Here is a 56373-nt window from a genome sequence, read left to right on the forward strand (position 1 = left end):
GGGGTTTGTGTTTGTATCTTCTTTTTTTTTCCCTTCATCCCCCCCCCAACAACGTACCTAAGAAATTTTATTGTGGGCAATCGTCTGGACATGATATAAGTTGAGTCTAGCTGCAAGCACGATCGAAAAATGTAGGTGGTAAGGTGGAGGATGCGATCGCATAGCTTGTCGTATCCCGCTCATCTGCCTTTCGTACACTGCGATTGATAGGATGGAGACGTGGAAATCTTCCCGTTTTATCTATGTCCGACTCCGAACAGCTCAGCCTTTTTGACCTTATACCAGGTAGCGAAGCATCTACCCCATCAGTTTCGCAGACAAATTTGATTCCCACTTCTGCAAAAATACCCATTCCCCCCGGTACTTATGAAAAGTTAGAGCAACTGGCGCATCATTGCAAGCAGTGTCATCGCTGCGGATTGGGAAATACGCGCACTCATGCTGTCGTTGGACGAGGCAATCCACAAGCCCCGATTACGATCGTAGGGGAAGCACCCGGACAAAATGAAGATGAGACTGGTTTGCCATTTGTCGGGAAAGCGGGTCAATTATTAGAAAAAATTCTTGCAGCGGTTGGGTTGAGTAGCGAAAAAGATGTATATATTTGTAACATTATAAAATGCCGACCCCCAGGAAACGGAGTTCCTACCCCAGATGAAATCGCGGCTTGCAAACCTTATTTGTTAGAACAGATTCGCTTAGTTAATCCAAAAATAATTCTTTTGACTGGCGCGACTGCTGTTAAAGGTGTAACTGGAGATAAGCGGGGAATTACCAAAATTCGCGGTACTTGGATAGAGTGGGAAGGGCGACTTTGTATGCCGATTTTGCATCCCGCTTATTTGTTGAAAAATCCTTCCAAGGAAGCGGGTAGTCCGAAGTGGTTGATGTGGCAGGATATTCAGGAAGTGAAAGCAAAGTTGGATGAGTTGAGTTAGATTTGAGCTTGCGTAGTAGGTTGGGTTTCGTTTCCTGAACCCAACCATTTTTAACTATAAAGATTATGGTTGGGGTCTAGGCAAACAATATAGAAAATATTGAAATATCGCTCGCCACAATAAAAGCACGATGTAAAAGAAGTGTAAATATCGCTATTTAATTAGATAATAATTTTTTAGATAACATATTTAAGATATGCTGTAATAGTTCAAATAAAATGTGAATAAATGGCTATACCTTCGGAAATAAGAACCCTCATCGATAGATTGAATCAGGAACTAAATCAGACTGAGACTGATACAACAAGAGGACTTACCCAAGTCAGAGCAGCATTGTCGAGATTTCCAGAAAACGTTATAATGATTCAGTTCTTTGCCTATCTCAATGATGTGTTACTATTTGTAGACATTTGTAGAAGAAGAATTGATTCTATACTTGAGCGCATCACGCCAAATGATGTGGCATATACTGAAATCCAAGAGGCTGGCGAAGATTTAGGTACGCTGTTGGGACGGGTGTTGGAAACTAAAATAGAAGTAGAACGAATTATCAATCGCTTGTAGGAATTACCATGAAAGAACTACCGGATGAAAAAACATTGCTCGAACTTCTGGAAATGGCAAAAATTGCTGCTGAGAAAGCTAAAGCAATGAGCGATTTAGCAACAGAAATAGATGAAAAGTGGCGAGTTAGATTAGAGGCGAGACGCCTAGCGGAGGTGAAGAAATAATAATTATAGGGAAGATTGGGGAAAAGGCGATCTCACTTTATTTACTTTCAGCAAATTACCCCTATTCTGATTCTTTAAGACGTTGCGATAATAGGCAATCTTCAAAGCTAAAAGCTTCTGAATCTAGAAAGCTTGCGATCGCCATTTCGATCGCAGCTTCCAACGAGCATTCTAATTCATTTGCTTTTGCGATCAGGGCGACTTTCACGTAGTCAGGCAAATAGGGCATCAGCGAATGAATAGCTTCTGCTGGTAAGTGTTGGATTTTGATGGTTTGAGTCATTGTTCTCTGGGTATTTTGACGTTATAGGGAGGATTTGTAGCTTGAAGGATGAGGGTTTCTAATTGATATGATAACCCTGGTTTTTGCCATTGGTTGAGAGTAACAAAGGCAATCCTTACATCATCTGGATCGTAGCGATCGAGCCAGCCCCACAGGAAGGCTTTGTGTCCACCTCGCAGTCTATCTCTGAGGTTGTTAGCTTTGCCAATGTAGAGTAATCCTTCAATGCGGTGTCGAAAGGCGTACAAACCAACTTTAGCAGGAATTGTCTCAAATTCGCGGCTAAGCGGATAGCATCGATCGAACGGGGTAAAGGCGAGAGTGTCGAGAATTTGACGTGCTTCTTGCTGGATGGAATCGGTCATGTAAATTGGGAGACGCAAGCGGTTATCTTATCCTACAAGTAAAAGCGATAATGCTACGCATCGCTGCGCGAGCGCACCTGCATCCCCAAATGCGATCGCATCTTAATTATCAAAGCAAATCGCATAGGAAAATCTCGACAAAAATCGATCGCTTCGTTGTCAGCCCACCCCAGGCGGGTGTGGAAAGCAGATGCAAACGAATTGATTTGCAAGTGTGGTTTTGATAGCGAGCTAGTTGTCTATCTTTACTAATGAATAATCTTTCAGACGCAAGTCACCTAATATTTTTTCCTTACTGTCATAATCTTTTAAGGCATTCTCCCACGCTTCATTCATATTTATGTTAACACTATCTTCAGCTTTATTAGCGAATATGACTACTATTCGTCTTTGCTCTTTCGTTTCATAATCTTTACAATATTTGGTCAAATATTGGCCGAGAATTAGTCTTCGGTAGTTGGGATACCTTTCTCTATTTAGAATTTTAATTCCTCTGAGTTTATCTTGTAAATTTGATGCCCTGTCGCGAGATAAAGCTTCTTGCTTGTTTGTATCCTCTCCTTGACAATCTGCTGCTCCAACAGAAATAACTTCATCTGCTACTGCCAGCTTTTCATTTATTTCTTGAGTTTCTAATTTATCTAGCCCTCCTGATTCTCCTGCATATACTATTTTATTGTCTTTTCCTGATTCCCAGTAACCACCTGTTACAAAGTTTACATCAAATATAACTGTGTTTCCATTCTTATCATTCCCTTGAATAAGCTTGGATTGCCACTTTTTACTATCTTTGCTTGGCTGGCGATAAATCAATTCAAAAAGTGCATATTTTTCCAGTTGTAACTGTTTCAATTTTGCATTTTTTAAGCCATTTTTAATAGCTTCAGCATCATTGACTAGAGGGCTTTTGCGAGTCATGCCAATAATTATTATTCTTGGTGGAGATTTTGTAGATATATTCTTCTTAGGGCAGTTCTCAACCTGTTTAAGTCTATCAAAATTTTCCGATAATTCTTGGTATTTAGGATTAATCGATTTTGAAAGTTGTTTTATAAGCGAACGTCTTATCTGTCCTGCATTATCTTCATCGTTCCTCGACCCATCGCAACCTTCTGCCCCAATAAAAACGATCTTATTTTGCTTGTCCAACATATCCTTTAAAGGTTTATCGCCCTGAAATTGCTCCCATAATTTCTCCAAAGTAAACTTAGTGCTAGTTTCCTTCGGACTAACAACCATAATAAAATCAGCAGTATAGCCCTTGCTATCCTTACCACTAAACTCGACTGGGTTTTCGGGGGGACGTGGTTGAGGACAAGCAGTTAATGTCAAACTTACTGTAGCAGCTGTTACTAATTTCTTAAACACAGTTAATCGTTTCATATTTTACTGGTACACAACATGACTTTGATTATAACCAACGACGACGGTATCGACGCCCCAGGCATTCGCGCACTGCAAAAAGCTGTGAACGGTAACGCGATAATTGTCGCACCGAAAGCTGCTTTATCGGGATGCGGTCATCAAGTTACTACCATTGGCGCTATTCACGTAGAACGTCGCTGCGAAACCGAATATGCTGTTGGTGGTACTCCCGCAGATTGCACGCGACTAGCAATGACACATCTTTGTCAAAATGTCAAATGGGTACTTTCGGGCATCAATGCTGGCGGCAATTTAGGTGTTGATGTTTATATTTCCGGTACTGTCGCTGCTGTGCGCGAAGCAGCTATGCACGGAATTCCCGGAATTGCTGTTTCTTACTATCGCAAACGCAACTTAAATGTTGATTGGGATACTGCTGCTAGATGGACGGCGAAAGTATTAGATGATTTGTTTAAAAAACCGATTGCACCCGGTAGTTTCTGGAATGTTAATTTACCCCATCTTTTACCGGGAGAACCAGATCCGGAAGTGGTATTTTGCCAACCTTGTACGCAACCTTTACCTGTCAATTACCGAGTTGAAGGTGATGAATATTACTATCACGGAGAGTATGCAAAGCGTCAGCGAACTCCCGGCAGTGATGTGGATGTCTGCTTCTCTGGTAAAATCGCGATAACTCAGCTAAGGGTGTAAAATAACTAAAGTAATAGTACTAACAACCTGTGGAACCAACAGAAGAACAGTACCTAGTTCTCAATGCTCTCGAAACCCTAGAATTACTTATCAATAGGGTTTATGATGAAAATAACGGGATTTGGTTCATTCAAACACCGAGCCCAATTTTGCCTATTGCTCGACTTTTGCAAAGTGGTGATATTGTCCCAGTAGAACCGGAGTCAGAACTATGACAGATTCTAAAGAATTGCGGCAACAAAAGTATGAACGATTCCAGGAACTTTTTGCTTTATCCCGCCAGCGCTATCTGGAAGCAGGTGGCGACCCTCGAAAGTGTCCCAGCGGGAGAAAAGGAGATGATTACTTAACTGATGAAGAAAGAGAAGAACTATTTGCGATCGGACGCGAACTAGGTAATGTTAAAATTATTGGTGATGAAGTTCATACCGCCGGACGTTCTTGGAAAATTACAGCCCAATCTAATAAATAAAATAGGATAAGATCGGATAGTTAACTGTTGGCAATGAGGAAAAATGCGAATCTTAATCATGGGTGGCACCCGGTTTATCGGAGTTTATCTGACTAAAATTTTAGTAGAACAAGGTCACGAAGTTGTATTATTCAATCGCGGTAAAAAGTCTGCGCCAGTTGAAGGTATCCAACAAATTCATGGCGATCGCACTGATGCTTCGCAAATAAAGGAAAAGCTAGCTTCGGAAAACTTTGATGCCATCTTTGATAACAACGGTCGCGAATTAAGCGATACTCAACCTTTGGCGGAAATTTTTAAAGGTCGGGTAAAACATTTTGTTTATATGAGTTCGGCGGGAGTTTATCTCAAAACCGACCAATTACCGCACATTGAAGGGGATGCGATCGATCCAAAAAGTCGTCACAAAGGTAAGCACGAAACAGAGGCGTATTTAATCGAACAAGGATTGCCTTTTACTTCGATTCGTCCGACTTATATTTACGGCCCGCAGAACTATAATGATGTGGAAGCATGGTTTTTCGATCGCATTGTGCGCGATCGACCCATCCCCGTACCAGGTAACGGATTACACATCACCCAACTCGGTCACTGCAAAGACTTGGCGAACGCGATGGCGGCGGTGTTGGGAAATGAGAAAGCGATCGCACAGATATACAATATTTCAGGAGAACGCTTCGTCACTTTCGATGGACTTGCACGCGCCTGTGCAATAGCCGCAGGTAAATCACCCGATGACTTGCAGATAGTGCATTACGACCCCAAACAGTTTGATTTTGGCAAACGCAAAGGTTTCCCGTTGCGCGTGCAACACTTCTTCGCATCAGTTAATAAAGCCATGACCGAATTGAATTGGAAACCGGAATATGACTTAGTTTCTGGTTTGAAAGATTCTTTCCAAAATGATTTTCTCGCGTCTGGAAGAGACAACGCTGAAGCTGATTTTTCTGTAGATGATGAGATTTTGAAAGCAGTGCAAAGTTAATTGTTAGGGTAAGGTAGGCCATGCCTACCTTACTCTTGATGAGAGGGTTTGAGAAAAGTAAAAGAAGATTTTAATCTGTCTTAGTTGTCAATTAAGCGTTTTCTTTGGTAAGATTTTGCGGCCACAAATAGATAGCACCGGAAATTAAAGTGAAAGCAACAGAAATCCAGAATGCAATGAGAGAAGGAATTTGCCAAGCTGCTGGTAAAGGTGCAATTAACAAAGAAATGGCGATGATTTGACTTACCGTTTTCAATTTACCCCAGATATTTGCACCGGAAATAGAAGTTTGATTGACGCGCCAACCTGCGATCGCCAACTCCCGCGCTAAAATCAGAAACACGCCCCATGCAGGCACTTGTCCCAACTCCACCAAAGCCAATAATGGGCCAAGCACTAGGAATTTATCAACTAAAGGATCGAGAAACTTGCCCAAATCGCTGATTTGGTTGAGTTTACGCGCCAAATAGCCATCTAACCAATCGGTACTTGCTGCTGCGATAAAAATTGCCAAACATATCCACCGACTTAACTCTGTGGGGTTGTGCAATCCGTAAAGGAGAAATGGCAACCCCAGCAGGCGCGAGAAAGTGATCCAGTTTGGAATAGTCATATTAATTGAGTAGAGTGCGATCGGCTATCAGCTTTCATCTTAAATTATCCAGCTGCATACTTACGGCTAAACCTGCTTGTCACCATACAAGGCTTAAACACCCATCATCCCGAAAAGATTGGTGGTAAAATTTCCGCTTTCGTGGGTTTGTGCTTGTAATTGTCGATCGTCTATGTCAAACTCGCTCCAAAGATGCTATTGTAGAATAATTAAAAAAACTTAATAACAAAACTATGGTAAATCGTTGGGCTGATAAGCAACTGAAAAATTGCGAAGCAGCACTGCTTTCATTAGAAGCAGGGTTGACCCAATTTAACCAGGCGACGACAGGATTAATAGATTCCCTGGCTGCTGGAACTTCTTTATCTTATTTGCAACAAACTTATTCGCTCAATTGGCACAAAATTTGGCAGGAAATCGCACAAGAAAACCTTTGGGGCCCACAATCCTATCAACTCGGTGAATGGGTGTCTCAACAAGAAAAAGATGTAGAGAAACGCTTGCTACAACTGGAATTGTTAATTTCCGAATACCGCCTGCATATTCATCACTCAGTTCAAAAAGCTACCGATTTTTGGCTGGGATACGACGAAGGCAAAGTTCGCTGTCGTACTCCTTATGCTCAAGAACCATTTATTATCGGTTATCCCACATCATATCAAAAAGGAGAATTGCTGGGTTGGCGTTATGCGATCGCCAAATATAAAGTGCAGAATTTGTTGGAATGTTGCAACACATCTAGTTGCGAACTTTTCACTTGGGGATGAATTAATTTGAGATTTAATATTTCAGATTGCAGATTTTTGGATATCGCGTATTTATGGAAATAATCAAATCTTATTTTACTGTAGGGTGTGTTAGGCACGGGCGAGAAATTGAGTATGGCAAGCAAAAATTAAATTGCCATGCCTAACGCACCATCCCTCTTGGTAACAAAAATGAAAATATTACCCCATCACATGATGTCCGGGAGCAGCAGTTGCATAAAAAAATCGCGTTCTTATCTGCGTTTATCTGCGTTTATCTGTCTACATCTGCGGTAAAAATTTAACCCCTAATTCTCACAGAGAATGTTTCGCATTGCATTTAATTGTTATTCTAAAATATTAACCCAAGTGGCTAATTAGCGTTTTTTGGGTTGATGGTGGAAAATGTTTGTTTATGTTACAGATAGGTGGGATGGTGGGTTACGGCACGGGAACTTAATTATTAGTTGAAAGTGTTGAAATTATCGCCCGTGCCTAACCCACCCTACAATAAAATAAGTGTTTATTATTACCACGAAAACGGGAGAGCCGTTTTTGTTTTCACGACATTGACTGTTGTTGACTCTGATACCAAATAGACAACTGCTCTAAAAGAGTCCGCTCTTCAGTTTCTATTGCTTTAATTTTTTGTAAGAGTTCAAAGTCAACGTGCTTGAGAATACATTCGTTTACCAAGTGTCTCAATATACTTGGGGGAATGGCATCTACTTCTACCGATTCGCCAGAAAATTTTTTTGAGCGCGAATCGCTCGTTTTAGTTGGTCTAGTTGGCAAATGCAGATATTCAATTTGCGCTGGCGTCACAGCAACTGCTTCAAAAAAAATCTCGATATGGGGAGCCATTGAACTTATCCCTTCATTGACAACTCTAGGAATATCTACTCCACTAGGATCGCGATCGCCAAAGTAATAAATATAAGTCGGTTTGTTTTGATATTTGATTGTTTCGGCGGCGCTGTGTAAGAAACTCAGGGATGGATATCCTCTCGTTACCATCAAGGGTACATCCCAAGCTTCGGTAACTTGATACAACACACCTGCTAGAGCATCTTTTTCTAGCCAGATTTCTACATAAACTTTAGCTTCTTCCCAAAGGGAACGCCTATAGTATCTGGCTGTATCGAGAAGTGCCGTTTTCAGGGAAGACCATGTTTTCGGCTTTCGCTGAAAGCGGGTGTTATCCGCAATCCAATAATAGGGAATTTCTCCCGTTCGTCTCATTTCAGTTAAGAGCCTAACTACGGTACTTTTATATTCAGCTTCTGTTTTGGCAATTGCTCCCGTACTGACTAACTGGTAAAACACTTGTCTAACTGTCATCGGGTTTTCTACACTTAGCACTCGGAGGATCGCTTCCTTAACTTGTTGGATCTCCGCGCTAGACCTGCGATTCTTTTTGATATCGCCATAAATTTCTGTCATGCTCGTTTATCTAGGGCGTCGGGGCTAGGGGTTAGGGGTTAGGGGAAGAAGGGTCTAGGAATCTTGGGTTTAGGTCGAATTAAGAATGTCCTAATTAACTAAAGCGATTGCTATAAAACACTATTTAATATCATGTCCGGTGGCATTGGTAGTATATGAGTGATGTGAAAGATTATCTGTGAGAATCGGGGGTTAAATTTTTACCGCAGATGTAGGCAGATAAACGCAGATAAACGCAGATAAGAAAGGGATTTTTTATGCAAGCGATGCTACCGGATATGATGTAGCAAAAGTCAAAAGTCAAAAGTCAAAAGTCACTCATTGAAATGCTTGCTGTGAATTGGTTCTGGCGTTTTAGTATGCCCTAACCGCCTCGGCGGTTGCTATATAATTATATGATGCAGTTGAATTATGCTAAGATTTCAGATTGCAAATTGCCAAAATCTGCAATCTGAAATCTGAAATTTGCAATTCACCAATTCCCCAATTCGGGTTACTTGAGGTGGGCAACGGTGACGCCTTCACCGCCTTCAGATCGATCGGCTAAATCAAAACGCTCAACCTGCGGATGCTGTTTTAAGAATTCGTGAACACCTTGTCGCAGCTTGCCGGTGCCTTTGCCGTGAACGATCCACAGGACACCGTATTCTACTGCTTGGGCGATCGCTTTTTCTACCTCGCTTTCCGCATCTGCTACTCGCCAACCGCGAATATCAAGAGTATTCTTAGATGTGCGAATCGCAGGTTTGGGTTGTTGCGGAACAGTTGCTGTCTGTTTCTTTTGTGAGGTAGCTGTCTCCCCGGCGACGGATTTTGATTTAACTGGCAATTCCGGTTTCTCACCATCAAGCGATTCGATATCTTCTAAAGAAACAGTCATTTTCATGATGCCAAACTTAACGGTCAACTGACCTGCTTCGTTGGGAGAACTCAGCACTTCCGCAGTTTGACCTAACCTGGGAATGCGAATGCGATCGCCTTCTTTTGGCATAAAGCCTGGTTTGGGTTTTGGCGGTGGCGGTGGTGGCAAATGACGTTGGGCAATTTCATTTACACCTTCCCTTGCTATATTCACATCTTGCGCGGTCATCGGCCCTTGTTGCAAGCGGCGAATTACTTGGGCAATTTCACCTTTTGCTTGTGCGATCGCTTTTAGCACTTCCTGTTCTTGTTGTTGTCGCAACAACCGTTCTCTTTCTTGCAAAGCAGCTGCTTTTTTGGAGACTTCTTGATAGAAACGCTCTGCTTGTTTGAGTAGTTGCGCTGCTTCTTCTGCTTTGGTTTCTTGACGGCGGCGTTGCGCTTCTAATCCAGCAATTACCTCGTTTACTTCTTCAGTTGCTCCCCCTACATAAGTTTGCGCTTTTTCAACTACCTCCGGTTTGAGTCCCAAACGTCGAGCAATTGTCAAAGCATTAGAACGACCGGGAATTCCCCATAATAAACGATAGGTAGGCGAAAGACTGACATCATCGAATTCTACCGAAGCATTTTCAAAGCGCGAGTCTTGATATTTCAGTGCTTTGAGTTCGCCAAAGTGAGTTGTCGCCATCGTCAGTTGGGTGTTGTCGGCGAGATATTGTAAAAGTGCGATCGCCAATGCACTCCCCTCCGCTGGGTCAGTACCCGCTCCCACTTCATCTAGCAATACTAGCGAATTGCTCGTTGATAATTGCTCGTTGGCAATTGCAGATTCGTTTTCTTCTCCATTCTCCACAGCCTCTAAAATCCGACTGATGCGGCGGATGTGACCGGAAAAGGTAGATAAACTTTGTTCTAACGATTGCTCATCCCCAATATCGGCTAAAACTTGCTCAAACCAGGGCATTTCGACAGGTTCCCGTGCGGCTACGAACAAACCCACCTTCGCCATCAGCGCCGCCAAACCCAAAGTTTTTAAGGTAACGGTTTTACCCCCTGTGTTAGGGCCTGTAATCGTTACTACTCGAATTTGCGGCTGAATCAGTAAATCCACGGGCACAACTGCTGCGCCTTGTTCGTGCTGATTTTGCCAAACTAATAGAGGATGGCGCAACTGCCGCAGGGTGATGCTTTCTCTTGTGGGGTGGGCATCGCCGCCGCCTCCAACCATTTGAATGAATCTGGGTGGATTAGCTTGCAACCAATAACTGTAACGCGCTCTAGCAGTAGCCAGATCTAAAGTAGTTGCGATCGCCAACAACCTCTCCAAATCCGGTTTAACTGCTGCCACCTGCTCTGTCAAAGCTCTCAGAATTGCTTCTTCCTCTGCTTGCTCTTGGCGAATGAGCTGTCGCATCTGATTTCCCAGCGACACAATTGCGTTTGGTTCCACATACAGGGTAACGCCGCTCATCGATGTGTCGTGAACTATACCTGGGATGGCATCTTTGCTAGTTGCTTTCACGGGGATAACGAAGCGATCGCCGCGCTGGGTAATCACCTGTTCCTGCACCGCACCGGATTGCCGCTGTAAAATTCCTTGCAATATCTGATAGATGCGATCGCGCTGTTGCCGCATTTGCTGGCGAATGCCGGCGAGTTTGGGACTAGCTCTGTCTGCCACTTCGCCGCGATCGTCAATGCAGTGGTGAATTTCCTGCTCTAGTTCCGGATAAGTCCGCAAATCTGCCACTAACTCTGTCAGAACTGGCAAATCTTCTTGGTTATCGATAACTCGACGCAGTTGTCTTGTCCCCGCCAGAGTTGTCGCAATATTGAGCAACTCTTCCCCAGACAAGATACCTTGGAGTTCGGCTCGTTCGAGCGCATCTCCTATATCATAAATTCCGTCAAAAGTCCAGCCTGTTGTCAGGCGAGTTTCCAATTTGTAAACTTCTTGAGTTTGCGCCAACAGAGTGAGACTCTCGTCTTGAGTTTGGGGGATTTGCAGACGACGAGAGGCAACAGCTCCCAGCTTGGTGGCAGCAAAAGTGGACAGGTGTTGGCACAGACGTGGCCATTCCAGTAGTTCTAGGGTTTCGGCTTGAATCAAAGCTTATTTGTGGAAATTAAATATAAATAAGAGTTCCAATTCTCAGGATAAAGCAGGAACACCCGTTTCGGGTTATTCCAAAGGTGGGGTAATAGCAAATCTGCTGCGATTACCCCCGTTATTCAAAGCAGAGAGTGCGGGAGCGGGGGAGCGGGGGAGTGGGGGAGCAGGAAGAAATTCTTAATTTTGACTTTTGACTTTTGACTTTTGACTTTCCCGACGCCGTACACTTACGCACAAACGCGCAAATAAACCCGGTTTCTCTCAAAAAATGTGCATTTGGCAATTACAAATGTACGCAGAAACGCGCAAACAAACTTGGTTTCGATCGAATATTCTGCGCTTGGCAATTAAAAATCTACGCAGCAACAAGGTTTCTGACTTTTAGCGATATTGCAGTTATGACGATCGCGATTTCCACAGTTAGCGGTCTTTACGAAAACCTGATTAAATTCGGCTTTATTTAAAGCTTTGGGAAAGATTTCGGAATAAATCAAGGGTATATTCTATAATTTCGAGCAGTTTACAAATTTTTTTGCTTTCATAAGGCTTCTTTCTACATTTTACTTAGGGAGAATAGCGACGATCGAATCTTGCGATCGCTCTCCCAAGCCAAAATGTAAAGTTTTGTAACAAAAAACAAGCTAGCGCATAATATCGGAACTTTCATCCCGATAGATATATAGAGCCAAAAAGTATCAGGTATTGGAGGGTGCAATGTCTAACTTGGATATCGGAGTTTTGAATAGCGATCGAAATTATTTTGGTTTGGTCGATAGTACCGATCCGTTTGACTTGTATAAGTTCAGCTTGAACTCTCCGGCAAAAGTCGGTGTTTCTCTCACCGGATTAACTGCAAATGCCGACCTAGAGGTACTTGACACAGGGGAAGGAGTATTATATAATTCTGCGAACGGCGATTTGAGTGATGAAGCGATCGCGATCGACAACTTAGCCGCCGGAAATTACACAATTCGAGTTACACAAGTTAGCGGCGAAGCGAATTACAACCTGAATTTGACAGTTGAGAATATTCAAGTTGACCCTCTGACTGGATTGAAGATTGAATCGGGATATTTCACAGTTGGAGAAACCGGACAAGTTGGAGTAGATTTTATTAATGATGGCGGTTGGTATAAAGGGGAATTAGCCATCTTTAGTTTAGAGGGAATGGATCGATTTGTTCCCGGTTCGGAAGAGTTTATTAAAGAAGCAGCACATCGATCGTTAAGTAATTCAAACTTAGGTTATATAGTAATTTCCGACCCCAACGAAGCAGCTAAGTTTAATGTTGGTTTGGCAAATGCCGATAACAATGGAGAATATAAAGGTATCAAAACCTTTGCCATGAAGCCAGAGGATAAATTTGGCGTGATGTTAGTGCCAAATGGAAAAGTGCAGGAAGTATGGGATAATCCGAATATTGGTGGTAGCAAACGTCCGTTATTCTCATTAGTGACAGCGAATCCCAACGCAGCTTTTCATGTTGGACAAGTTGCGGATATCAATGGAACGGGTAGCGCATTTGCGATCGAGGATATGCGCGTTGATACGGGAACGGATAAAGATTATAACGATGTCATTTTCAAGTTGACTGGTGCGACGGGGAAAGCAGTTAATTTGGATGATGTGATCAATCCAGAGAGAGATTGGCGCGATTCTAAGCTGGGTAAGGATTTGATCGATTATGTGAAGAAAGAAGAATTAGCGATCGATCCAAAACCACCAATTGATACCACACCTGTAGATCCGACACCACCAATTGATAGCACACCTATAGATCCAAAACCACCAATTGATAGCACACCTATAGATCCAAAACCACCAATTGATAGCACACCTGTAGATCCAAAACCACCAATTGATACCACACCTGTAGATCCGACACCACCAATTGATAGCACACCAGTCGATCCAACACCACCAATTGATAGCACACCAGTCGATCCAACACCACCAATTGATACGACACCAGTCGATCCAAAACCACCAATTGATATCACACCTGTAGATCCGACACCACCAATTGATCCGACACCAGTAGATCCGACACCAATATACAATGCTGGTAATACACTAGCTACAGCACGTGATTTAGGAACATTGCGCGTTAATGCTAGTGAAGTAAGCTACAGCTTAGGTGTTAGGGACTTTGTTAATAATGTCGATCGATACGACTATTACCGCTTTAATTTCGAGGATACTAACAATTTCAATGTGCGTTTGGATGACTTGAGTGCAGATGCTAAAGTTGAATTAATTCAAGACTTAAATAATAACGATCGAGTCGATGAAGGCGAAGTTTTAGAAATTTCTGATGGTGGTACAGCAGCACAGATAATTAACCGCAATCCTTTAAACAAGGGAATTTACTACGTGCGAGTATCTCCGGGTGAAGCGGGTGATACTAATTACAGTCTCAGTTTGACGGCGAGTTTACCAGAAGTATCGATCGCACCAAATCAACCTTTAATTGGTATCATCGATACTGGGTTTAGCGGCAATAATGCCGATCTTGATTATCGTCGATTCAAATTGGGAAGCGATCGCATTTCTAACGACAACGACCCCTTACTCTCTCCCGGTGAAGGAAACGAACACGGTACGCATATTTTAGGGTTAATTGCTGCTACCCAAGGTAATGGAATTGGGATTGATGGAATTAACGATAAAGCACCAATTTGGTTGGGGCGTGCAGTAGGTAGTGGAAATTGGGCAGAGTCGCTGATTGAATTTGTGGATGCAGCGAAACAGTCGGGACAGAAAAATGCGGTTGTGAATCTGAGTTTAGATTTAACGCAAGTTAACCCAGATGGTAGCGTTACTACAAGATATGAATTAACGCCAAAAGAACGGGAAGCGATCGAATTTGCGCGGCAAAATCATGTTCTAATAGTCACTGCTGCTGGTAACGATGGCGGCGTGATGTCCGTTTTGGGACAAGCTTCCCAGGAGTTTGACAATATTATTACAGTTGGCGCATCCAATGAGTTCGATCGGGCTGACTATTCCAGTTATGGTGCGGGTTTAGATATTTTAACTGAAGGTGGCACCATTGATCAACCCGTAACTTCCACAGTTGGAAATAGCTTAGGTAAAATGACGGGAACTTCCGTTGCAGCAGCGAAAGTGACGGGTGTTGCATCTTTAATTTGGGCAGCAAATCCCGATCTTAACTTCAAACAAGTAATTTCAATTCTCGAATCTACAACTACAGATTTGAAGACATCAGGATGGGATGGAGAAACGGGATTTGGATTGCTTAATTCAGCAGGAGCAGTAGAATTAGCGAAGAATACAATAGGGGAAAATTACACGCCGGAAGCTTGGGTAGCACCATTAATTTGGGATGGTGAAGGGAAAGTAACGCCAACAGAACGTGCAGCGCAAGGTGGGATATCAATTGCTACAGCACCTCAATTTTCACCCGCGTTTTCCGATAACGATAAAGTTGACTCGACAACACCTGAAAAATATTACCAATTTACAGTCAGTCAACCTGGTTATGTACGCTGGACACTTACTCGCACAAATGGTAGCAACGAATTTCCTGGTGCAACGTTGGTGAAAGCAGATGGTACTCCCGGACGCTTTAAATTTGTATCGGGCGGGGCTGCTACCAGTGTTTCTGTTGAAGGCCAAACTCCGCCTATTTCAAGAACAGATGGTGTATTTGTTGACCCTGGAACCTATTATTTGAGACTTCGGAATGGAACAACCAACACGGTAAAAAACTACAATCTTTCCAATGAGTTTATTGCCGATTCAGTCAATACATTTCCAACGCCTGTCAACTACTCAACAACACCTTATTTTGACTTTGAGCCAGATATCCAAAGTAAGGCATTAAGTGGAAATACTGCTACTCAGTTGAATGTATCCGGTCAGGTTGAATATAAATTGGGAGATGTGAGCAACTACATTGCCAAATATGGATTTGAAGTGAAAGAATCAGGCAAATTAAAACTGAACTTACTTTCTCCCAATGGCAAAGCAAAACTTAGTGTTGAGAAATTTATTGGGTTTGAAGATCAAACTGTTGAATTGGCTAATTACAGGATAAATGCTAACTCGACTCAGCAGTTGGAAATAAACCTGAATAAAGGGCGATATCAGATTGAGGTAACACCTCCTTTTGAAGTTTGGAATGAAGCTGATTATATCGATGGTCAAACTTTAAAACGACCTTACACGCTGACGGGGGTATTTTCGCGACTTGCGCCAAAACCTGGGGAAGGGAATGTTCCTATTGCTGCGGGTGATTTTATCAAGACGGTGACAAGTAATGGGGTAGATACTCATTACTACAATAATGGCTATTTGAGTGTTCAGCCGAAAGGATTGGCGACTTGGTACACTTATGGCACGGGTAAACCCATTTCAGGCGTGACAACTACTGCTATAGTAATCGAAATACCAGCAGATCCCGATGGAAATGGTTCAATAGCCACCGCTACAGTAATTCCTAACCCGAATCTCGCCAATGGTAATGTCAGTCAATACCCTAAACCTTGGAGTTATGCTTCCCAAGGAACATCGATCGGCGGTAGTAACGATCTGAATGATTTCTATACTTTCAATTTGGCTGAATTCAATTGGGTTGACCTTCAGTTAAAAGGTTTAAATGCCAAGGCGGGTTTTGAGCTAATAAAAGATAGCAACAATAATAGAAAAGTAGACGATGGTGAGATAATAGCCTCGGCGATTTCTCAGGATGGCATCACAGCAACACCAATGAGAACTCGTTTATTAGAAGCAGGCAATTATTACGTTCGGGTTTTCCCTGAAGGAACAGGAACTCTTACCAATTACAATCTGAATCTTTCTCCTACACCCACCGATATTGATGGTAACGGAACGCTATTTACAGCAGGTAAAGGTAAGGTTTATTCGGAGGCTTTTCGTAGTTCGATCGAAATCGGGGATAAGTTACAGACGGGTGGTAGTGGGTCAGTTGGTGGTGCTGACATAAGAGATTACTACGTTTTTAACTTGAATCAAGAGAAAGACGTTGAACTGAAGTTTTACGGAGCTAGTACCTCTGCTAATTTCAATCTAATTCAAGATAAAAATAACAATGGATATGTCGATCCTGGTGAAGTATTAGCTAGTGGAAACCAAACGCAGCCGATTAACTACAATTTACAACCTGGAACTTACTACGCAGAAGTCTTCACAGGTTGGATGAGTGCCAACACTGATTACAGTTTGAGTCTCGTTCAAGATGCTCCTTACAGGACGGCGATTAATAAAGAATATCCGAATTTCAGTGGATTATTAGGTAATCCGACTGGAGATTTTTGGCAGGCAACAAAATCACCAACAGGCACGACTGGGTATGGGAGAAGCTACGAGCATGGTACTATTCACTGGTCGCCTCAATATGGTGCTGTAGCCCTTTGGCATGGCTTTCAAAATACCTATAACCAGAACGGTGGTTCTGGTGGTTGGTTAGGTTTCCCAACGAAAGATAAATACGATTGGGAAGGTGGGCAACGCATCGATTTTGAAGGCGGATATATGTTCTGGAAACCCAATCGGGCGGGGGTAAAAGCCTACCGTCCTTGGGAATCTGCCAATGTGCAACCTATTGCTAATGTTTGGAATCAGAAGATTGAGCAAGGAGATTTTGTTCTAAAAACGATAAGCCCGAAAATAGGTCAAGAAAAGCTAATCCCAATGCAGGGTAAGTTTAATTGGTCTGATGCAGATGGAGACGCGATTACTAAAGTTAGATTTTACGATCGCTCAACTTTGGGAGATTTTGTAGGGCCATTAGGTAGTGTAGTCAAACAAATTGACGGCTACTCAGTTATCGAAGCAGATGCAAATAAACTTAATGATGTTTATTTCAGTGTTCGGCAACTGGGTAATACGTCTGTTTCTGTTTCGGTGTTTGATGGTCAAGTGTGGAGCGATCGCAAAGACTTCACTATTACTACTTATGCCAATAAACCACCTGTTGTTAATGCCTGGAATCTGAGTCTGAAGCAGGGTCAATCCCTTTCTATGCAAGGAAACTTCAGTTCGTCAGATCCAGATGGCGACCCGATAAAATTTTATGCTTTCTACGAAGATTCTCCCGTTGGTTCCTTTACAGCTAGTGGTCAAGGGAATTGGTATGAGCCAAATGGCACAGTTTTTGTAGTACCTGAAAAGAACCTGAACACTGTTCGCTTTGTTGGCGAAAAAGTGGGCAATAGTTCAGCTAGTATTAAGGTGCATGACGGTAAGGTGTGGAGTCAATGGAAGAACTTCAACATTTCAGTGCAGTCTAATAACAAACCACCTGTCGTTACTACTAAGAATCTAACTGTAACTGAAGGTCAATCTATCCCAATGCAAGGGAATTTCAGTTACTCCGATCCAGATGGCAACTCGACAATTACTAAGTTTCAGTTTTTTGAATCTACACCTGTAGCTGATTTCACTGGTAACTTCAGGCGGATAGATAATTCGACTATTGAAGTGGATGCTAAGAATTTGAACAGCGTGCGCCTTTTGGGTGTGCAACCAGGATCGGCAAGTTCCACTTCGTCTTCTATTCGGGCTTTTGATGGTCAAGTTTGGAGTGCGTGGAAAAATTTCGGGATAACAACGCTTGCTAAAAATAGTGGTAGCAACCCTGGTGGTAATACAACAATCATTTCACCGGGTCACATAACTTCTACAATAAACTTTGACCTAAAAAATCAGAGTATTTGGAGTGGAGGGCAAGGATCTTCTATTGGAGGATCAATTTCTAACAAATACAATCCCGAATGGTCATTCGGCTTGGTAAAAACATCACTAGAGGCTGGTTATACTTTTAGTGCATTCGCTAGCGCTGGAACTTTTGGAGTAAATATTCCAACTACTTTTGATATTAATTGGCAGCCAAATCCAGGTGGAAAGTCAGTAGCAGTTAATTTTAGCTCCAAACTTAATTCTGGCTTGAGCCTAGAAACTCTATTTGGCTTGGATTTAAGTGCAAAACTAAATCTTGCCGCCGAATTATCAACGGAATTTCCTTGGCCTTGGTCAGGATGGAATCAGAAAACAAGGTTTGAAGCTTCTGGAGGACTTGACCTTCAGAGCGTTATGAAAGCCGCTAAGTCACCTGTTGTGCTAGACCTTAGTTTAGAAGCAAAAGAGAAAAACAATAATAACTCTAATAGTATCGAGGTGAAGGATGAGGCTTTTCAAGCAATTGATATCATCAATACTTTAGCTCTAATTCCGGCAACAAGTGCTGCGGCTATACCAATTCGTGATGCGGGAATTTTAGGGGCAAGTTTAGGGGCTAATATACAACAAAAATCAAAGTTCGATATAACAGGGTTTGAAATTGATTACGACGGTCAGAAAAATGGAAATGAATTGATTCTTCCTTTCAATGGTTCTGGAATTTTGAATGTTCCTATTCCAGACTGGTTGAAAGCAGGGCAAGAGTTTAAGTTCACACCCACTATCAAACCAATTACGCAGTTTCAATCTTTCTTCAACTTGGGTGGTAAGACTGAACTCTCCTTGAATTCAAAGAAGCTATTTGAATCGGCAGTAGCTAATTTACCTATTCCAGATTGGTTGAAGGAGCAGGCGAAAGAAGCTTTACCAGGTGTCAGTCTTAAGTACTCAGTGGAAACACCCTACTTACAAGTCTGGAAAGGAAAAATTTTCAATCCATTCGATTTCACAAGTGCTTATAAACTTAGTGAAATTAACGTCAAAATTGGCTAGTTGATTTCTACTCATTTTGTAGAGAAGTACGATCGTACTTTTTCAGATCTAAGTGCTGGTGGGGTATTGAGTGCGATCGCCCTTTTTCGGATGTCAGTGCTGGTGGGGTATTGAGTGCGATCGCCCTTTTCGCTATGTGAGTGCTGGTGGGGATGTGAGTGCGATCGCCCTTTTTCGGATGTCAGTGCTGGTGGGGATGGGGGTGCGATCGCCCTTTTCTGTATGTGAGTGTTGGTGGGGTATTGAGTGCGATCGTACTTTTTCGGATGTCAGTGCTGGTGGGGTATTGAGTGCGATCGCCCTTTTTGGGATGTCAGTGCTGGTGGGGGTGGGAGTGCGATCTCTCTTTTCGGTATGTCAGTGCTGGTGGGGTATTGAGTGCGATCGCTCTTTTTGCGATGTCAGTGCTGGTGGGGATGTGAGTGCGTTCGCCCTTTTTCGGATGTCAGTGCTGATGGGGTATTGAGTGCGTTCGCGTAGCGTGCGCCTTAGCGCAATCGCTCTTTTTCGGATGTCAGTGCTGGTGAGGATGGGAGTGCGATCGCCCTTTTTGCGATGTCAGTGCTGGTGGGGATGGGAGTGCGATCGTTATGAAATAATCAAAAAGAACATATTTTTGAGAGGTAACAAACCTTTTTCAAAATGGATGAACTGATTCAAGGCATAGGATTTACTATCAAAGCCAGCAAATTCGACTTCTTTTTCGGTCGCGTGACATCCACTCCCACTAATGCAAGACGATCCTCAGATAATTTAAGGGACTTGAGAATTTTGGGAATTGACGAAGCATCTGGCGGCAAAGAACGGCTTTTACAAATCTTTGCAGAAGGATTAAATGCCCCGGAAGTTCCCGATCGAAAAACTAACGAATATGGCGTACATATCTCCAGAAAAGTAGAATTGAGTGGGGGAGAAAAGCCAGGTGCTATCATCGTTCGTTACTTTTATCCCCAAGGCGACTTGAATGCCATTCCTCAAGTTACCTCGATCGTTCCTTTAATTTATCAATAACCAGCAGTTATGCAAATACGCTCCATCAGCAAATCAGAATTCAACCAAATTCCAGCCACTCGGCAAATTATCGTTCACGAATACGCCCGAAAATTCGCTTGCTTAGATTTGGGAGAAACTTTAGGGTGTTACGGACTTAGCTGGTGTAGTGAATTAGTGGATTTAAGTATAGAACATTCAACCGATAAAAAACTGCTTTGGATAGGTATCGATCGACAATTAGCAGCTATCTGTTTGTCAAGCGGTCGCATTTGTGTTGCTATGCCTTTAACGGCTAACCTAATTCAGATTAAAATCATTCAAGAAGTGACGGCTGTTTTGACGGAAAACGAAATATTATTATTTAATCCCAATGGTTCGTTGCGATTTAATCATGGCTTCCCAGATTTAGCCTCAGAAATTATAATCGCTGAGGATTATTTAACGATAAGATTAATGGATGGTGACAGTTTTAAGTTGAATCCTCAAACAGGAGAATTCAGACAATTAGTAGGGGAATTAATTACTTCATAAGTTGGGGAAGAAGTGCGATCGCCTGTCTTTAATCTCTCATGCGATCGCTCTTTTGCAATGTAAGTGCTGGTGAGGATGTGAGTGCGATCGCCTGTCTTTAATCTCTCGTGCGATCGCCCTTTTCGCTATGTCAGTGCTGGTGGGGTATTGAGTGCGATCGCCCTTTTCGCTATGTCAGTGCTGGTGGGGTATTGAGTGCGATCGCTTCTTTTTTCTATGGAATATTAAAAAGCGATCGCTATAAACTACCCAGATTATTCTGCATTTTCGTCCTCAGTTTCATCCAACTCTAATGTATACTCTAATGCTGACTTTAGCTTTAATAAATAGCTAGCAGAAAGAGTTCCCAATTGCCGTATTAATCGTTGCTTATCAATCACTACAATTTGGTAACAAAGCGCCACTGACTCTTGCGTTAATCCACCTTCTCCAGCAGGTATGACAATAGTACCTGGTATTTTAGCACGTCGCAAATTACTGGTAATAGGAACAACAACTATAGTTGTAGTGAAGCGATCCAATGTATTTCTTTGTACCAGAATAACTGGTCGTATGCCAGCTTGTTCTGAACCTCTACTTGGATTCAAATCAGCTAAATAAACATCTCCCCGCATCAAAGTATATCCTCTTTTCGCAGATTGGGTAGATAATCCTTTAAAACTGCTTCAGACCAGGCTAAATCTTCTTGAGCAAATTCATTTTTAATAGCCTCAGCTTCTTCATCAAAAATCCTATCCCACTCCTGAAATAATTGTTTTTTATGTAAGGAACTAGCAAATTTTAGGACTTGCTCTTGTTCTGACAAAGAGAGGTTAGAGATTATTTCCAGCAATTCTGTTTTCACTATTTCTGTTGTTTTGGTTGTCATTATGCAAAACCAACAAACTCTAAATAGATTATAACATGATGTGGCGATCGTGCTTGTGGGATTTGAGAGTGCGATCGCGCAGCGATGCGTAGCATTATCGCTTTTGGGGATGGATGTTAGTGCGATCGCCCTTTTCGCTATGTCAGTGCTGGTGGGTATTGAGTGCGATCGCTCTTTTTCGGATGTCAGTGCTGCTGGGGGTGGGAGTGCGATCGCCTACGGTACGCACTCGCGTTCGCACTTTTGGCGATGTAAATGCTGGTGTGTAGCGTATTTCAGCAATTAAACGATGAGCGGTTAGGGAGTCTTGCTGGTAGAATTAGTACAGATGAACTACTGCGCTTAGTAAACAACCCATCAGCGCAACGTTTCTTAGACACCCGCAGCAACAATATTAATATAATCCAAGAAGTAGAAGGCCGACTTTTAAGAATTACCCTTTCTGGCGACAGTCAGCGGATAATTTCAGTAGGGCCAATTCGGACAAACTTAGTCAGAAACCGCATTGCTAGCGGTGAATTCATTCCACTGACCTAGAGGTACTGGTGATGGCGAAAATTCATATTTCCGAAATCCAAGATATATTAGCACAAAAAGGCGCGTCAGATGCCAAGCCAGATCCCAACTCAGGATATTTTCTAGAAATTCGATTTGACGATCCTCAGTTAGATCCCAAAGTAGTTGATGAAGAATTCCAAAATCAAACTATCACAGCTGATTGCCCTTACGGAATGGTAACAATTCAGTTTGACAAATACGGGCAACTGAAATCGATCGATTTAAGTTAATTTAAGGTTAAAATATTGTGCTTTTGGAATGTTAATGCGAACGCGAGTGCGTGCGCTGACGAGAGCGATCATATTTGTTCAATTGGAGAGTGCGTTCGCGAAGCGTGGCGTTAGCCATATCGCTTCTTTTTTCTATGGAATATTAAAGAGCGAGTTTTAGGGAATATTAAAGAGCGATCGCCTCTCATCACATCTTCCCTTTTTAATTACTTCTGTACAGCCGCAGCCCGTTTTTTCTCCGCTCTACGTTGCCACTTTTGAGCAATTTTCTCTGATTCTTCACTAAACTCTTTGATTTTTTGTTCAACTTCTTTAGCAAAATTAAGGATTTCATCTAACTCAGCTAATTGTTGTTCATTTAAAGATGGTTTTGTCATTGCAAATTCTCCAGACGGCTTTTCAAATTATTAACTAGCATTTTAGTTTCTAATACTCTACCCAGTTCACCTGCCAAATCCTCCCCAGCTTCCTGAATTTCCTCATCTGTATTTGTCTGTGTTGCCGAAAGGTTTTCTACTATACTGCGAATTCGTCTTCTTTGTGTCTCAACAAATAGCATAGCACTGCTAAAAGAAGCAAAGAACTGAATTAATCTCGCGTTTTCGGGAAAGCGATCGAGGATAGCTCTAGTTAAAGTAAGTCCTGTGGTAGCCTCCTGCTCAACTTGATTAAGCTCTTGATTTAATTGCTCGACAAGAGCAGTAATTTCTGGTGGAATAGGCATTTTGTAATTATATCGTAGCAGAGAATGAGATTACAAACGGGCTAGTTAGATTATAGAGTGGGAGCGTGCCAAGATGAATTCGAGAGTGCGATCGCGCAGCGATGCGTAGCATTATCGTTTTTGCTAATGGATATGGGTGCGAACGCGAGTGCGTGCGCGTTAGCGCAATCGTGTTTGTTCAATTGGACAGTGCGAACGCGAGTGCGTGGCGTTAGCCATATCGCTGGTTTTTTCTAGGGAATATTAAAGAGCGATCGCCTTCCAAAATAAAGTGCGATCGCATGAAAGGGATAGTAAAATAAGGCAGAGCCATTTGAGCCGACAAAGCTATCTCACTATGCAAACCTCAACCTTTGATAGAATTTTAGACGAGATCGAAACATTGTCTCTAGATGAACAAACTGCCCTGTTAGGGATTATGCAGCGAAGACTTAGGGATCGTCGTCGTACCGAAATTGCGGCTAATATTGCACAAGGAAAAGAAGATTACAAGAAAGGAAACGTTTTTCGAGGCACAGTTAATGAAGCGATCGCGGAGCTAAACAGTTGAAAATTATCACTTTTGCTCGCTCGTTTAAACGTGCTTACAAAGCCATCATCCGCAAACGCCCGGAACTACAGCCCAAAGTTGAAGCTGTCTTGAGACTTTTGGCAGAAAACACTTTCGATCCATCACTCCAAACACACAAACTCAAAGGTCAGTTAGCTGGCTCTTGGGCTTGTACTGTGGAGTATGACTGCCGGATTGTATTTGACTTTGTTGCGAATCCAGAGTCAGGAGATGAGGAAATTCTCTTACTCGACATTGGTAGTCATGATGAGGTGTATTGAAAATACGGGTGCGATCGCGCTTGTTCAATTTGAGAGTGCGATCGTTTTTGCTAATGGATGTGGGTGCGATCGCACTCTCATTCTTCCATTTCTAAAATTGTTGGGATATCGCGTGCAGCGTGGAGTATCCGCACAATCTCGACAATTTCACCACTATCCAAATAGAAAATCAAATAATTCTCAAAACCTTTTACCCCCCATTTTCGCAGACCCGCTAAACGTGGATTCTCAACCACACAGCGCTTACCAATACCAGGTGTTTGTGCGATTTTAGCAAAAGTTTGCCTTGCTGAATCAAAAAATCTCACCGCTGCATCAAAGTTGCTTTCTGCGATGTATTCAAAATGATCGTCAAGGTCAAAACTTGCCCTTGGCGAAATCGAAATGCGTCGTGTCATTTATTTTTTTTGCGAAATCTTTCCATTAGTTGAACTCGTTTCTGTTCCCACCATTCATCGGTTACTTGAATAGAATCGCCACTATCAAGACCTTCTAATAATAGTTCCTCCAACCGCCGATGATCTGCGCGTTCCTGTTCTTGACGAATTAGATGGCGGATGTACTCACTAGCCGTACTATAGCCGCCCCTGTGTACTTGTTCTTCAATAAAAGCCCGCATCGACTCTGGAAGCGAGATGTTAAGCGTTGTCATTCGGTTTTAACCTATTCCCTGATTCCAGTATAGGTTATTTGGCAAATTTTGTCAATTTATGCCAATCAGTAGCTAAAGCGATCGTTTTTTGGTGATGGATGTGGGTGCGATCGTGCTTGTTCAATTGGAGAGTGCGATCGCTTTTTTCTCTCTCTCAACGCCATGCAAACACAGCCTGCTATCAACGAACATCTCTCCCCTGAATTAGCACAAACTTTTCTGGAAGGATTACCCGAAACTATTCGTAACGGACTGGAAATGCGAGCTAAAAGAATGAACTATCCCGTCTGGGCAATAATTGAAATGGCGATCGCAGGCTATCTCGATGAAGAAGCTCTATCCTTTGTTGATTGTAAGCCTAAGCTTGATTAGCGATCGCCCTTTTCGTTATGTCAGTGCTGGTGGGGTATTGAGTGCGATCGCCCTTTTTCGGATGTCAGTGCTGGTGGGGTATTGAGTGCGATCGCATTCAACTTAACTTTAATCCATTCATTTTGATTCCAGAAATAAACCCATCTCAACTCGAAAAAACTCAGCTAGTTTTCTGGCTTCATCATGCTTAATCTGTCTTTTATTCATCAAAATTTCTGAAACTGCTGTGGTTGACCCTAAAATCGGTATCAAGTCCGACTCTTCTAAATCCCTTGCATCCATTAAATGTCGCACCATCGAGCTATAATTGACTGTATAAATAGGATAATTTTCTTCTTCAAACTTCTCAATCAGTACGAGCAAAAGCTCCAGAAAAACATCTTCCTCCACTGTCCGTGGCGAACGATGTTCAAGTTCTTGTGCAAGAGCGATCGCTCGTTCGTTCTCAGCCTCCGTCGCGATCGGTTTCGGCTGATAGCGAACTAATAATTCTGTATAAGATTTTGCATCAAAAGTACGGGTCATTTTTCCATTCATCCTTGTCATATTCTGCGTGAGTTAGAACGTATTTGACGTAGATTGTTTGAGAAACATAAACAATATCTACAATCAGCCGATATCGGTTTCCCTTAATATTGAACACTGTGAAGTTTCCCACTGCCTCGGCTTTGGGGTAAATTTGCTGAACATCAAGCAAGTTTTGCCATATCACTTTACTTGCTACTCTATACCAAGCATAAAGGGCTTCCCTTGCATCTGAATGTTCATCACTAAATTCGCGAAGCGTTTTTCGGCTAATGACACGCATCACACCAACCTTTTCAATCGCACCACCATCTTTATTATCTGGCTTGTGTACCGCAATACTCAAATTTAGTGCTGGTGGGGATGAGATTGCGATCGCGAGTGCGTGCCGTAGGCAATCGCCATTTTCGGTATCTCCGTGCTGGTGGGGTATTGAGTGCGATCGCTTGTTTTTTCTATGGAATATTAAAAAGCGATCGCCTTTTCTCAAAATCAAGCACTCACTCAACTTTTCACACCACTACTCACTTCTATGTGGGAGATATCCAATAGGACTTACGCAAAGCAAGAGCGTGCGTAAGTCCCGTCTAAACATCTCTAATTTGACTTTTACGATCGGTTCTGAGCTAATTTTTGCTGGCAGCAACAGGTGCCGGTTCGTAAAGATACTCAAAACCATTACCATCGAGATCGCGACCGTAGAAAGAAGCGGTGCCATCGCGATGTTCGTGAATACGAGTGACTTGAACTCCTTGGGCTTTCAGCTGTTCGTAGGCAGTTTCCATTTCCGATCGATCGCTGAAAACAAACCCAAAATGCGGCCCTGCTTGATCGTAACCCGGACTCAACAGCGCCAAACCATCTTGTCCAGCTTTGAGATAAGCCCAGTCAGCATCTTTCCAGACTAACTCCATGCCCAAGTTTTTGTAGAACTCAGCTGCTTTGTCAATATCTTGCACGCAAATGGCGACGTGGCCCAGTCGTTTCAGCTTCATAGGTTAAAAATCTTAACGTTTCTCCCTACTTATGATTGTATGGCAGCTACTTTAGAGTTAGTTTTGCCTGTTTTTCATACCGAAGACAGACGATCGCTCTATGCTGTTTAACCCAGTCAACCTACCTTACTGGATTTTCCTGGGAATGGGAGTCTCGTTGTTCCTGTTAGTCATTTTTTCCGGTGGGGGAGACGACGATCTCGATTTAGACGCCGATGCGGATGTCGATGTTGATGCAGATGCGGGTAGTTTGCACTTCGACACAGACGCTGATGGCAACGGTGACTTTAACGCTTTGCAAATACTCGGATGGTTGGGTTTCGGTAAAGCACCGCTAATTTTGTTGCTGGCTACTGATTTTAGTCTTTTAGGACTGATTGGCTGGATGCTCAACGTGGCAATAAGCAACATCTGGGGCAATGCACCCAAAGGTTTTTTGGCAGGAATTGTAGCGCTATTGGCGCTGGTAATCAGTTCGTTTGTGGGTAGTGCGATCGCGCGACCGCTCGGTAAAATTTTCGCATCTTTTGGGGAAGATGCCAGCAGCGATCGCATTATTGGTTGTATAGGTACAGTTAGTTCCGCCAGTATTCCTGTAGAAAACCAAGGCAAAATCGGTCAGGTAGATGCGATCGATTCAGCTCGCAATCTTGTCACCATCAGTGCCGCATTACCGGAATGGGCGAAGGTTGTGCCTTGCCGGGGTCAAAAAGTATTGGTGATCGATCGCCTGCCTCAATATTATCTCGTCATCGTCAACGAGAGTTCCGATCTAGACCATTGGTTAGAAACTTCACCAAAAAACAACCGAAAAGTTAAGTAATTAGTAGAATGGGCACCACCCACCTCGTCTCACCAAAATCAAAACTTTGCAATAGGTTTAAATCGCCATGTTATTTTGGCTAACTTTCATTCAATCTTTACCCCTTGCTACCGCCGCTGAAGCTGCACCGACACAGCCGCAAAAAAACGTAAATTCGCAAGATTCCAGGTCTGCGTTAATGGCGCAAACACTTCATCCTGCACCCATTCAGCCAACACTAGCACAAGCGGATGTATTAGGTGGAGGAGTTACTTTCTTCGCCGGACTTGTTGCTGCTTTGGTTGTATTGCTGCTAGTAAGCATTTGGGCTTATACGCGGGTTTATGTAATTACGCCCACCAACGAAGCTTTTGTTAGAACTGGCGGCGTTTTTATGAAGAAGAAAACCGTGTTCCTCAACGGCGGTTGTATTGTTCTGCCAGGATTTCACGAACTCACCCGCGTACCCCTGAGAGAAATTTCCATTGATGTTGAGCGCACTGGTAAACTTGCCGTCCGTACCAAAGATTATTTGAGAGCGGATATGAGAGTTACCTTTTATGTCTGCATTACTGCTTCGGAAGAAGATGTGCTGACTGCTGCTGCCCGACTTTCTCAACAAGGAAAAATTACCCCAGAGAACATTAAAAATGCTTTGGAAAAACGGGCAGACGATGCCATTCGCGCCGCAGCGAAAACAAAGGATTTGGCAGAAATCGATTCGGATAAGTTAGGGTTTGCCCAAGAAGTATTAAATTTGGTCGAACCGGATTTGAAACGAGTTGGTTTAACCCTGAATAACATCGCGATTTCGGAAATTGAAGAAGGCGATACCTACGACACCAATAATTTCTTCGACGCTCAAGGTGTGCGCCTGCGAACGGAAACGATTCAGAAATCGATTCAGCAAAAACGAGAAGTTGAACTGACAACCCAAGTTTCGATCGAACAAAAAGAACTGGATGCCCAAAAGCGCTCTCTGCAAATTGCCCAAGAGAAAGAAGGTGCGAAACTGGAACAGCAATTGCAAGTAGAAGCATTGAAGGCTCAAAAACAACGGGAAATTCAAGCCGCCAAAGACACCGAAGCAGCTACAGTTTTGCGTACCAAAATATTGCAAGATAAATCTGTTGAAGAAGAAGAAATCCGCAAAAAGCTGGCGATCCAACAAAGCCAAATTGAAGCAGATATTTCTCTAGAAGAACGCAACAAACAACTGAAAGTAGCGCAAACATTGCAAAAACGCGAAGCAGAATTAGCTGAAATCGAGCGGCTGCAAAATGTAGAAGCTGCCAAACTGCAAGCGCAAGTGCAAGTAGCCGAATCGGAAAGACAAGCAAAATTAGCCCAAGAAGATGTCGCCATTGCAGTTGCTAACAAAAAACGAGAAAGTTTCGTTGCGGAAGCGCAAAAAGCCAAAGCAGAAGCGGCAGTAACAACAGCCAGCGCGGTTGAAAAAGCCGAACGCGATAAACAACTTTCGATTATTGCCGCAGAACGAGAAGCACAAGAACGTCGTATTTCCGATCAAAACGTCGTGGAAATCGATGTTTTCCGACGCAGAAGGCAAGCAGAAATCGCGCAACAAGCGGCAGAGTTGGAAGCAGAAGCTATTCGCACTTTGGCACAAGCAAATCGCGATAAAGCTTTGGCAGAAGCGGAAGGTATTGAAGCGAAAATTTCAGCCGAAAATACCATCAGTAACGCTAACCTAAGTGCCAAGATTATTACCGCAATTTGGCCGGAATTGTCAGAAAAACTGCCGGAAATCGTGCAAGCTTTGGCACCACAACCGGGTGTTTTGGGAGATACCCGCATTTACTCTTTCCCTGGCGCAAACAGTCACAATGGAAATGGTGCTGGTGATGTGAATAAATTGTTACTTTCGACAAGTGGTTTAGCGCTGATTAACACATTGTTGGAAGATGGGAAATTGGGAGAATTAATTGGACAAATCAGCCATTTGGTGCGTAATGATGGCAGTAAACCATCTGTTTCTTTAGATGGTGAAATGTCAGCAGATGTGAAATTATCGCCGAAAGAACAACCGACAGTAGCAAAGCGGCAAATTTCCGATTCATCACCTCGAAAAACGACAGCGATGCAAACTTCTTCCACACAACCTACGGTTATTGGGAAAGATGATAACGGAGGTTTGACATCCTAAAAGTCGATCGCTCTTTTTAAAGCCGCTTTCAGATGAGTCTGTACAACCCGGTTTCTTGAAGAAATTAGAAACCCGGTTTCTTCAAGAAACCGGGTTTCTATTCTGGGTTTCTTGAAGAAACCGGGTTTCTATTCTGTACTTAATCTAACTGAAACCGCTATAATCAGTAAATACCAATGGTGGAAATTATGGTACAGTACAATTCGCAAGAATATCTGCCAACTGCTGAAGAATTACTCGAATCTGACGAAAAGGCTGTAGATGATGAACTCCAGAACTTAATTACTAACCTATTGTTATCAATTCTGGCAACAATTTGGTCTAATCGGCAAGATTGGTTTTTTGGCGTTCTCGAACAATTGCAAGTAGGTTGGCTACCTTTAGTTGAGGTATGCTCTCAATATTATGCTGAAATTGCTTGCGTAATTTATTATCGGAGTGGAAGCGTTCCAGCGATTCATTTCGATAAACTTATTTTGCAACAAATTGGTGAACTGAATGCAGAAATTGATGTGGATTTGTATGTGCTGGACTGAGGGTGCGATCGCTTTTCCTCAACATCTCTGCATCCCTTACCACGTTTTCACCCTTTTCACAGCTTACTGCAAATTAACCGATCGACCGATTGTGCGATCGCCAAAGCGAACTCGCAATCCCACCTCCTTCACATATAAATTTATGTATGACATCAGCGCCGAAATAAAGACAAGAACGCCCACCATTTCAAACAATTCTTCCACGGTATTGACGATCGCATAAATGAAATTTTCTTGTCCGTACAAATTTGAATAATATGCACCCACCATTTCTACGCCGAGTGTACCAGAAATGAAGATGCCGCCAGCCAGAAAAAATAAACGCCTTGTATTTTTTGGCAAAGCAGCAAGAAATTGCATAAACATCAGCAGGCAAATAATTACAAAAATTCCACCAGGAATCACCCATGCGAAGTACAAGAAACCGCTGGTATGGAATAGCGATCGCATTGGGTTAATCAGTTCTTCGTGGAGACTGACTAACTCGTCCAACGACAAAAACACAAAAATAATTGACAGCGCTTTCCACTGGGGAGAGTAGCGGTTTCCTGCTACTTTTTTCGCATGGGCAATAATCGCGAGAAGAATGGCACAAAATAATAGTGTAGCTGTGGAGTATACCGCCGGAATGTTGGCTTCGCCATCAACATTAAATAATCGTACTAATGCTTCTCTTGAGGGGTAGTAAGGCAGATAGTACAGTGTGAACTGTGTAATTATACTTACCAAAGTGAGCGCAACAACAATCAAACTCAAAAATTTGACTGTTTTACTCACAGGGAGATAAATCTCAATATTAGTGGACGCAAGCTCTGAAATAATTAAAGTATCTGAGTCTTGGTTTGGTGGGCTAATATCGCTATTTACCGAAGTTAGATTTTGATTGCTGTTTTTCTTCACTCGCATTTATTTTTCAGTTAGGTAAACTTTAAACGTGCAAAACTTCCGCCCAGACGCAGTAGGCAACTTCAAATTTCAATCGATCTAAGCTAGGCCGGATGAATTTAATTAACAAGCAATTAATTCTATATTAAAATAAGGTTAATCTAAAGTTGCCATCTGCCATAGGGATGAAAGTTGGCTTTTTCTGCTCGGACGTTGGAATAGTAAAATTGGTAAAGTCTTTATTTAAAGAGGGGTCAGATGATCGTAGAAGATTCTGCTGTAAAAGAAGCTTGGTCAGCATTAGAAAATTCAATTATTTACTATCAAGGACGCCCGGTGGGGACGATCGCAGCTCGCGATCCGGATGTAGAAGCGCTCAATTACGACCAGTGTTTTATCCGCGATTTTGTCTCCAGTGCGCTGGTTTTTCTGCTCAAAGGTAGATCGGAAATAGTCCGCAATTTTCTTGAAGAAACCTTAAAGTTACAGCCAAAAGAAAGGCAATTGCTTTCTTCTAAACCCGGTCGAGGTTTGATGCCAGCTAGCTTCAAGGTGGAATCGGTACATGGAAAAGAACGCCTGAAAGCAGATTTTGGCGAACACGCGATCGCTAGAGTTGCACCCGTTGATTCTTGCCTTTGGTGGATGATACTATTGCGAGCGTATGTTAATTGCACAAAAGATACCGATCTAGTCTATCGACCGGATTTCCAAGAGGGTATCAGGCTGATTATGGAACTGTGCTTAGTCGCTCGCTTTGATATGTACCCCACCCTTTTGGTTCCTGATGGCGCGAGTATGATCGATCGCCGCATGGGTCTTTACGGACATCCTTTAGATATTCAATCTTTATTTTATGCCGCTTTGCGTGCAGGTGGCGAACTTCTTTTTCCCGATCGAGATAATCAATACCTGATTAAAGCAATTCGCAGTCGTCTTCCGGCTTTGATTGACCATATTCGCGAACATTATTGGCTAGACAATCACCGTTTGAATGTGATTTATCGCTTCAGAGTTGAGGAGTATGGAGAAGAAGCTCTCAATAAATTCAATATATATTCAGATTCAATTCCATTTTATAGACTCATAGATTGGCTACCAGAAGAAGGCGGTTATTTAGCAGGCAATCTTGGGCCATCGCAAATCGATTGCCGCTTCTTTTCTTTAGGAAATTTAATGGCGATCGTTTCTGCTTTGACCGATCGGCAGCAGTCGTTAGGCATTTTATATCTGATTGAAACCCGATGGAAAAATCTGGTTGGAGATATGCCGATGAAACTATGTTTTCCAGCGTTGGAAGACATAGAATGGAAAATACTGACCGGTTGCGATCCTAAAAATAGACCTTGGTCTTATCATAATGGTGGCAGTTGGCCTGTTTTGCTCTGGATGTTGACAGCAGCATCTCTGAAAATGGGTAGACCGGAACTAGCAGATAAAGCCATTAAAATTGCCGAAAAACGTTTGAGTAAAGATGAATGGCCAGAATACTATGATGGTAAAAATGGCAGACTGATTGGCAAAGAAGCGAGGAGATATCAAACTTGGACGATCGCGGGTTACTTATTAGCAAAAGAGCTAATGGAAAACCCCGCTCGTTTAAAATTAGTTTGTTTTGATGAATACCCTGAAATTGAATAATTCTAAGATTGCGCGTAAGCTTTGAGAGCGTATTCTTTAAATCGTTCTAAATCTGCTTGGATAGTCGATTCAACAACACGCCCCAAAAAGAGATTATCCATCAATTTGCCCAGCCAACCGGGAATAGCATAAGCTACCGACAGCTTGACAATACTGCTACTGTGGCGATCGTAAAAGCGAATCGCGCCTCGATTGGGCAAACCGCTCACCGATTCCCATTGGATAATTTGATTTGGGACTATTTTGAGAATGCGGGAAAGCCATGTGAATTCAAAACCGCCCGTCGCGAGTTTCCAACGAGATAATTCGGGATTATCTTCCAGAACTTTGACAGATTCAATCCACTTCATCCAGCGGGGCATCTGTTCTAGATCGGACCAAAGATTCCATGCAAATTCGATGGGAACCTGGACTTCTACTTGTACGCTATGTTCTAGCCAATCGGACATTTTGGGGATGGGGAATAGGGGATGGGGGATGGGGAATTTCAAATTGCAGATTTGAGATTTCAAATTTAATTAAAATCTCAAATCTCAAATCTGAAATCTAAGATTTAGAATCTAAAATTGCTTTGGCTGCTTGACGCCCGGAAAGGGTAGCTCCTTCCATACTATCGATGTAGTCTTGTTGAGTGTAACTACCTGCAAGGAAGAAGTTAGCGATGGGAGTTTTTTGGGGAGGACGATAGGGGTCCATACCGGGTGCTTCGCGGTAGAGAGACTGGGCGAGTTTGACTACGCTGTACCAAGTCATGTTTAAGTCTCGCGCCGAGGGGAAGAGATCGCAAACTTGTTTGAGGACGTGCTGTGCGATCGCTTCATTGCTTTCCTTGATAAACGGATCTCCCGGTGTCAGCACCAGCTGCAACAGCGAACCTTGTCCTTCCCGATAATAATCCGATGGGCTAGTTAAAGCCAAGTCAGCAAAACAGGAAAAGTCAGCATCTGGCGTATATAACAGATTATCAATTCCCACCGCACGCTCCAACTGTTTCCGCGCCTCGGCATCGTGGAGTTCCGTCACCCAACCATCAAACCGCAATTGTACCGTCGCCACCGGCACTGCATCTAACTTATATATATTGTCGAACTCCTTCCACTTGCGCCACTCTTCGGGGAGAAGGCGCTGAATACCCGGCACATCGCAAGCGCAGATATAGGCATCGGCGACGATCGTTTCTTCCGTTTCGCCGTTGGCAACAATCAAACCATTAACGCGGGTTGCTTCTTTTTCCCCTGCAAACAGAATTTGCCGCACTCGACGACGGGTATAAATTTTCGTCCCTCGCGCTTCCAGATAGCGCACGATCGGTTTGTGCAGGTATTCATCGGGAGAACCTTCCAGCATTCGCAACACCGATGCTTCCGTTTTGGCAGCAAAAAACTGGAAAATGGTGAGCATACAGCGAGCGGAAATATTTTCGCAATCAATAAAGCCGAGTGCGTAGGCGATCGGATTCCACATTCGCTTAATGCTGCCTTCCGAACCGCCGTGACTGCGGAACCAATCGGCAAAGCTAATTTTATCAAGGGCGCGGATCGTTTTCATCGCGCCATCGAAGTCAACCAAGCCGCGTACTAGAGGACTGGTGCCAAGTGCGATCGCATTCTGAATTTTGTCTGGCACCGAGAGTTGCGACGTGGTGAAAAATGCCTTTAAACCGTTGAAAGGCGCACCGGTGAAAAAGCGAAAATCCAACGCACCCGTTATTCCTCCCCTGTTAACGAAGCTGTGGGTATGTTCTTTCAGGCGCAGATTTTCGATCGCACCCACCTTCTTCATCAAATCGAATAGCTGGTAGTAGCAACCAAAAAAGACGTGCAAACCCATCTCCACATGATTGCCATCGGCATCTACCCAGCTACCGACTTTACCTCCCACAAAGGGACGAGATTCAAATATTTCGACTTCGCAACCGGCATCGACCAGATCGACAGCCGCCGCCATTCCAGCCAATCCCGCTCCGACGATTGCAACTCGCATCCAGTCTTTCCCACTCTATTCCTGTCTTGTGATTATCTTATTTCACTAGACCTTTAGACAACTAGGAAAGCGGGAGTGGGGGAGTGGGGGAGTGGGGGAGTGGGGGAGCGGGGGAGCAGGGGGGCAGGGGAGCAGGGGAGCAGGGGAGCAGGGGGGCAGGGGAGCGGAAGAATTAATATTTTCCCTCTTTCCTCTTCCCTCTTCTCTCTTTCCTCTTCCCTCTTCCCTCTTTCCTCTTCGCTAGCCCCTAATCCCTAGCCCCTAGCCCCTAATCCCGACGCCCTTTCTTCATTTCCTCGCGCAAATCACCTGCAAACTGCCACCCGCATACAAAGTTTGCTGTTTATCCCGAAATCCCATCTCCGCCAACAACCCAGGCAAATCGGTTTGGATGAGTTGCCATGCCGTTTCCGTTTCAAACAACCATAAAAATAACGATATCGGCGGCCAAAATAGGGGATTCGTCGGCGCGTGAAAATCCACCAGTGCAAATACCCCACCCGGTTTCAGCACCCGGTAAACTTCTTTGAGAATTTGTCGCAATTGGTCGGGCTGCATCTCGTGCATGGCGGCGCTGGTATGCACCAGATCGAAACAGTTGTCCGCAAAAGGCATATTTTCCGCAAAAGCTTCTGTATATTGGGCTTGAGGAACGTTATGCCGCGCTCGTTCCAGGGATAAAGGCGAAGCATCCAATCCCGTCACGTTTTGCGAGTACTGCACCAGCACTTGCGTTGCTTGACCGCTACCGCAACAGAGGTCAAGCACTTTAGTTTCTGAATCGATCGTTAAACCTTGTAAAGCCAAGCGGCGGAAACGCCCTTCCCCGCCGACGCTGACAGCAGCAAGACGGGCGATCGCATCGTACAACCACTGATACCGATAGCTCCACTCCCTTAAAATTGTTGCCACAGCTTAATTCTCCTGAATTTATGTATAGTTTGTTGCTAACTTCATCCATTAACAGGTTATATTGTTAAAATCGGTAACAAATATAAAAACTTTGGGAAACTGTTAGCAGCTATGGGGCGTACTGGGGTCTTATTACTCAACTTGGGCGGGCCAGATCAACTGGAAGATGTCCGTCCCTTTCTGTTTAACCTATTTTCCGACCCGGAAATCATTCGCCTGCCTTTTCCCTGGCTACAAAAACCTCTGGCTTGGTTTATCTCCACAATGCGAGCCAAGAAATCTCAAGAAAATTATCGCCAAATTGGTGGCGGTTCGCCCCTGCGTCAGATTACAGAAGCCCAGGCACAAGCTTTAGAAGCACATTTACAGCAAAAAGGACAACCGGCAAGAGTATACATTGGGATGCGCTACTGGCATCCTTTCACTGAGGAAGCAATTGCCAGGATCAAACGCGATCGAATCGATCGTCTGGTTATTCTGCCCCTTTATCCCCAATTTTCCATCAGCACCAGCGGTTCCAGCTTCCGCCTGATGGAAAAAATCTGGCAAGAAGACCCTTTGCTCAACCGCATTGACTACACCGTCATTCGTTCCTGGTATGAGCAACCCGGTTATTTGCAAGCAATGGCGGATCTAATTGCCCAGGAACTCGATCGCTTTCCCAATCGCGATGAAGTTACCGTCTTTTTTAGCGCCCACGGTGTCCCCGTCAGCTACGTAGAAGAAGCCGGCGACCCCTACCAAAAAGAAATTGAGGAATGCAGTGCTTTAATTATGCAAAACCTCAATAGACCGAACCCCCACGTCCTCGCTTATCAAAGTCGCGTCGGCCCGGTCGAGTGGCTCAAACCCTATACTGAAGATGCCATTGAGAAACTCGGATCTGAGGGAATCGAAGATTTGGTAGTTGTGCCGATCAGTTTTGTCTCCGAGCATATCGAAACACTTGAAGAAATCGATATCGAGTACCGCGAACTAGCTGAGGAAGCTGGCATTCACAACTTCCGCCGCGTCCCCGCCCTCAATACTCATCCCGTATTTATTGACGCCTTAGCAGATTTAGTCATCGATGCTCTCAACTCTCCTAGTGTGAAGCTTGCTGAAGTAACACAAATGAAGAAGAAAGTCAAGATGTACCCCCAAGAGCGTTGGGAGTGGGGGCTGACTACTTCTGCGGAAGTTTGGAACGGTCGTGTGGCGATGATTGCTCTGATTGCCTTGCTCTTGGAGCTGATGAGCGGTCAGGGGCCACTGCACTTGGTCGGACTGCTGTAGGAATTTTAGATTTTGGATTTTAGATTTTGGATTTTGGATTTTCGATCGAAAAATGAATCTGAAATCTTAAATCTCAAGGCAAAGAAACGCGAGGTAAAGAAACCCGGTTTCTTGAAGAAACCGGGTTTCTGCGAACAATACCAAAAATTCTTGTGGGGTAGGCATCCTGCCTGCCGAGAGAAATTCTTTTGGAGCAGATGTCTAATGTTCTTAATTCTACCGCTTCTTCCCCGACGCCCTATCCCCTAAAATCAATCGGGGTTGCTTTTGTAGCCTCTCCTTCCCGGTAAACGCTTACTTTGTTTGTACCAGCGATACCAATCACCAGAGCTGCGAATTGCCAACCACAGCAAAATCATCGCAATTAACCCACCCTGTCTGGGCGCGTCAAAGGCTAAAAGTACGAGCGCCACACACAAGGCATCTTGAACAAAGACAGCCCACAAGGGTAAACCGCGCAATCGAAAGAACAAGCCAACTTGAACAAGTTGCAGCACAAGCGCCAATAAGCCACCAACTATGCTAATTACAATAATTAACCAACCGGGGGCATCAGTAATCTCGGCAACAGCAACCCCCATAATCGCTCCGACGATGGGGCTAAACAAGAGATGAACAATTTGCAGGACGCGCTGCCCCAACAACTTTTTCGAGGCAAACAACTCAAATAAAGACCAACTGGTAAGCACTCCCACTACTACCTGCGGATGAATCAGAGAGAGAATAGGTACGCGAGACCAAAGATTATCTCCCTGGAAAAGGCCAATTAACAGTAGGGGCAGGGCAATTCTCCCGACTCCTACCGCCGCAGCAGCAGAGAGTGCGGCTAGTAGCTCAATCATAATAAATCAGCCTGTTCGCTTAGCCAACCGTCTCAAAGAGCAGTTGGCTATAGCTTAATTTTTCTTAAGTTTAACCATCTGAGTAGGATCTGTCCATCTGGACTGATAATTAAGTCTTTGATGTTACCTCTATGCCCTCTAAGAGTGTAGATTTATTGGCCAGTTTGCAAATTTCTTACCATAATCTCTACTAAGTCGCTTTGGGTTGATTGAAATTTTCTGCCATCCTTTACAGAGTTAACTTACGACTGGCTTTATGCGAAAATAACCTATAAGTGTTATTACAGCAAAAGGCGCTCAAAATTTATGATAAAATAATCAATTAAGCCTAAATGATTTGTGTAAACCTGTAATCAAATTGTGCTTTGAAGAGGTTGTAGATATACTGTGCGATCGCTTTTGTCAGTAGTGCCGAAACTTCATTACGCATTTGGCGATACTTGTGGCGATCGCACACTAAAAACGGTCAATCTATAGATGCTGCCTTACGACGCCGAAATAGTGCTAACAAACAACCTACCGAAAGCAAACCAATAATAGCAGAAGGTTCGGGTACGGACTTCACTTCGATATCCACTTCGATATCGTCGTAAATGTCTTCCAAAAATTCAATTTCCGGCAAACCTTCCCAATCGTCAAACGTCGATGGTTCATAAGCGAAAGAACCTGAAAAGATGTTGCTGGAGTTGCTAGTGCCAATGGTACTGGAACTGGATGGTGCATTTCGCAGCACGTTGTTAATCCAAGTGGCAAAGGAAGAAACTCTCGTAGCTGCTGAAATGTCGCCATAGTCAGCATTAACAGAACCATCTGTTGCGGAGATAAAAGAGTTAACGCCTGCTAGCAAGCCGTTGATGAATAACCCCCCGCCGCTATCTCCGGGTGCAATGCTGTATTCCAAGTTGACTGGCTGGCTGAGGGGATCTGATGTCGCTAAGCGGGGGTCATCGAAATCCGATACGAGTATGCGATCGGAATAACCGAGTCGCGTGCCAAGTCCGATCGTGTTTTGTCCTGCACGTTTGGTGGCGCTACTAGAGTTGTAGTAGCCTGTCAAACCAGTGCCGGTAGCGCCAAAACCCACATAAGTACCGATCTGCATATCTTCGTTGCGTCCGGTAAACAACGAAGCTGGGGTAACATTTGTTACTCTGCTGCTGAGTCGGAACAAACCCAGGTCATAGCCTGCACTGGGATCGCCATAGCTGTTGAACCAGCCGTTGTTGGTAAGCGCCGCGTTGATGGCATAGTTGCTGCCGCCAACGGTAAATAAACCATTTCGTGCGCCTTCGACGCAGTGGGCAGCTGTTAGCAACCAGGTGGAATTGAGAAGGGTTCCGGAACAAAGCCATCCACCGGATGAGCTTCTGATGTTGAGACTACCGACGCTGGGAAAAAGATTAGCCAGATTTCTGTACTGTGTATCGGATCGATCGTGCCGAATAGTACCAGCTTCTGCGATCGCACTCGTGCTTGCTGTCGCGATCGCAGCCGCTAATGTTGACGTAAGTAAGCGATTAATCTTCATATAGAATTACTTTTGCTAACTGTATACTTAAACGATAAAGTTAAAGCCAATATTTCCAGTTCCGTGCTTTTACCTAACTTTATATATTCTTCACGAACAAATAATAATACTTCATATACAAATATATGCTGTTAAGTAAATTGTATATATAGCAACCGAATCGGCGATTAAGGCATTCTTAATTCCTGAAACCCTTGATAATAAACCTTTCTTACCCGACGCCCGACACCATAGCCCCTAGTCCCTAGCTATATATTATGCGATCGATCGCTTTTGTTAGTAGTGCCGAAACTGCATTACGAATTAGGCCATACTTGTCGCGATCGCACAGTAAAATACGGTTAATCTATTGGCTAGAGCATCCCCCAAACTTTAATAGTTCTTAATAGTATGGAGGCACTCAAAACGCCCAAAGGGATTTTAATTTTGACTGGTGAATTACTTAAGCGACATAAACTTGTCTGTGTATTTTAGATAGTTATCGGCATTTTTGATTTGCTCCTTAATTTGGGGAACCAAAGAATTAAGTGCTTCTATCAATTTTCCTTTGCCTTCGATAGATAACTTCTGGTCTTCCTGTGCCTGTTTCAAACTGTCTCGATAGTTACTGAGATAGCGATCGAGATCGTTAAAAAAGTCATTAATTCGTTGCTGAAAATCTTCATCCAGGTACTGATTAATTCCCTGTTTTATCGTACTAATGTTTTGGTCTACGATCTTATTAACTTCATAAACTATCCCTTGCAGAGAAACTGTGTAGAAATTTTCCACTTTGTTAGGTCGTTTGATTTTTTCTGTCACCTCAAATGGAACTAGCCATAAGTAATGAAAAAACGACCTTCTACTTTTAACAACTTCAGTGTAACCCTGGTCTATTGTCCTGGTATGACGCATCACAAGCGGTTTATTCAAGTCGATATAGTAATCGGAGTCCAATCTTAATTTTGGCAATGATAAGTCTAAGTTAAAATTTTCGTTCAAGCGCTCGCGGGCCCGATCTACAATTGGTTTGGTCTGCTCGTCCAGAAACTCCAGCATATCTTGACGCGATCGCTCGATTTGTTCGCCTGTATTTTCGCGCACATTTTCTAGCAGTATATCAACTTTCTCTTTGGCATAAGCTACCGCTGTATCTGCAAATTCTTCTGCCTCTCTGAGCGTGGGAAATTCAATAGAAGTTTGGTATTTTTTTTCTAAAGTAGTTGATTTGACTTGTTGGGAAATCCAATTCAAAAAGTTTTTGGCTTTCATCCCTCCTTTTTTCATAAAATCAGCGCGTTGGTATTCTTCTTCGCTGAAGTAGCTTTCGACGCTTATTTTCCCTTCTTTTTTCACGGATTCCAAAATATTATTGAATTCCTCATAAAGATTGCTTTTAATTCGATCTAATTCTTGCAAACGACTGCGACACTCTTCAATACTCTGCATATCTGCTTCCAGCGCCACAACTTCTGACCGTAATTTTTCGCCATCTTCGTGAATAGCGCTGCTGCGGATCTGCATATCTTCTAGTAATTCCACAAGACGAGCGCGAGTAATGTTGAGGGAAGAGATAATACACCGAGGCGCTGCTTCTATCATGAGTGCATCGATCGCTTTTTGCAAAAACGGGTCGAAGCCGGATTTTTTCCACAGCTTTTCCGCTTTCCGCTTCATTTGCTCTACAGTCGTTTCTTCTAGTTCTTCTTCCCAGTCGATCGGGAATACATCTTGGGCTAGCGATCGCGCTGTTTTCATCTGAGCAATTTCTACTTTGGGATTTTGTTCTAATTCGACTAAAAAGTTAGTAGCAGAAAATGCCCATCTTGCCGAGATTTCAAATACTCGATTGGTGTTATCGCCATCACCCAAACCGAATTCAGCGGTCACAAATTGGCGTACTTGCTCTGTCGTCATGTCGCCATCTTTGCGCTGATCGACTTTATTAACCAGCACGTATAAATTATCTTTACCTCGTAAATCTATAACCTTCTGAACATCCTTTTTAACTTCTTCTTCTGCCTTGGTGTTCAGCCCTGTAAAATTGAGTACAATTAAAACTACCGAACTTGCTCTTAGCTGATCGGAAACCACATTTGCCAGTCGAAGATTTTCCCCCGCTTCGTTTGGCCCAGGCGTATCCACAATCACCAATTTGCCGATTTTTTCTGTTTGTGCAGTGTTTTGCAAATGCCAAAATGGTGTATATATACGCGGCACATCCATCAGAGACTGAAGTGGGTCTGCCAGGGGATCTAAAACGCTGCACACGCGGATAATATCGTTTAAAGCACGCAAACTGTTAATAATTTGCTGACGCCCGACAATCTTTTCATGGATGGAAAGTTTAGACATTCCCTGAATTTTTTCAGGTAGCTTTGCCAGATGAGGGTACTGTGCAATTTTTTCCTGCACTCGTTCCATACCTAACTCATTAACTTTCCGCTGCAAGGCAGAAAACGTTTCGCGAAAAGTTTGTTGAATGTGGGAATGGAGGATTAGTGTAGGTTCTTTGAGTTCGGGATCGCAAATTATCTCGGTCGGTAGAGTCGTCATGGCGGCATTTCTGCTAGGCAGAATTTCTTGACCGACGATCGCATTTACGATCGTCGATTTCCCGGCCTTCATCGGGGCAACGATCGCCATTCGCAGTTCCAATTCTTCTACATTACGGGCGGCTTCGCTGACTTCTTGGTGAAATTTCCCGTATTTCTCGCTACCGCTATCAGTTCTGAGGGCTGTACCTGCGCTATCGATCAGACCGCTGACTTGCCCCAACAACTCAAGTATCTGGGTTTGCAGGTCTTGCACATTAGGTTTGGGCGCATCAGCTTTCATTTGACTCACTCCCCGATCTCTTTACTAAACAGTTATATCGCTTCTGGTTGTATACAGAGCTACTGAAACCAAATAAGGATAACGCTTCGATCCCACAATAGACAATTGTGGCGGGATCTCGATCTGAACTGGAAAGTCGGTTTTTTTGTGCGGTTCGCCCCTCATACTATGGCACAAAGGGCGAGATCGCAGCGTCAATACTTTCCGCAATACCTCAATAGACATCTGCAAAAATTCTTGTGGGGTAGGCATCCTGCCTGCCCTTTGAGATTCTTTTGCAGGAGAGGTCTAATAGACATCTGCAAAAATTCTTGTGGGGTAGGCATCCTGCCTGCCCTTTGAGATTCTTTTGGCGGAGAGGTCTAATAGACATCTCCAAAAATTCTTGTGGGGTAGGCATCCTGCCTGTCTCTGAGATTCTTTTGGAGGAGATGTCTAATGAACTGGAGATAAAAAATAGGGGCGTTGCTAAGATCGAGTTGATTTCAGTGCTAAAAGTTCATGTTCAACCCTGTCCACAACCAAACAAATCGTTTAGCTGCATTCCCAGCGATCGGCAAATCGATCGCATCCAGCCTGCTGGTAGGATTGCTTTGTGCAGTCGGCTACTCCGTTAAAGCCGAACCCATAGCAGGACGGTTAGTTTCGCAACAATTAACTAAAAATGCAGATTCCGTTGTGCAACGATTGACCGGACAATGGCAAACAAAAGTTTCTGCAAATAGCTCTCTCACCTTGATTTTTGCACCAGATAGCAAATTATTTATCGTCTTGCCATCAAACTCAAATACTGCGCCGGCAATGCAGCTGAGATACCGAGTTGCTTCCTCAACAAGTTCGCCCATGCAGATTGACTTGACCACAAGCGATAACAAAACAGCCCCAACCATTTTTGAGTTTACTGCTGATGGCAAGTTGCGTATGCAGCTAAATGATATTAATTCCGGACAACCCAGACCTTCTGCTTTTAAGTCCAACGCAATGGTATTCGAGAAGGTGTCCAACAATACAAACTTACCCGCCAACGCTCAACTAAGACAATCTGGCACATTACCTAAAGAAAATCGGGAGCATGAAAGCCGCCGTAATTTATTCGGTGGATGAAATGCGACACGGCGAATTTATTCGCCGTCAGACTTGACTAGAAAAGAAACATTACGCTAATATAACCGCATAAGTAGGTCGAAGCAATGCTGGTGTACGAATTTAAACTGAAGGGCAAAGCACAGCAGTATCGCTTGATTGATGAGGCGATTAGAACTGCTTTGTTTATCAGAAATAAGTGCATTAGATATTGGTTGGACAACTCCAAAGTTGGTAAGTATGACCTCAGCGCCTACTGCAAAGTGTTAGCGTCTGAATTTAGCTTTGCTAAAAAACTGAATTCAATGGCCAGACAAGCTTCAGCAGATAGGGCTTGGGCAGCGATTTCCCGGTTTTACGATCACTGTAAACAGAAAATTGTAGGTAAAAAAGGATTCCCCAAATTTAAAAAACGCGGTCATTCCGTTGAGTGCAAAACTACCGGATGGAAGCTTTCAGTTGATAGGAAACATTTAACCTTAACTGATGGCTTTCTTATTGGCCAACTTAAACTTGTGGGAACTTATGACCTACATTTTTACCAGTTATCAGATATTAAACGGATTAGATTGGTTAGACGGGCAGACGGATATTATGCTCAATTCTGTATCGCCTACAACCGTGAGATCAAGACAGAGCCAACTAAAAGGATGATTGGGCTTGATGTTGGACTGACTCATTTTTATACGGATTCCGATGGCAATAAAGTAGATAATCCTAGATTTATACGTCGTGCAGAGACAGCATTAAAACGACTACAAAGAAGAGTGTCTAAAAAATTCCGTCGGGGTCAGAAACAGTCGAATAACTACATCAAAGCCAAACAGAAATTAGCTAGATTTCACCTAAAAGTTAGTAGGCAGCGTAAAGATTGGGCTTGTAAATTAGCTCAATGCGTAATTCAGTATAACGACTTGATTGCCTACGAGGATTTGCAGGTGAGAAACATGGTTAGGAATCACAAACTAGCCAAATCAATTAGCGATGCAGCTTGGTATCAATTTCGAGTTTGGTTGGAGTATTTTGGTAAGGTCTACGGAAAAATAACCGTGGCTGTTCCTCCTCAATACACTAGCGCTAATTGCTCTTCTTGTGGTAGGGAAGTTAAGAAAACACTTAGCACTAGGACGCATAAATGTAGTTGTGGATTAGTGCTGTGTCGTGATACCAATGCTGCAATAAATATCTTGATAAAAGCATTAAGTACGGTAGGGCATACCGGAACTAGGGCGCAAGACGCTCTCAACGCTTGGGAAGAGTTGTCCCTCTATCTAAAGTCAGCAATGACTCTAGACAAGGACTCTCGTTGAACCAAGAATCCCCGCATCTTGATTAGCGGGGAGTGTCAACGCAACGCTAAACCACTCCGCTGCCTTGTTAGTATAAGGTTAATTTTGATGCTAGAGTTCCATGACTGACACCGTTCTCGACATCCGCAACCTGCAAGTCCAATTCCCCACCGAGGAAAAACAGATCAAAGCCGTTGACAGTATTTCTTTTCAGGTAAAACGAGGTCAAACGCTGGGAATAGTCGGAGAGTCAGGTTCTGGCAAATCTGTTACCTCTCTAGCCGTTATGGGTTTGGTGCCTCCTCCCGGCAAGATGGACGGCGAAATTTGGTTTAAAGCCTCAGAGGTGGATGCAGAACCTGTGAATCTGCTGCAATTGCCAGAGGGTAAAATGCAGCAGTATCGCGGCGGTAAGGTGGCGATGATCTTTCAGGAACCGATGAGTTCTCTTAACCCCGTTTACACGATCGGGTTTCAGCTGACGGAAGCAATACGGCTGCATCAAAATGTTTCGGACACGCAAGCGCGGCGGTCGGCTGTTGCACTTTTGCAAGAAGTAAAACTGCTCCCCACAGATGAAGTTTTGCGCCAACGTTACATAGAATATGTGCAAGAATCATCACCTGGGAGATCGGAAGCTACGGAAGCGGAAATCGATCGCCACATCAATCAGCAAAAACTAGCTATACTCGATCGCTATCCCCACCAACTTTCTGGCGGTCAAATTCAACGGGTAATGATTGCAATGGCGATTTCCTGCAATCCCACCCTATTAATTGCCGACGAACCCACTACCGCTCTCGACGTAACTGTACAAGCCACTATCCTGGAACTGCTGCGGGAATTGTGCAACGCTCGCGGGATGTCTATGATGTTTATTACCCACGACCTGGGTGTAATTGCGGAAATCGCCGACGCCGTAGCGGTGATGTATCGGGGGAAAATTGTCGAATACGGGCCGGTGTGGCAAATCTTCGCCAACCCCCATCATCCCTACACTAAAGGATTGTTGGCTTGTCGTCCTCGTCTCGATCGGCATTTGAAATATCTACCCACTGTTTCGGATTATATGGAAGTGGTCAGCGATCCCAGCGGCGAAGTGCTGGAAATTCGCGAAAAAAATGTGGAAGCAGAGGAGCGGGGAAGCAGAACAGTCAGGGAGAAAAGCTCTAATCAGTCAGAAATTAAGTCTCAGGACACACCACTTTTAGCTGTCGGCAACCTACAAGTTGGCTTTCCGGTACGGGGGATAATGGGGAATACCAAACGCTACGCTATGGCGGTAAACAACATCTCTTTTGAGGTTTATCCTGGTGAAACGCTGGGTTTGGTGGGTGAGTCCGGTTGCGGTAAAACTACTTTGGCTCGCACTTTATTGCGATTGATCGAACCGATGAACGGTAATATTTTGTTTGAAGGACAAGATATTACCAGTTTGAACGGAAAAGCGTTGCAGAAGTTGCGCCGAGAGATGCAAATTGTGTTTCAAAATCCGTTTAGTTCTCTCGATCCGCGTATGAAAGTTGGAGACGCGGTGATGGAACCTTTGCTCATTCACAGCATCGGCAAAAGCTATCGGGAACGTCGCGATCGCGCTGCTTACCTGTTGGAGCGCGTAGGGTTAGATCCCAGCCGGATGAACCGCTATCCCCACGAATTTTCTGGCGGTCAGCGACAGCGGGTTTGTATTGCCCGCGCCTTGGCTCTCAATCCTAAATTTATCATTTGCGATGAATCGGTTTCCGCTTTGGATGTGTCGGTGCAAGCGCAAGTGCTGAATCTTTTGAAAGAGGTACAGGATGAGTTTGGCCTTACTTATATTTTCATTTCCCACGACCTCAGTGTGGTGAAATTTATGAGCGATCGCATCATGGTGATGAATCAGGGCAAAATTGAAGAAATCGGTCCAGCCGAATTTATCTATCGCCAACCGGAAAAAGATTACACCCGTCAGTTGATTGCTTCTATTCCCCTTGGCAGTTTAGAGCGAATTCAGGAAAGACAAAGAGCGAAATTACAAATTAGAGGTTGAAAATTCGCAATGGGAAATCAGGAATAGGTACGATCCCAAATTCGGGTTAGTTACCTTCTTTTTCAGCCTTAATGTTCTTCTCCCCAATAACTAAAAATAGAATATCCCGTCATTTCAGTTATTTTCCCTTAACCATTCACCTGCTTTGGCCTGGTAGTAACTATCATAGGGAGAGCTATATGCTTTTTCAAAGCATTCTCTGGCTCGATCGCGATCGTTTATTGCTTGATAATACGTACCGTAAATAAAGTTTTCCAGTACGCTGAGAAATTCTTTATCCCTAATCAAAATAGTGTTAAAACTTATATTGAAATTTTTTATGTTTTCTTTATTTTCCAAATACTCTTGCAGTTTTTCCCCAGCGTTTGTCAAGTTATTTATTAAAACATAGAAATATACATAGATGAGATTAATCAATGTGAATTTCTCGAAAGTAGATGCTATTTCCAGATATCTCTCAGCTTCATTCAAATCTGCTTTTAGCATTAATAAATTTAGGGCTGACAAACCATAATAAGGGCCTTTTACGATCCGATCTAGTTTTCTTGGCTCGATTTTCTCCAACCACTCACTTGCGTCTTCAAATCTGCCCATTCTGTGATACACATTGGCAATGTTGTAAATAATGCCGTTTTTACTCTCTATATGCAGCCGCACGAAAATACTGTTTAGCTTTTTGTGTAAAAGAGCTAAAGCGCGATCGTACTCTCCTTGGAACATCAGTTTAATCGGCTTCATCGAGTTAAAATAAAGTTCCCAAATTAAGAAACCCCAAACTGCTAAAACTCCGATAAATGTTACTAAACCAAAAGGTATACCTGTATTAATTGCGACAATGGTATCTATTAATATAAGTAAGAAGGTAATCAGGATACCGATGAGTAAGCCAGCGATCGCATAAGCTACTTTCTTCATTAATTTATTACCTTCATTGCAAGCAGGGTCATTAAAATATAGGAATATTTTAACCATCCTGCTTGCAAATATATGCTTCTAAGCCAAATTTTTCACTAACGCACGCCAAGCGAACTGCGGTAAGGCTAACATCCGCCGCCAGCGCCAAGGCTCTTGATACAAACGATAAAGCCATTCCAAATGATTGTTCCTCAGCCAAGCAGGGGCGCGGGATTTAATACCCGCCCAAATATCCAAACTACCGCCAACACCAATCCAGATTGCTTTCGGACAAAGGAGGCGATTTTTGGCGATCCACAATTCTTGGCGCGGTACGCCCAAACCAACTAAAATTATGCTGGGCTGTAGTTCTTTGAGGGTGGCGTGCAGTTGTTGTTCGTCTTCAGGGGAAAGGTAGCCGTGCTGCGTACCTGCAATCTTCAATCCGGGAACTCGTCGCTCCCAAATTTCTGCCGCTGTTTGAGCTACCCCAGGTTTTCCACCGTAGAAAAATACTGACCACGACTTGCCCAACTGACCGGCTTGCCACAAAAGCGACTCCGCCAGTTCAATTCCCGGACAACGCTTTACCGATTTGCCCAATATACGTAAATAAAGCACAACTCCGGAGCCATCAGGGATAACCAAATCGGCTTGACGGATCGTACTAGCCAAACTGGTATTGCGTTCTGCCTGGATGCTCATCTCAGCGTTGAGCGTTACCACATGACAGCCTTGTTGCTGGTGCAACCGTGAGAGGAGCCAAGCTGAATAATCCTCCAACAGATGTACCGGTAGTCCCAGTACCGAGAACGGTTGGGGCGTCTCAGTCATAATAACCTGTTTTTGCACAACCTCACATCACCATATCTATGCTGGATAGTTTACCTCGACGCAGAATTGCTGTGTACTTCCAAAGAAAGATCCTCCCGACAAATTTTTTCTCTCTTTTTTTGAGCGGGCAGACCTCAAACACATGGTTTGAGGGAACCATCAGCATACAGCTCTAGAGGCACCAACTGTACTTTACCATTAACTTTGACTTTAGAGTAGACAATACGGATAAACCGAGATTTGTTATTGTTGTAGCGAGTAGACATAATAGTTCACCTTACTACGTTAAAGTTTCTGTTGTGAGTAGTTACCAAAAATTATGGAACTGTTTATTTCTGCCTACTGATATTGTACAAAGGGAAATCTTAAAATTCCGGACACAATCAGACGATTTTATGCCTGACCCGCTCACACAAGAGCTTAGGCAGTCACACCAAATGTCTTCTATGCACAAAAGGCAACATCTTTTATCCGAAAGATCCGCTTTATTTTTGGCGTGCAAGGAACATCACAAAATTAGCTTCAGTCAATTCGATCGGCTCACAAGCTAATTAACCCAAGACTTACGCACGATGAAGCCATAAACCGGGTTTACTTCTACATATCCAGTTGAAGAACCAACGATTTTTGAGATCCACCCGGTTTCTTTGCGTAAGTCCTATAACCGATCGGGAAAATCAATTATGATGCAACGAACAGTAAAATTATCATGGCTGCTGGCGCTAATAATCGCCATCCTGATTCCTCTCACATCTTCTGCTCAAACTCGCCCTCCTTTACCTTATGAAGATACGGGTGCTTGTCCGTTTGAATGCTGTACGTACCGTGAATGGGTAGTAAATAAAAGAACACCTATTCATAGAAGTAGAAATAATAATTCACCTGTAGTCTTTACAGTCGCACCGCGCGATCGCGTTCGCGGGATAACCGGAGTAGTAATTACTACAAAAGCAGGAGAAATTAAAATTACCAGACCGATAACAATTCAAGCATACAGCGATCGCGGCACTACTTCTAGAAATATTCAAGCTCGTCCTGGTGATATTATTTACCTTTTAACATATCAGGGAGAAGGTTCCTATAAAGCTTGGTACAAAGGTCAATTAATTATTATTAATGCCATAGATGTCATGGAAGAAAATCAACCAGGTTCGGCAGGATATGGCAACAGAATTCCGCCGACAACAAGTACTTGGTGGGTGCAAATTAGAAATCGTCAAGGACAGACAGGCTGGACGGTTGAAGCTGGTAATTTTGATAACAAGGATGCTTGTGGGGTGCCAGTCGATCGCTCACTTTAATGCAGCCCGATTTGCACCGCATCTCCACACTTTATCTGCAATTGAGATTGGGCGTTTCCGTTGCTGACAGCAATTTCCACCCAACCGTGACTGCCAACTAGAGCGATCGCACTGCCATCTGCGGTATCGCTGTAAGTTTTATTACCGGGTATACTCAACCCAGCGGCTTTAACAAACCAATTTTTGCCGTCAACGAGATGGGCCGGGATGTTTGTAATTAAGTTGCCGAAGCGATCGACATACTGAATGCAGCCTATAATACCAGTATCTGTGAAAGTGCATTCCGGTATGGGCAATTGCACCAAGGTTTGGGGATCGATTTTTTGTCCCAATTCTGCAAAAGGAACACCGCTGGCAAGATGCGCTCCCACGGAGGCAAAAATATCTCGACCGTGAAAAGTCGTGCTAGGTGTTGGCGTGCGCCAGTATTCTCGATTGGTAAGTGCGATCGCCGCCACAACCGGAGTGTGACAGAGAATACCGCTAAACAAGCCATTATCCGGGCAAACTAAAAAAGCGTCGGCAAATGCAATTGCAACTGCACGTCTGTTACCCCCTACCCCAGGATCGACAACGGCAATATGTACCGTTCCATTAGGAAAATATGGGTAGGCGCTCATCAGACAAAATCGACCTGCGGCAATGTTTTGGGGAGGAATTTCATGGCTAAGATCGATTACAGTTAGGGTAGGGTTGATTTGGGTAATGACGCCTTTCATTACGCCGACATAAATATCGCTTAGGCCAAAATCGCTTAAGAGAGTCACCAGTCTGTTAGCAGGCATTTTTGTCGATTTTACAAAAATTTTCTCATAAACTTACTGGAAAAAAAAGTAATTGGCGTCTATTTAAGAAATTTCCTGGTAAATGAGTCTTTGGCGCTAGCCTGTTGTTGAGAATTCTGGAGAAAGTCATCATATGGAAGCTCGTCAGGCTGTTCGACAAATAGCCGATCGCCGGATTTCCCAAAGAGAAACAAGGCGCTACTACCGTGGGATGGAGCAACTTGTCACAGTTGTGCAAGAGCTTTCTTTAGCTCGCAACCTAGACACCGTTATGGCAATTGTAAAGCAAGCTGCACGAGAACTGACCGGTGCGGACGGAGCTACCTTTGTGCTGCGCGACCGCAATATGTGCTACTACGCGGAGGAAAATGCGATCGCGCCACTTTGGAAAGGTCAGCGCTTTCCGATGAATATTTGTATCGGCGGGTGGACGATGTTGAACCGCCAACCGGTGCAGATCGAAGATATTTATGCCGATACGCGCATCCCTTATCAAGCTTATCGATCGACCTTTGTCAAGAGTTTGGTGATGGTGCCGATTCGGACATTAGACCCGATCGGTGCGATCGGCAACTACTGGGCCAAACGACATCAACCCAGTCCGGAAGAAGTAAAGTTGCTACAAGCACTAGCTGACACCACCGCCGTCGCATTGGAAAATATCCAAGTTTACGCCGAACTGGAACAGCGCGTAGTCGAACGTACAGCAGAACTCCAGACCGCATACAAAGAACTGGCAACTTTGGCCGATAACGTGCCTGCATTGGTGGCCCGCGTCGATCGCAACCTGCGGCACATCTTTGTCAATCAACCCCTAACAGAAGTCTGCGGCATCCCCAAAGAGCAATTCTTGGGTAAAACTTTTCGAGAGTTGAAGTTATCGCCACAGGTATGGGAAGTCTGGGAATCTGGCGTTTGCCAGGTCTTCGCTGTCGGCATCCCCAAAGAAGTCGAGTTTCCTTTTGTCAGTCCCGATGGTGTGCGCTACTATTGCACGCGCTTTGTGCCGGAGTTTGACGCCAACGGAAGCGTGGAAACTGTGTTGGGTGTAACTTACGATATTACCGAAAGCAAGCGGACAGAAGAAGAAATTCGTCGCTTGTCTCTCACCGACGATATGACAGGTTTACACAACCGTCGCGGTTTTTTTCTTCTCACCGAACAGCAATTAAAAGTTGCCCGCCGTGTCAACACCTGCTGTGCATTAATCTTTGTCGATTTAGATGGTTTGAAAAAAATCAACGACACTTTAGGACACGATCTAGGTTCGGCTATGATTGTTGACGCCGCACAATTACTGAAAAGCACTTTTCGGGAAGCAGATGTGGTGGCCCGTTTGGGTGGTGATGAATTTATTATTTTGGCATTAAATTGCGGCGATAGCTGCCATAAGGTCGAATCAAGAATTATTGCAAAAATTGATGAGTTCAATCGGCAAGAAAAGCGTCCTTATAAATTATCTATGAGTGTTGGTATTTTACCTTTCGATCCTCAAACTAGGGAATCTCTGGAAAGTTTAGTCGCCCGAACTGATGCACTGATGTACGAACACAAACGTGCGAAACGGCAATGTTTAGTTTCTTGAAAAAAAATCGCTTGTACGCAAGAGGCACATTTGTAGGGTGCGTCAGACCGATTAATCCGTTCGTAAAGCTACTATTTTAATGTCCGATACGAAATCCGGGATAAAAACCCTTTTATGCCTAAGAAGGGTGAAGCATTGTGGTGGAAAGACTTTGGGTTAGAAGAATACACTTATCGCCGCAATGCTTCACCTCTACAACTCACACTATACCCACACTATAAAGGAGATAAATAACCCGGATCTGGTCTGATACACCCTACATTTCTACCTCAAAAGTTCCTCGCAAAGTCTATCTAAATCACTATTTTCCTGAGAAATCATCAGCTGGGCTAGTTCTACCAGCTTAGCGATATTTTCTGCGCTGCCATCGTCCATATCGTCGTTAGCTTCATTCAGCGGTGCCTGGAAGCGATAGTAATGTTTGGGATAACCGGGATCGTCAGGAAGCAATTGTTCCAGTTGACTGGCTACCGATTCGCTCATCCCGTCCATCATAATATTGATAATCGGTTCTAACCAGCCAATTAATCCCCAATTTTTGGCGCGATCGTATGAGTATTTACGAGTTAGCGAACCCGTCCCCATAGATACGACGAGTATTTCACTCAAATCTAGCTTCTCCCCAGTTCTTCTAGCAGCAATTATCGCTTCCATAATTGCTAAAGATGTCGGGTTATTGGCGAAAACTCCCCCATCGACTAACGTATAGAAACTGCTGTCTGTTTGAATTGTGGCCAAATGGTATGGCTCAAAAAAACTCGGCGCGGCAGAAGTAGCCATTGCCGCTTGTTTCATTTTAAAGCCACTGCCAATTTTGCGGAAGTATTCTCCTATCTTTTCTGCTGACCGATCGCTGACAAAGAAAATAGGTCTCCGTATTTCAATGTCATAGCTGGTGATGAAAACTGGTTTGAGCGCATTTTTGAGAGGAGTTTCGCCCAGATATGCGCTTAAAACTTCTTCTCTACCTTCGGAAGAGTATTTTGGTCGAATTAAATCATCTGTCTTTGTATATCTTTCGCTCAACGGCTCATAAAATATACGTTTTCCTTCTTTTCGATACAACTCGACCATATCCTTTGCTGTATACTGAGCTTGGCTGGGAGCCAGCGGATTTGGCATGGTAAGACCCAAAGTCAAGATACCTCCTGTTGAGGTTCCGGCAATTAAATCGAACATTTCAAAAATCCGCTTTCCTGTGCGTTTTTCCATCTCAGCTAAAATTATTGCCGGGATGATTCCTCGGATACCGCCGCCATCTATTGACAATATTTTGAATTTAAAAGCCATAAGATTCTCATTTTTAGTAGCCTCGAATACTTTTAAATTCGGCATTTTTGTTATATAATCGGGAATTTTTTTTAAATAAAATATGAAGTAATGTTAAGCTTCTGCCGATCGATCTTTGCCAACGGCAGTTACAGCTAGGGGTTAGGGGTTAGGGGTTAGGGGTTAGGGCGTCGGGGTTAGGGGTTAGGGGTTAGGGGTTAGGGGTTAGGGCGTCGGGGTTAGGGGTTAGGGCGTCGGGGTTAGGGGCCAGGGATTAGGGAAGAGAAAGAGGGAGAGGGTAGAGGGAAGAGGGAGAGGGTAGAGGGAAAGGGAGGAATTTTGACTTTTGACTTCCCCCGCTCCCCCGCGACCTTGAAGACTTGATGTCAATTTTAGATTGATCTGTAAAAATTCTGTAAATTTGGATACACTTTCCTGGTTTATAGTTATAATAAAGGAAGAATACACAAGAAAGTTCCAAAAAGAGTCCACTATGAGCAGAATTAACCGAGAAGAAGTAAAAAGAACTGCTGATGTTCATCGCGCTAACATCCAAAAGAGACTGGAGCAGCGCCTGGAAGTCGCTAGATCCAAGGGTGATGAAAATTTGATCCGCTTGTTGGAACAAGAAATGCAGCAACTTTAGTAAGTAGGGTGGGCATTGCCCACCCTACTTAGCTATAATCCCTAGCGACCGCCCACAACAACATTTTTGATGCGGATGTGTGGCCCACCGACACTTACAGGCAGGGGCATTTGTCCGCCCTTACCGCAACCGCCGTTGAGATAAACCGAATCATTACCGATCGCTTCAATATCTTTAAGAGTCTGAAAAACATTGCCCGTCAGAGTTACATCGCTGACGGGTTCTGCTATTTTGCCATTGCGAATCATGTAACCTTCCGCAGCGGCAAAAGTAAACATCTCGCCATTAGTTTGTCCGCCCAACATCCGCACAGCATAGACGCCTTCCTCAATATCGGCAATCATCTCATCAAAAGAGTGTTCCCCCGCTTCGATCGCGGTATTGGTCATTCGCACGATCGGCGGATGGGTAGCGTTGATCGCACGCGCATTGCCGGTAGGTTTTTCTTGGAGTTTGCCGGCAGTTTCGCGGTTATGCAGACGTTGGGTGAGGATACCCTTTTCGATCAAATATTTGCGCTGACCCGGAACGCCTTCATCATCATATTTAAGAGAACCAGGTAATCCTGGCAAAGTCGCATCGTCTACTACATTCAGCTGTTCGATCGCCAAAGGTTTGCCCAAAGTCAGCAATTCCTGCATTCGGGGATTTTCGTAAACAAAATCTGCTTCCGAAAGATGACCGAAAGCTTCGTGAATGAAAACACCGGAAAGGTAAGGGTCTAAAACTACAGTATATTGACCCCCTTTAACAGATTTTGCTTCTAACTGACGGATAGCGCGTTGGGCAGCACCTTGGACTCGCGCTTCGATTCCCACCAGAGCATTATAATCCGATCGAGAGTGGAACGATTCGTATCCTTGTCGCACAAAACCGCCTTCTCCCCTAGCAATAGCACCGAAACCTGCTTGAATGTCTAACCTTTCTTGGGCGATGCAGGTGCCGATCGAATTGACAAAATAGGTGATGCCAAAGCGATCGCGATAATTCACCGAAGTAGTTTGAATGCGCCGGTCAAATTCCAGCAACAGCTGATTGTATCCTTCCATCAAACGGCGTTTTTCTGCTAAAGAAACTCCTCTGGGATCGCATCCGAGTTCAACGGCAACATAGTCTTGAATTGGTTCGATCGGTGCTAAAACAGTAGTTTCTTTACCCACCAGTTTGGCTTGAGAAACAGCCTCTTCAATTCGCTCTTTTAATTCTGCCAAACCATTAAAAGTAACAAAACTCCAGCCGCCGTTATGACAAGCGCGAATACCGCCAGCAAGAGTAAAACCGCGATCGACGGCATCCAGTTGCGGGCCACGAAAAGTTATGGCAGTTGATTCGCTTTGTTCTAATCGAATTTCCAGATAATCAACGCGATCGCGGTAAGGGGCGATCGTCTCAACTAACCGATCCTGCATGGAATTGTTCACGCGCTTAATTTTTCCTTTCCAGACTGATTTGCCACTTGCTTCACAATTTCTTCTTTTAGTCTAGAACTTGTCTGGTGGCTATCTGTTAACCGAGCTATCTTTCATAATGTCTATAGAAGTGCCGAAACATATTAGAAACACAAAAATGCCTAATATCCAAATACAGATGCGGTCTTGGCAATACTTTGCCGCCATTGGCCTAGTGGCCGTTATCCACTTCGGCGCAGCTTACTCAATCACTTTAATTCCCAATCTGAAACTGGAATGGGAGATTGTACCTATATGGCCCCCCACAGGGGTTAACGTAGCTGCACTTGTGTTGCTGGGGTCGCGGATATTGCCTGGAATCGCACTAGGTCATTTTTTTTTCTACTTGTGTTTTAGCACAAAGTGGACTGTTGCCGCTGCCACTGCCTTTATTATTACGCTGCAAGCATGGGTGGCAGCGAAGTTGCTTAACCGCGTTGGTTTCCATCCTGCTTTAAATCGCCTCCGAGATGTTTTGGGATTGGTAATAGTGGCAGCACCGCTATCCTCGTTTGTGGGTAATAGCATTGCGATCGTCAGTTTATCTTTGTTATCCGGGAGCTCACTTTGGTCAAAGTGGTGGAGTTGGTATCTAGGCGATATCATTGCCATTTTGATTGTGACGCCAGTGTTACTAACGTGGTGTCACTCGATTTTAGATTTTAGATTTGGGAGTTTGGATTGGCGTTTGTCGAACCAATGTAAAAACTCAGAAATTCACCGGCAAACTCACAATTTTAAATTTAAAATTTCCTCCCCAAAATCAATAGAATTTGTTGTTTGGCTGGCGCTCCTATTTGGTGTAAATTGGATAGTCTTTTGCTCTAAAACCAGCCTAGAAATTGCCAATTATCCCCTCGAATATTTACCTTTTATTTTAGTGATTTGGTCAGCATTTCGTTTCGGGCAAACAGGAACTTCGCTGGCAGCATTTGTAGGTTGTACTATTGGTATTTTTGGAATATCAAGAGGCAATGGCCCATTTCTTATAATGGAAAGTAATATCAATAGCAGTATCCTTTACCTACAAGCTTTCATAGCAGTTGAAGCCATCACAGGTCTGATTTTAACCGCTACTGTGAACGAGCGTCAGCAATCGGAACATAAATTTAGAGAACTCGCCCAAACTCTTGAGATAAAAGTGCAAAAAAGAACATTAGAACTGGAGCAAAAAAATCAAGAAATGGCCAAC

At 43.7% G+C, this 56373-nt stretch carries 61 protein-coding genes (1 of these 61 only partly in view); 31 read left to right on the top strand and 30 right to left on the bottom strand.

The window, feature by feature from the left end:
* Positions 1–242 precede the first annotated feature (242 nt).
* The 3 genes from ACE1CD_RS07730 (at position 243) to ACE1CD_RS07740 (ending at position 1669) form a co-directional block, all read left to right on the top strand.
* Complete coding sequence (locus ACE1CD_RS07730; RefSeq protein WP_374822910.1) at positions 243–938, top strand: uracil-DNA glycosylase family protein; 696 nt, start codon at positions 243–245, stop codon at positions 936–938.
* Positions 939–1166: 228 nt separating this feature from the next.
* Positions 1167–1502, top strand: coding sequence for a hypothetical protein (locus ACE1CD_RS07735; RefSeq protein WP_374794561.1), 336 nt, complete (start codon positions 1167–1169; stop codon positions 1500–1502).
* Positions 1503–1510: 8 nt separating this feature from the next.
* Positions 1511–1669, top strand: a complete 159-nt coding sequence (locus ACE1CD_RS07740; RefSeq protein WP_374794560.1) for a hypothetical protein — start codon at positions 1511–1513, stop codon at positions 1667–1669.
* Between the two features lie 61 nt (positions 1670–1730).
* Here ACE1CD_RS07740 and ACE1CD_RS07745 read toward each other — a convergent pair whose 3' ends face one another.
* Genes ACE1CD_RS07745 through ACE1CD_RS07760 form a run of 4 tightly spaced genes read right to left on the bottom strand, consistent with a single transcriptional unit; the run spans position 1731 to position 3700 of the window.
* Positions 1731–1952, bottom strand: coding sequence for a hypothetical protein (locus ACE1CD_RS07745; RefSeq protein ID WP_374794559.1), 222 nt, complete (start codon positions 1950–1952; stop codon positions 1731–1733).
* Positions 1949–2317 (bottom strand): GIY-YIG nuclease family protein, encoded by a 369-nt coding sequence (locus tag ACE1CD_RS07750; protein WP_374794558.1) that lies wholly within the window; start codon positions 2315–2317, stop codon positions 1949–1951. Before ACE1CD_RS07750 ends, ACE1CD_RS07745 begins: the two co-directional genes overlap by 4 nt.
* A 53-nt stretch (positions 2318–2370) precedes the next feature.
* Positions 2371–2529, bottom strand: a complete 159-nt coding sequence (locus ACE1CD_RS07755; RefSeq protein WP_374794557.1) for a hypothetical protein — start codon at positions 2527–2529, stop codon at positions 2371–2373.
* A 19-nt stretch (positions 2530–2548) separates the two neighbouring features.
* Positions 2549–3700 carry a hypothetical protein gene (locus tag ACE1CD_RS07760; RefSeq protein ID WP_374822913.1) on the bottom strand — a complete coding sequence of 384 codons (1152 nt, stop codon included), beginning with the start codon at positions 3698–3700 and terminating at the stop codon, positions 2549–2551.
* An 18-nt stretch (positions 3701–3718) separates the two neighbouring features.
* Here ACE1CD_RS07760 and surE point away from each other — a divergent pair, with 18 nt between their 5' ends.
* The 4 genes from surE to ACE1CD_RS07780 are packed head-to-tail and all read left to right on the top strand — an operon-like array spanning position 3719 to position 5853.
* Entirely contained in the window at positions 3719–4396 is a 678-nt protein-coding gene (gene surE, locus ACE1CD_RS07765) for a 5'/3'-nucleotidase SurE (protein ID WP_374794554.1), read from the top strand.
* Positions 4397–4425: 29 nt separating this feature from the next.
* Complete coding sequence (locus ACE1CD_RS07770; protein WP_374794553.1) at positions 4426–4611, top strand: hypothetical protein; 186 nt, start codon at positions 4426–4428, stop codon at positions 4609–4611.
* Complete coding sequence (locus ACE1CD_RS07775) at positions 4608–4868, top strand: hypothetical protein (RefSeq protein ID WP_374794552.1); 261 nt, start codon at positions 4608–4610, stop codon at positions 4866–4868. The genes ACE1CD_RS07770 and ACE1CD_RS07775 overlap by 4 nt, the downstream gene beginning before the upstream one ends.
* Before the next feature lie 43 nt (positions 4869–4911).
* Positions 4912–5853, top strand: a complete 942-nt coding sequence (locus tag ACE1CD_RS07780; RefSeq protein ID WP_374794551.1) for an NAD-dependent epimerase/dehydratase family protein — start codon at positions 4912–4914, stop codon at positions 5851–5853.
* A gap of 91 nt (positions 5854–5944) precedes the next feature.
* On the opposite strand, the gene pgsA is transcribed toward ACE1CD_RS07780, so the two are convergent.
* Entirely contained in the window at positions 5945–6466 is a 522-nt protein-coding gene (gene pgsA / locus ACE1CD_RS07785; protein ID WP_374822916.1) for a CDP-diacylglycerol--glycerol-3-phosphate 3-phosphatidyltransferase, read from the bottom strand.
* Between the two features lie 233 nt (positions 6467–6699).
* Between pgsA and ACE1CD_RS07790 the strand changes: the two genes are divergently transcribed.
* Positions 6700–7233, top strand: a complete 534-nt coding sequence (locus ACE1CD_RS07790; RefSeq protein WP_374822919.1) for a hypothetical protein — start codon at positions 6700–6702, stop codon at positions 7231–7233.
* A 540-nt stretch (positions 7234–7773) separates the two neighbouring features.
* On the opposite strand, the gene ACE1CD_RS07795 is transcribed toward ACE1CD_RS07790, so the two are convergent.
* Both ACE1CD_RS07795 and ACE1CD_RS07800 read right to left on the bottom strand, forming a co-directional pair.
* The gene (locus ACE1CD_RS07795) at positions 7774–8655 is read right to left on the bottom strand and encodes a hypothetical protein (protein ID WP_374794548.1); all 882 of its coding nucleotides are present in this window, start codon (positions 8653–8655) and stop codon (positions 7774–7776) included.
* A 493-nt stretch (positions 8656–9148) separates the two neighbouring features.
* Positions 9149–11629, bottom strand: a complete 2481-nt coding sequence (locus ACE1CD_RS07800; RefSeq protein ID WP_374822922.1) for an endonuclease MutS2 — start codon at positions 11627–11629, stop codon at positions 9149–9151.
* A 200-nt stretch (positions 11630–11829) separates the two neighbouring features.
* On the opposite strand from ACE1CD_RS07800, the gene ACE1CD_RS07805 reads away from it, so the two are divergent.
* From ACE1CD_RS07805 to ACE1CD_RS07825, 5 genes are all read left to right on the top strand, one after another.
* Entirely contained in the window at positions 11830–12096 is a 267-nt protein-coding gene (locus tag ACE1CD_RS07805) for a hypothetical protein (RefSeq protein ID WP_374822925.1), read from the top strand.
* 250 nt (positions 12097–12346) lie between these two features.
* Entirely contained in the window at positions 12347–19348 is a 7002-nt protein-coding gene (locus ACE1CD_RS07810) for a S8 family serine peptidase (protein ID WP_374822927.1), read from the top strand.
* A gap of 70 nt (positions 19349–19418) precedes the next feature.
* Entirely contained in the window at positions 19419–19814 is a 396-nt protein-coding gene (locus ACE1CD_RS07815; protein WP_374822930.1) for a hypothetical protein, read from the top strand.
* 176 nt (positions 19815–19990) lie between these two features.
* Positions 19991–20359, top strand: coding sequence for a hypothetical protein (locus ACE1CD_RS07820; protein ID WP_374794542.1), 369 nt, complete (start codon positions 19991–19993; stop codon positions 20357–20359).
* Positions 20360–20368: 9 nt separating this feature from the next.
* Positions 20369–20872: a hypothetical protein gene (locus ACE1CD_RS07825; protein WP_374794541.1), complete on the top strand. Its 504-nt coding sequence runs from the start codon at positions 20369–20371 to the stop codon at positions 20870–20872.
* Between the two features lie 254 nt (positions 20873–21126).
* Here the strand turns inward: ACE1CD_RS07825 and ACE1CD_RS07830 are convergent, their stop codons facing one another.
* Together ACE1CD_RS07830 and ACE1CD_RS07835 are read right to left on the bottom strand one after the other, a co-directional pair.
* Entirely contained in the window at positions 21127–21486 is a 360-nt protein-coding gene (locus tag ACE1CD_RS07830) for a type II toxin-antitoxin system PemK/MazF family toxin (protein ID WP_374794540.1), read from the bottom strand.
* Positions 21486–21716, bottom strand: coding sequence for a hypothetical protein (locus ACE1CD_RS07835; RefSeq protein WP_374822933.1), 231 nt, complete (start codon positions 21714–21716; stop codon positions 21486–21488). The genes ACE1CD_RS07830 and ACE1CD_RS07835 overlap by 1 nt, the downstream gene beginning before the upstream one ends.
* Positions 21717–21780: 64 nt before the next feature.
* On the opposite strand from ACE1CD_RS07835, the gene ACE1CD_RS07840 reads away from it, so the two are divergent.
* From ACE1CD_RS07840 to ACE1CD_RS07850, 3 genes are read left to right on the top strand one after another with little or no spacing between them, the layout of a single operon-like run.
* The gene (locus ACE1CD_RS07840; RefSeq protein WP_374822935.1) at positions 21781–22026 is read left to right on the top strand and encodes a hypothetical protein; all 246 of its coding nucleotides are present in this window, start codon (positions 21781–21783) and stop codon (positions 22024–22026) included.
* Positions 21996–22277: a hypothetical protein gene (locus ACE1CD_RS07845; RefSeq protein WP_374822938.1), complete on the top strand. Its 282-nt coding sequence runs from the start codon at positions 21996–21998 to the stop codon at positions 22275–22277. The genes ACE1CD_RS07840 and ACE1CD_RS07845 overlap by 31 nt, the downstream gene beginning before the upstream one ends.
* Before the next feature lie 11 nt (positions 22278–22288).
* A complete protein-coding gene (locus ACE1CD_RS07850) occupies positions 22289–22528 on the top strand; it encodes a hypothetical protein (RefSeq protein ID WP_374794530.1) in 240 nt (79 codons plus the stop codon).
* A 206-nt stretch (positions 22529–22734) separates the two neighbouring features.
* Here ACE1CD_RS07850 and ACE1CD_RS07855 read toward each other — a convergent pair whose 3' ends face one another.
* Both ACE1CD_RS07855 and ACE1CD_RS07860 read right to left on the bottom strand, forming a co-directional pair.
* Positions 22735–22905 carry a hypothetical protein gene (locus ACE1CD_RS07855; RefSeq protein ID WP_374794529.1) on the bottom strand — a complete coding sequence of 57 codons (171 nt, stop codon included), beginning with the start codon at positions 22903–22905 and terminating at the stop codon, positions 22735–22737.
* Positions 22902–23252 carry a hypothetical protein gene (locus ACE1CD_RS07860; RefSeq protein WP_374794528.1) on the bottom strand — a complete coding sequence of 117 codons (351 nt, stop codon included), beginning with the start codon at positions 23250–23252 and terminating at the stop codon, positions 22902–22904. The genes ACE1CD_RS07855 and ACE1CD_RS07860 overlap by 4 nt, the downstream gene beginning before the upstream one ends.
* A 337-nt stretch (positions 23253–23589) precedes the next feature.
* On the opposite strand from ACE1CD_RS07860, the gene ACE1CD_RS07865 reads away from it, so the two are divergent.
* Positions 23590–23802, top strand: a complete 213-nt coding sequence (locus ACE1CD_RS07865) for a hypothetical protein (protein ID WP_374794527.1) — start codon at positions 23590–23592, stop codon at positions 23800–23802.
* A complete protein-coding gene (locus tag ACE1CD_RS07870) occupies positions 23799–24083 on the top strand; it encodes a type II toxin-antitoxin system YafQ family toxin (protein ID WP_374794526.1) in 285 nt (94 codons plus the stop codon). Before ACE1CD_RS07865 ends, ACE1CD_RS07870 begins: the two co-directional genes overlap by 4 nt.
* Before the next feature lie 77 nt (positions 24084–24160).
* On the opposite strand, the gene ACE1CD_RS07875 is transcribed toward ACE1CD_RS07870, so the two are convergent.
* A complete protein-coding gene (locus tag ACE1CD_RS07875; protein WP_374794525.1) occupies positions 24161–24481 on the bottom strand; it encodes a type II toxin-antitoxin system RelE/ParE family toxin in 321 nt (106 codons plus the stop codon).
* Positions 24478–24735: a type II toxin-antitoxin system ParD family antitoxin gene (locus ACE1CD_RS07880; RefSeq protein ID WP_374794524.1), complete on the bottom strand. Its 258-nt coding sequence runs from the start codon at positions 24733–24735 to the stop codon at positions 24478–24480. Before ACE1CD_RS07880 ends, ACE1CD_RS07875 begins: the two co-directional genes overlap by 4 nt.
* Positions 24736–24897: 162 nt before the next feature.
* Here ACE1CD_RS07880 and ACE1CD_RS07885 point away from each other — a divergent pair, with 162 nt between their 5' ends.
* Complete coding sequence (locus ACE1CD_RS07885) at positions 24898–25107, top strand: hypothetical protein (protein ID WP_374794523.1); 210 nt, start codon at positions 24898–24900, stop codon at positions 25105–25107.
* Between the two features lie 117 nt (positions 25108–25224).
* On the opposite strand, the gene ACE1CD_RS07890 is transcribed toward ACE1CD_RS07885, so the two are convergent.
* From ACE1CD_RS07890 to ACE1CD_RS07900, 3 genes are all read right to left on the bottom strand, one after another.
* Positions 25225–25632: a type II toxin-antitoxin system HigA family antitoxin gene (locus ACE1CD_RS07890; protein WP_374794522.1), complete on the bottom strand. Its 408-nt coding sequence runs from the start codon at positions 25630–25632 to the stop codon at positions 25225–25227.
* Complete coding sequence (locus ACE1CD_RS07895; protein WP_374794521.1) at positions 25616–26140, bottom strand: type II toxin-antitoxin system HigB family toxin; 525 nt, start codon at positions 26138–26140, stop codon at positions 25616–25618. Before ACE1CD_RS07895 ends, ACE1CD_RS07890 begins: the two co-directional genes overlap by 17 nt.
* Positions 26141–26258: 118 nt before the next feature.
* On the bottom strand, positions 26259–26627 hold the full coding sequence (locus tag ACE1CD_RS07900) for a VOC family protein (RefSeq protein WP_374794520.1): 369 nt from the start codon (positions 26625–26627) through the stop codon (positions 26259–26261).
* Positions 26628–26727: 100 nt separating this feature from the next.
* On the opposite strand from ACE1CD_RS07900, the gene ACE1CD_RS07905 reads away from it, so the two are divergent.
* The 3 genes from ACE1CD_RS07905 (at position 26728) to ACE1CD_RS07915 (ending at position 30132) form a co-directional block, all read left to right on the top strand.
* Positions 26728–27450, top strand: coding sequence for a DUF1449 domain-containing protein (locus ACE1CD_RS07905; protein ID WP_374794519.1), 723 nt, complete (start codon positions 26728–26730; stop codon positions 27448–27450).
* A 67-nt stretch (positions 27451–27517) separates the two neighbouring features.
* On the top strand, positions 27518–29596 hold the full coding sequence (locus ACE1CD_RS07910) for a flotillin family protein (RefSeq protein ID WP_374822941.1): 2079 nt from the start codon (positions 27518–27520) through the stop codon (positions 29594–29596).
* Positions 29597–29772: 176 nt separating this feature from the next.
* Positions 29773–30132 (top strand): DUF4279 domain-containing protein, encoded by a 360-nt coding sequence (locus ACE1CD_RS07915; protein WP_374822944.1) that lies wholly within the window; start codon positions 29773–29775, stop codon positions 30130–30132.
* Between the two features lie 63 nt (positions 30133–30195).
* Here the strand turns inward: ACE1CD_RS07915 and ACE1CD_RS07920 are convergent, their stop codons facing one another.
* On the bottom strand, positions 30196–31038 hold the full coding sequence (locus ACE1CD_RS07920; protein ID WP_374822947.1) for a hypothetical protein: 843 nt from the start codon (positions 31036–31038) through the stop codon (positions 30196–30198).
* 237 nt (positions 31039–31275) lie between these two features.
* On the opposite strand from ACE1CD_RS07920, the gene ACE1CD_RS07925 reads away from it, so the two are divergent.
* Positions 31276–32658 carry a glycoside hydrolase 100 family protein gene (locus ACE1CD_RS07925; RefSeq protein ID WP_374794515.1) on the top strand — a complete coding sequence of 461 codons (1383 nt, stop codon included), beginning with the start codon at positions 31276–31278 and terminating at the stop codon, positions 32656–32658.
* A 2-nt stretch (positions 32659–32660) separates the two neighbouring features.
* Here ACE1CD_RS07925 and ACE1CD_RS07930 read toward each other — a convergent pair whose 3' ends face one another.
* The 3 genes from ACE1CD_RS07930 to ACE1CD_RS07940 all read right to left on the bottom strand — a co-directional run bounded on the left by ACE1CD_RS07930 (position 32661) and on the right by ACE1CD_RS07940 (position 35553).
* Positions 32661–33107 carry an SRPBCC family protein gene (locus ACE1CD_RS07930; protein WP_374794514.1) on the bottom strand — a complete coding sequence of 149 codons (447 nt, stop codon included), beginning with the start codon at positions 33105–33107 and terminating at the stop codon, positions 32661–32663.
* Between the two features lie 97 nt (positions 33108–33204).
* A complete protein-coding gene (zds, locus tag ACE1CD_RS07935) occupies positions 33205–34641 on the bottom strand; it encodes a 9,9'-di-cis-zeta-carotene desaturase (RefSeq protein WP_374822950.1) in 1437 nt (478 codons plus the stop codon).
* Between the two features lie 288 nt (positions 34642–34929).
* Positions 34930–35553, bottom strand: coding sequence for a class I SAM-dependent methyltransferase (locus tag ACE1CD_RS07940; RefSeq protein WP_374822953.1), 624 nt, complete (start codon positions 35551–35553; stop codon positions 34930–34932).
* Positions 35554–35664: 111 nt separating this feature from the next.
* On the opposite strand from ACE1CD_RS07940, the gene hemH reads away from it, so the two are divergent.
* Entirely contained in the window at positions 35665–36828 is a 1164-nt protein-coding gene (gene hemH / locus ACE1CD_RS07945; RefSeq protein WP_374822956.1) for a ferrochelatase, read from the top strand.
* Between the two features lie 251 nt (positions 36829–37079).
* Here the strand turns inward: hemH and ACE1CD_RS07950 are convergent, their stop codons facing one another.
* From ACE1CD_RS07950 to ACE1CD_RS07965, 4 genes are all read right to left on the bottom strand, one after another.
* Positions 37080–37670: a DUF4126 domain-containing protein gene (locus tag ACE1CD_RS07950; protein ID WP_374794510.1), complete on the bottom strand. Its 591-nt coding sequence runs from the start codon at positions 37668–37670 to the stop codon at positions 37080–37082.
* A gap of 466 nt (positions 37671–38136) precedes the next feature.
* On the bottom strand, positions 38137–39198 hold the full coding sequence (locus ACE1CD_RS07955; protein WP_374794509.1) for a trypsin-like serine protease: 1062 nt from the start codon (positions 39196–39198) through the stop codon (positions 38137–38139).
* Positions 39199–39636: 438 nt separating this feature from the next.
* Positions 39637–42015 carry a dynamin family protein gene (locus ACE1CD_RS07960; RefSeq protein ID WP_374794507.1) on the bottom strand — a complete coding sequence of 793 codons (2379 nt, stop codon included), beginning with the start codon at positions 42013–42015 and terminating at the stop codon, positions 39637–39639.
* A 24-nt stretch (positions 42016–42039) separates the two neighbouring features.
* Positions 42040–42267, bottom strand: a complete 228-nt coding sequence (locus ACE1CD_RS07965) for a hypothetical protein (RefSeq protein ID WP_374794506.1) — start codon at positions 42265–42267, stop codon at positions 42040–42042.
* Positions 42268–42516: 249 nt separating this feature from the next.
* Between ACE1CD_RS07965 and ACE1CD_RS07970 the strand changes: the two genes are divergently transcribed.
* The 3 genes from ACE1CD_RS07970 to ACE1CD_RS07980 all read left to right on the top strand — a co-directional run bounded on the left by ACE1CD_RS07970 (position 42517) and on the right by ACE1CD_RS07980 (position 46419).
* Positions 42517–43119, top strand: a complete 603-nt coding sequence (locus ACE1CD_RS07970) for a hypothetical protein (protein ID WP_374794505.1) — start codon at positions 42517–42519, stop codon at positions 43117–43119.
* 86 nt (positions 43120–43205) lie between these two features.
* The gene (locus ACE1CD_RS07975; RefSeq protein ID WP_374822958.1) at positions 43206–44408 is read left to right on the top strand and encodes an RNA-guided endonuclease InsQ/TnpB family protein; all 1203 of its coding nucleotides are present in this window, start codon (positions 43206–43208) and stop codon (positions 44406–44408) included.
* A 100-nt stretch (positions 44409–44508) separates the two neighbouring features.
* Positions 44509–46419 carry an ABC transporter ATP-binding protein gene (locus ACE1CD_RS07980; RefSeq protein ID WP_374795594.1) on the top strand — a complete coding sequence of 637 codons (1911 nt, stop codon included), beginning with the start codon at positions 44509–44511 and terminating at the stop codon, positions 46417–46419.
* Between the two features lie 114 nt (positions 46420–46533).
* Here the strand turns inward: ACE1CD_RS07980 and ACE1CD_RS07985 are convergent, their stop codons facing one another.
* The 3 genes from ACE1CD_RS07985 to ACE1CD_RS07995 form a co-directional block, all read right to left on the bottom strand.
* The gene (locus tag ACE1CD_RS07985; protein WP_374795595.1) at positions 46534–47334 is read right to left on the bottom strand and encodes a tetratricopeptide repeat protein; all 801 of its coding nucleotides are present in this window, start codon (positions 47332–47334) and stop codon (positions 46534–46536) included.
* A 78-nt stretch (positions 47335–47412) separates the two neighbouring features.
* Positions 47413–48147, bottom strand: coding sequence for a WecB/TagA/CpsF family glycosyltransferase (locus ACE1CD_RS07990; RefSeq protein WP_374795596.1), 735 nt, complete (start codon positions 48145–48147; stop codon positions 47413–47415).
* 134 nt (positions 48148–48281) lie between these two features.
* Positions 48282–48413, bottom strand: a complete 132-nt coding sequence (locus ACE1CD_RS07995) for a hypothetical protein (RefSeq protein ID WP_374795597.1) — start codon at positions 48411–48413, stop codon at positions 48282–48284.
* A gap of 417 nt (positions 48414–48830) precedes the next feature.
* Between ACE1CD_RS07995 and ACE1CD_RS08000 the strand changes: the two genes are divergently transcribed.
* Complete coding sequence (locus tag ACE1CD_RS08000) at positions 48831–49448, top strand: hypothetical protein (protein WP_374822961.1); 618 nt, start codon at positions 48831–48833, stop codon at positions 49446–49448.
* On the opposite strand, the gene ACE1CD_RS08005 is transcribed toward ACE1CD_RS08000, so the two are convergent.
* Positions 49445–50233, bottom strand: a complete 789-nt coding sequence (locus ACE1CD_RS08005; RefSeq protein WP_374822964.1) for an S-adenosyl-l-methionine hydroxide adenosyltransferase family protein — start codon at positions 50231–50233, stop codon at positions 49445–49447. The two genes, ACE1CD_RS08000 and ACE1CD_RS08005, sit on opposite strands and share 4 nt — an antisense overlap.
* Positions 50234–50366: 133 nt before the next feature.
* On the opposite strand from ACE1CD_RS08005, the gene ACE1CD_RS08010 reads away from it, so the two are divergent.
* A complete protein-coding gene (locus ACE1CD_RS08010) occupies positions 50367–51818 on the top strand; it encodes a diguanylate cyclase domain-containing protein (protein ID WP_374822967.1) in 1452 nt (483 codons plus the stop codon).
* Positions 51819–52082: 264 nt separating this feature from the next.
* Here ACE1CD_RS08010 and ACE1CD_RS08015 read toward each other — a convergent pair whose 3' ends face one another.
* Positions 52083–53108 (bottom strand): patatin-like phospholipase family protein, encoded by a 1026-nt coding sequence (locus tag ACE1CD_RS08015; protein WP_374795601.1) that lies wholly within the window; start codon positions 53106–53108, stop codon positions 52083–52085.
* 472 nt (positions 53109–53580) lie between these two features.
* On the opposite strand from ACE1CD_RS08015, the gene ACE1CD_RS08020 reads away from it, so the two are divergent.
* Complete coding sequence (locus tag ACE1CD_RS08020; protein ID WP_190473836.1) at positions 53581–53733, top strand: hypothetical protein; 153 nt, start codon at positions 53581–53583, stop codon at positions 53731–53733.
* Between the two features lie 41 nt (positions 53734–53774).
* On the opposite strand, the gene ACE1CD_RS08025 is transcribed toward ACE1CD_RS08020, so the two are convergent.
* Positions 53775–55142, bottom strand: a complete 1368-nt coding sequence (locus ACE1CD_RS08025; protein WP_374822970.1) for a TldD/PmbA family protein — start codon at positions 55140–55142, stop codon at positions 53775–53777.
* Positions 55143–55299: 157 nt separating this feature from the next.
* Here ACE1CD_RS08025 and ACE1CD_RS08030 point away from each other — a divergent pair, with 157 nt between their 5' ends.
* Positions 55300–56373 carry the 5' portion of an MASE1 domain-containing protein gene (locus ACE1CD_RS08030; protein ID WP_374822973.1) on the top strand. Its footprint extends 858 nt past the window's final position, so the window shows 1074 of its 1932 coding nt (coding positions 1–1074); it begins with the start codon at positions 55300–55302; the stop codon falls past the right edge of the window.

Origin of the sequence: Aerosakkonema sp. BLCC-F183, from assembly GCF_041929145.1 — a bacterium.
Classification (GTDB): Bacteria; Cyanobacteriota; Cyanobacteriia; order Cyanobacteriales; family Aerosakkonemataceae; genus Aerosakkonema.

Coding starts and splice junctions, on each gene's coding strand:
- ACE1CD_RS07860 (WP_374794528.1), bottom strand. CDS start 23,252: ATGCCTATTCCACCAGAAATTACTGCTCTTGTCGAGCAATTAAATCAA.
- ACE1CD_RS07955 (WP_374794509.1), bottom strand. CDS start 39,198: ATGAAGATTAATCGCTTACTTACGTCAACATTAGCGGCTGCGATCGCG.
- ACE1CD_RS07830 (WP_374794540.1), bottom strand. CDS start 21,486: ATGCGGGGAGATGTTTATTTAGCTGATTTGAATCCAAGTAGAGGTTCA.
- ACE1CD_RS07925 (WP_374794515.1), top strand. CDS start 31,276: ATGATCGTAGAAGATTCTGCTGTAAAAGAAGCTTGGTCAGCATTAGAA.
- ACE1CD_RS07845 (WP_374822938.1), top strand. CDS start 21,996: ATGCTGGTGTGTAGCGTATTTCAGCAATTAAACGATGAGCGGTTAGGG.
- ACE1CD_RS08025 (WP_374822970.1), bottom strand. CDS start 55,142: ATGCAGGATCGGTTAGTTGAGACGATCGCCCCTTACCGCGATCGCGTT.
- zds (WP_374822950.1), bottom strand. CDS start 34,641: ATGCGAGTTGCAATCGTCGGAGCGGGATTGGCTGGAATGGCGGCGGCT.
- ACE1CD_RS07865 (WP_374794527.1), top strand. CDS start 23,590: ATGCAAACCTCAACCTTTGATAGAATTTTAGACGAGATCGAAACATTG.
- ACE1CD_RS07915 (WP_374822944.1), top strand. CDS start 29,773: ATGGTGGAAATTATGGTACAGTACAATTCGCAAGAATATCTGCCAACT.
- ACE1CD_RS07965 (WP_374794506.1), bottom strand. CDS start 42,267: ATGCCTACCCCACAAGAATTTTTGCAGATGTCTATTGAGGTATTGCGG.
- ACE1CD_RS07910 (WP_374822941.1), top strand. CDS start 27,518: ATGTTATTTTGGCTAACTTTCATTCAATCTTTACCCCTTGCTACCGCC.
- ACE1CD_RS07745 (WP_374794559.1), bottom strand. CDS start 1,952: ATGACTCAAACCATCAAAATCCAACACTTACCAGCAGAAGCTATTCAT.
- ACE1CD_RS07790 (WP_374822919.1), top strand. CDS start 6,700: ATGGTAAATCGTTGGGCTGATAAGCAACTGAAAAATTGCGAAGCAGCA.
- ACE1CD_RS08000 (WP_374822961.1), top strand. CDS start 48,831: ATGATGCAACGAACAGTAAAATTATCATGGCTGCTGGCGCTAATAATC.
- pgsA (WP_374822916.1), bottom strand. CDS start 6,466: ATGACTATTCCAAACTGGATCACTTTCTCGCGCCTGCTGGGGTTGCCA.
- ACE1CD_RS07775 (WP_374794552.1), top strand. CDS start 4,608: ATGACAGATTCTAAAGAATTGCGGCAACAAAAGTATGAACGATTCCAG.
- ACE1CD_RS07960 (WP_374794507.1), bottom strand. CDS start 42,015: ATGAAAGCTGATGCGCCCAAACCTAATGTGCAAGACCTGCAAACCCAG.
- ACE1CD_RS07740 (WP_374794560.1), top strand. CDS start 1,511: ATGAAAGAACTACCGGATGAAAAAACATTGCTCGAACTTCTGGAAATG.
- ACE1CD_RS07875 (WP_374794525.1), bottom strand. CDS start 24,481: ATGACACGACGCATTTCGATTTCGCCAAGGGCAAGTTTTGACCTTGAC.
- ACE1CD_RS07750 (WP_374794558.1), bottom strand. CDS start 2,317: ATGACCGATTCCATCCAGCAAGAAGCACGTCAAATTCTCGACACTCTC.
- ACE1CD_RS07735 (WP_374794561.1), top strand. CDS start 1,167: ATGGCTATACCTTCGGAAATAAGAACCCTCATCGATAGATTGAATCAG.
- ACE1CD_RS07995 (WP_374795597.1), bottom strand. CDS start 48,413: ATGTCTACTCGCTACAACAATAACAAATCTCGGTTTATCCGTATTGTC.
- ACE1CD_RS07810 (WP_374822927.1), top strand. CDS start 12,347: ATGTCTAACTTGGATATCGGAGTTTTGAATAGCGATCGAAATTATTTT.
- ACE1CD_RS07760 (WP_374822913.1), bottom strand. CDS start 3,700: ATGAAACGATTAACTGTGTTTAAGAAATTAGTAACAGCTGCTACAGTA.
- ACE1CD_RS08010 (WP_374822967.1), top strand. CDS start 50,367: ATGGAAGCTCGTCAGGCTGTTCGACAAATAGCCGATCGCCGGATTTCC.
- ACE1CD_RS07850 (WP_374794530.1), top strand. CDS start 22,289: ATGGCGAAAATTCATATTTCCGAAATCCAAGATATATTAGCACAAAAA.
- ACE1CD_RS07985 (WP_374795595.1), bottom strand. CDS start 47,334: ATGAAGAAAGTAGCTTATGCGATCGCTGGCTTACTCATCGGTATCCTG.
- ACE1CD_RS07890 (WP_374794522.1), bottom strand. CDS start 25,632: ATGACCCGTACTTTTGATGCAAAATCTTATACAGAATTATTAGTTCGC.
- ACE1CD_RS08005 (WP_374822964.1), bottom strand. CDS start 50,233: ATGCCTGCTAACAGACTGGTGACTCTCTTAAGCGATTTTGGCCTAAGC.
- ACE1CD_RS07970 (WP_374794505.1), top strand. CDS start 42,517: ATGTTCAACCCTGTCCACAACCAAACAAATCGTTTAGCTGCATTCCCA.
- ACE1CD_RS07950 (WP_374794510.1), bottom strand. CDS start 37,670: ATGATTGAGCTACTAGCCGCACTCTCTGCTGCTGCGGCGGTAGGAGTC.
- ACE1CD_RS07990 (WP_374795596.1), bottom strand. CDS start 48,147: ATGACTGAGACGCCCCAACCGTTCTCGGTACTGGGACTACCGGTACAT.
- ACE1CD_RS08015 (WP_374795601.1), bottom strand. CDS start 53,108: ATGGCTTTTAAATTCAAAATATTGTCAATAGATGGCGGCGGTATCCGA.
- ACE1CD_RS07975 (WP_374822958.1), top strand. CDS start 43,206: ATGCTGGTGTACGAATTTAAACTGAAGGGCAAAGCACAGCAGTATCGC.
- ACE1CD_RS07900 (WP_374794520.1), bottom strand. CDS start 26,627: ATGAAGCTGAAACGACTGGGCCACGTCGCCATTTGCGTGCAAGATATT.
- ACE1CD_RS07730 (WP_374822910.1), top strand. CDS start 243: ATGTCCGACTCCGAACAGCTCAGCCTTTTTGACCTTATACCAGGTAGC.
- ACE1CD_RS07920 (WP_374822947.1), bottom strand. CDS start 31,038: ATGCGAGTGAAGAAAAACAGCAATCAAAATCTAACTTCGGTAAATAGC.
- ACE1CD_RS07885 (WP_374794523.1), top strand. CDS start 24,898: ATGCAAACACAGCCTGCTATCAACGAACATCTCTCCCCTGAATTAGCA.
- ACE1CD_RS07820 (WP_374794542.1), top strand. CDS start 19,991: ATGGATGAACTGATTCAAGGCATAGGATTTACTATCAAAGCCAGCAAA.
- ACE1CD_RS08020 (WP_190473836.1), top strand. CDS start 53,581: ATGAGCAGAATTAACCGAGAAGAAGTAAAAAGAACTGCTGATGTTCAT.
- ACE1CD_RS07855 (WP_374794529.1), bottom strand. CDS start 22,905: ATGACAAAACCATCTTTAAATGAACAACAATTAGCTGAGTTAGATGAA.
- ACE1CD_RS07930 (WP_374794514.1), bottom strand. CDS start 33,107: ATGTCCGATTGGCTAGAACATAGCGTACAAGTAGAAGTCCAGGTTCCC.
- surE (WP_374794554.1), top strand. CDS start 3,719: ATGACTTTGATTATAACCAACGACGACGGTATCGACGCCCCAGGCATT.
- ACE1CD_RS07980 (WP_374795594.1), top strand. CDS start 44,509: ATGACTGACACCGTTCTCGACATCCGCAACCTGCAAGTCCAATTCCCC.
- ACE1CD_RS07905 (WP_374794519.1), top strand. CDS start 26,728: ATGCTGTTTAACCCAGTCAACCTACCTTACTGGATTTTCCTGGGAATG.
- hemH (WP_374822956.1), top strand. CDS start 35,665: ATGGGGCGTACTGGGGTCTTATTACTCAACTTGGGCGGGCCAGATCAA.
- ACE1CD_RS07780 (WP_374794551.1), top strand. CDS start 4,912: ATGCGAATCTTAATCATGGGTGGCACCCGGTTTATCGGAGTTTATCTG.
- ACE1CD_RS07795 (WP_374794548.1), bottom strand. CDS start 8,655: ATGACAGAAATTTATGGCGATATCAAAAAGAATCGCAGGTCTAGCGCG.
- ACE1CD_RS07880 (WP_374794524.1), bottom strand. CDS start 24,735: ATGACAACGCTTAACATCTCGCTTCCAGAGTCGATGCGGGCTTTTATT.
- ACE1CD_RS07825 (WP_374794541.1), top strand. CDS start 20,369: ATGCAAATACGCTCCATCAGCAAATCAGAATTCAACCAAATTCCAGCC.